The sequence below is a fragment of the Marinobacter sp. genome (assembly GCF_052091845.1).
Taxonomy (GTDB): Bacteria; Pseudomonadota; Gammaproteobacteria; order Pseudomonadales; family Oleiphilaceae; genus Marinobacter.
The window spans coordinates 1-57671 of sequence record NZ_JBQDCO010000003.1; the positions used below are offsets into that span (position 1 = coordinate 1).

The 57671-nt window shown below is 52.7% G+C and carries 55 protein-coding genes, 1 tRNA gene and 1 pseudogene (1 of these 57 running past the window's edge); 32 read left to right on the plus strand and 25 right to left on the minus strand.

The window, feature by feature from the left end; translation table 11 throughout:
• Positions 1–1631 (plus strand): electron transfer flavoprotein-ubiquinone oxidoreductase (locus ACTHYN_RS01560; protein WP_441810738.1); only part of this gene is annotated, 1631 nt, incomplete at its 5' end.
• A gap of 151 nt (positions 1632–1782) precedes the next feature.
• Here the strand turns inward: ACTHYN_RS01560 and ACTHYN_RS01565 are convergent.
• The 6 genes from ACTHYN_RS01565 to ACTHYN_RS01590 form a co-directional block, all read right to left on the minus strand.
• Positions 1783–2244 carry an FKBP-type peptidyl-prolyl cis-trans isomerase gene (locus ACTHYN_RS01565; RefSeq protein ID WP_441810739.1) on the minus strand — a complete coding sequence of 154 codons (462 nt, stop codon included), beginning with the start codon at positions 2242–2244 and terminating at the stop codon, positions 1783–1785.
• Positions 2245–2444: 200 nt separating this feature from the next.
• A complete protein-coding gene (locus ACTHYN_RS01570) occupies positions 2445–3011 on the minus strand; it encodes a DUF1285 domain-containing protein (RefSeq protein WP_441810740.1) in 567 nt (188 codons plus the stop codon).
• A 187-nt stretch (positions 3012–3198) separates the two neighbouring features.
• On the minus strand, positions 3199–3648 hold the full coding sequence (gene sixA / locus ACTHYN_RS01575; RefSeq protein ID WP_441810741.1) for a phosphohistidine phosphatase SixA: 450 nt from the start codon (positions 3646–3648) through the stop codon (positions 3199–3201).
• A gap of 26 nt (positions 3649–3674) precedes the next feature.
• Complete coding sequence (locus ACTHYN_RS01580; RefSeq protein WP_441810742.1) at positions 3675–4742, minus strand: NAD(P)H-dependent glycerol-3-phosphate dehydrogenase; 1068 nt, start codon at positions 4740–4742, stop codon at positions 3675–3677.
• A gap of 63 nt (positions 4743–4805) precedes the next feature.
• Complete coding sequence (locus ACTHYN_RS01585) at positions 4806–5297, minus strand: STAS domain-containing protein (RefSeq protein WP_441810743.1); 492 nt, start codon at positions 5295–5297, stop codon at positions 4806–4808.
• Between the two features lie 14 nt (positions 5298–5311).
• Entirely contained in the window at positions 5312–6532 is a 1221-nt protein-coding gene (locus ACTHYN_RS01590; protein WP_441810744.1) for a PP2C family protein-serine/threonine phosphatase, read from the minus strand.
• Positions 6533–6645: 113 nt separating this feature from the next.
• Here ACTHYN_RS01590 and ACTHYN_RS01595 point away from each other — a divergent pair, with 113 nt between their 5' ends.
• Positions 6646–8133 carry an HD domain-containing protein gene (locus ACTHYN_RS01595; RefSeq protein WP_441810745.1) on the plus strand — a complete coding sequence of 496 codons (1488 nt, stop codon included), beginning with the start codon at positions 6646–6648 and terminating at the stop codon, positions 8131–8133.
• Here the strand turns inward: ACTHYN_RS01595 and ACTHYN_RS01600 are convergent.
• Entirely contained in the window at positions 8123–9166 is a 1044-nt protein-coding gene (locus tag ACTHYN_RS01600) for an NAD(P)/FAD-dependent oxidoreductase (RefSeq protein ID WP_441810746.1), read from the minus strand. The two genes, ACTHYN_RS01595 and ACTHYN_RS01600, sit on opposite strands and share 11 nt — an antisense overlap.
• A 117-nt stretch (positions 9167–9283) precedes the next feature.
• Here ACTHYN_RS01600 and ACTHYN_RS01605 point away from each other — a divergent pair, with 117 nt between their 5' ends.
• The 10 genes from ACTHYN_RS01605 to ACTHYN_RS01650 all read left to right on the plus strand — a co-directional run bounded on the left by ACTHYN_RS01605 (position 9284) and on the right by ACTHYN_RS01650 (position 17712).
• Entirely contained in the window at positions 9284–10240 is a 957-nt protein-coding gene (locus tag ACTHYN_RS01605; protein WP_441810747.1) for an acyl-CoA desaturase, read from the plus strand.
• The gene (locus ACTHYN_RS01610; protein ID WP_441810748.1) at positions 10237–10704 is read left to right on the plus strand and encodes a nuclear transport factor 2 family protein; all 468 of its coding nucleotides are present in this window, start codon (positions 10237–10239) and stop codon (positions 10702–10704) included. Before ACTHYN_RS01605 ends, ACTHYN_RS01610 begins: the two co-directional genes overlap by 4 nt.
• Positions 10701–11501: an SDR family NAD(P)-dependent oxidoreductase gene (locus tag ACTHYN_RS01615; protein WP_441810749.1), complete on the plus strand. Its 801-nt coding sequence runs from the start codon at positions 10701–10703 to the stop codon at positions 11499–11501. The genes ACTHYN_RS01610 and ACTHYN_RS01615 overlap by 4 nt, the downstream gene beginning before the upstream one ends.
• A complete protein-coding gene (locus tag ACTHYN_RS01620; RefSeq protein WP_441810750.1) occupies positions 11498–12763 on the plus strand; it encodes an NAD(P)/FAD-dependent oxidoreductase in 1266 nt (421 codons plus the stop codon). Before ACTHYN_RS01615 ends, ACTHYN_RS01620 begins: the two co-directional genes overlap by 4 nt.
• Before the next feature lie 2 nt (positions 12764–12765).
• On the plus strand, positions 12766–13650 hold the full coding sequence (locus ACTHYN_RS01625) for a DUF1365 domain-containing protein (protein WP_441810751.1): 885 nt from the start codon (positions 12766–12768) through the stop codon (positions 13648–13650).
• Positions 13638–14912 (plus strand): class I SAM-dependent methyltransferase, encoded by a 1275-nt coding sequence (locus ACTHYN_RS01630; protein ID WP_441810752.1) that lies wholly within the window; start codon positions 13638–13640, stop codon positions 14910–14912. The genes ACTHYN_RS01625 and ACTHYN_RS01630 overlap by 13 nt, the downstream gene beginning before the upstream one ends.
• On the plus strand, positions 14909–15427 hold the full coding sequence (locus ACTHYN_RS01635; RefSeq protein WP_441810753.1) for a DUF2878 domain-containing protein: 519 nt from the start codon (positions 14909–14911) through the stop codon (positions 15425–15427). The genes ACTHYN_RS01630 and ACTHYN_RS01635 overlap by 4 nt, the downstream gene beginning before the upstream one ends.
• Positions 15427–16170 (plus strand): hypothetical protein, encoded by a 744-nt coding sequence (locus ACTHYN_RS01640; RefSeq protein WP_441810754.1) that lies wholly within the window; start codon positions 15427–15429, stop codon positions 16168–16170. Before ACTHYN_RS01635 ends, ACTHYN_RS01640 begins: the two co-directional genes overlap by 1 nt.
• Positions 16171–16251: 81 nt before the next feature.
• The gene (gene xthA, locus ACTHYN_RS01645) at positions 16252–17064 is read left to right on the plus strand and encodes an exodeoxyribonuclease III (RefSeq protein ID WP_441810755.1); all 813 of its coding nucleotides are present in this window, start codon (positions 16252–16254) and stop codon (positions 17062–17064) included.
• A gap of 18 nt (positions 17065–17082) precedes the next feature.
• Entirely contained in the window at positions 17083–17712 is a 630-nt protein-coding gene (locus tag ACTHYN_RS01650) for a TetR/AcrR family transcriptional regulator (RefSeq protein WP_441810756.1), read from the plus strand.
• A 6-nt stretch (positions 17713–17718) separates the two neighbouring features.
• Here the strand turns inward: ACTHYN_RS01650 and ACTHYN_RS01655 are convergent, their stop codons facing one another.
• On the minus strand, positions 17719–18135 hold the full coding sequence (locus tag ACTHYN_RS01655; RefSeq protein ID WP_441810757.1) for a phasin family protein: 417 nt from the start codon (positions 18133–18135) through the stop codon (positions 17719–17721).
• Between the two features lie 389 nt (positions 18136–18524).
• On the opposite strand from ACTHYN_RS01655, the gene ACTHYN_RS01660 reads away from it, so the two are divergent.
• Both ACTHYN_RS01660 and hemH read left to right on the plus strand, forming a co-directional pair.
• Positions 18525–18953: a TIGR01244 family sulfur transferase gene (locus tag ACTHYN_RS01660; RefSeq protein ID WP_441810758.1), complete on the plus strand. Its 429-nt coding sequence runs from the start codon at positions 18525–18527 to the stop codon at positions 18951–18953.
• Positions 18954–19000: 47 nt separating this feature from the next.
• On the plus strand, positions 19001–20110 hold the full coding sequence (hemH, locus tag ACTHYN_RS01665; RefSeq protein ID WP_441810759.1) for a ferrochelatase: 1110 nt from the start codon (positions 19001–19003) through the stop codon (positions 20108–20110).
• Between the two features lie 379 nt (positions 20111–20489).
• Here the strand turns inward: hemH and ACTHYN_RS01670 are convergent.
• Positions 20490–20580 (minus strand) — tRNA-Ser (locus ACTHYN_RS01670).
• A gap of 257 nt (positions 20581–20837) precedes the next feature.
• Here ACTHYN_RS01670 and ACTHYN_RS01675 point away from each other — a divergent pair.
• From ACTHYN_RS01675 to ACTHYN_RS01695, 5 genes are all read left to right on the plus strand, one after another.
• Positions 20838–21554, plus strand: a complete 717-nt coding sequence (locus tag ACTHYN_RS01675) for a Bax inhibitor-1/YccA family protein (protein WP_441810760.1) — start codon at positions 20838–20840, stop codon at positions 21552–21554.
• Between the two features lie 101 nt (positions 21555–21655).
• On the plus strand, positions 21656–22072 hold the full coding sequence (gene tusD, locus ACTHYN_RS01680; RefSeq protein ID WP_441810761.1) for a sulfurtransferase complex subunit TusD: 417 nt from the start codon (positions 21656–21658) through the stop codon (positions 22070–22072).
• A gap of 2 nt (positions 22073–22074) precedes the next feature.
• On the plus strand, positions 22075–22425 hold the full coding sequence (locus ACTHYN_RS01685) for a DsrE family protein (protein WP_441810762.1): 351 nt from the start codon (positions 22075–22077) through the stop codon (positions 22423–22425).
• 35 nt (positions 22426–22460) lie between these two features.
• Positions 22461–22742 carry a sulfurtransferase complex subunit TusB gene (gene tusB, locus ACTHYN_RS01690; protein WP_441810763.1) on the plus strand — a complete coding sequence of 94 codons (282 nt, stop codon included), beginning with the start codon at positions 22461–22463 and terminating at the stop codon, positions 22740–22742.
• A gap of 3 nt (positions 22743–22745) precedes the next feature.
• Positions 22746–23072 carry a TusE/DsrC/DsvC family sulfur relay protein gene (locus ACTHYN_RS01695; protein ID WP_441810764.1) on the plus strand — a complete coding sequence of 109 codons (327 nt, stop codon included), beginning with the start codon at positions 22746–22748 and terminating at the stop codon, positions 23070–23072.
• Between the two features lie 40 nt (positions 23073–23112).
• Here ACTHYN_RS01695 and ACTHYN_RS01700 read toward each other — a convergent pair whose 3' ends face one another.
• Positions 23113–24312: a DUF445 domain-containing protein gene (locus tag ACTHYN_RS01700; RefSeq protein WP_441810765.1), complete on the minus strand. Its 1200-nt coding sequence runs from the start codon at positions 24310–24312 to the stop codon at positions 23113–23115.
• Positions 24313–24632: 320 nt separating this feature from the next.
• The gene (gene nfuA / locus ACTHYN_RS01705) at positions 24633–25220 is read right to left on the minus strand and encodes a Fe-S biogenesis protein NfuA (protein ID WP_441810766.1); all 588 of its coding nucleotides are present in this window, start codon (positions 25218–25220) and stop codon (positions 24633–24635) included.
• A 244-nt stretch (positions 25221–25464) separates the two neighbouring features.
• Between nfuA and metH the strand changes: the two genes are divergently transcribed.
• The 4 genes from metH (at position 25465) to ACTHYN_RS01725 (ending at position 31978) form a co-directional block, all read left to right on the plus strand.
• Positions 25465–29163, plus strand: coding sequence for a methionine synthase (metH, locus tag ACTHYN_RS01710; protein WP_441810767.1), 3699 nt, complete (start codon positions 25465–25467; stop codon positions 29161–29163).
• Positions 29164–29196: 33 nt separating this feature from the next.
• Entirely contained in the window at positions 29197–29433 is a 237-nt protein-coding gene (locus ACTHYN_RS01715) for a DUF2970 domain-containing protein (protein WP_441810768.1), read from the plus strand.
• Positions 29434–29829: 396 nt separating this feature from the next.
• The gene (locus ACTHYN_RS01720) at positions 29830–31482 is read left to right on the plus strand and encodes a nitrite/sulfite reductase (protein WP_441810769.1); all 1653 of its coding nucleotides are present in this window, start codon (positions 29830–29832) and stop codon (positions 31480–31482) included.
• Positions 31475–31978, plus strand: a complete 504-nt coding sequence (locus tag ACTHYN_RS01725) for a DUF934 domain-containing protein (protein ID WP_441810770.1) — start codon at positions 31475–31477, stop codon at positions 31976–31978. The genes ACTHYN_RS01720 and ACTHYN_RS01725 overlap by 8 nt, the downstream gene beginning before the upstream one ends.
• A gap of 144 nt (positions 31979–32122) precedes the next feature.
• On the opposite strand, the gene ACTHYN_RS01730 is transcribed toward ACTHYN_RS01725, so the two are convergent.
• Positions 32123–33121 carry a YhdH/YhfP family quinone oxidoreductase gene (locus ACTHYN_RS01730; RefSeq protein WP_441810771.1) on the minus strand — a complete coding sequence of 333 codons (999 nt, stop codon included), beginning with the start codon at positions 33119–33121 and terminating at the stop codon, positions 32123–32125.
• 22 nt (positions 33122–33143) lie between these two features.
• Complete coding sequence (sohB, locus tag ACTHYN_RS01735) at positions 33144–34208, minus strand: protease SohB (protein WP_441810772.1); 1065 nt, start codon at positions 34206–34208, stop codon at positions 33144–33146.
• A gap of 228 nt (positions 34209–34436) precedes the next feature.
• Here sohB and ACTHYN_RS01740 point away from each other — a divergent pair, with 228 nt between their 5' ends.
• Positions 34437–34751: an SCP2 sterol-binding domain-containing protein gene (locus ACTHYN_RS01740; RefSeq protein ID WP_441810773.1), complete on the plus strand. Its 315-nt coding sequence runs from the start codon at positions 34437–34439 to the stop codon at positions 34749–34751.
• A gap of 79 nt (positions 34752–34830) precedes the next feature.
• On the opposite strand, the gene ACTHYN_RS01745 is transcribed toward ACTHYN_RS01740, so the two are convergent.
• The 4 genes from ACTHYN_RS01745 to ACTHYN_RS01760 all read right to left on the minus strand — a co-directional run bounded on the left by ACTHYN_RS01745 (position 34831) and on the right by ACTHYN_RS01760 (position 38708).
• Positions 34831–36537, minus strand: a complete 1707-nt coding sequence (locus tag ACTHYN_RS01745) for a chemotaxis protein (RefSeq protein WP_441810774.1) — start codon at positions 36535–36537, stop codon at positions 34831–34833.
• A 148-nt stretch (positions 36538–36685) separates the two neighbouring features.
• A complete protein-coding gene (dnaQ, locus tag ACTHYN_RS01750; protein ID WP_441810775.1) occupies positions 36686–37393 on the minus strand; it encodes a DNA polymerase III subunit epsilon in 708 nt (235 codons plus the stop codon).
• Between the two features lie 33 nt (positions 37394–37426).
• The gene (gene rnhA / locus ACTHYN_RS01755) at positions 37427–37870 is read right to left on the minus strand and encodes a ribonuclease HI (RefSeq protein ID WP_441810776.1); all 444 of its coding nucleotides are present in this window, start codon (positions 37868–37870) and stop codon (positions 37427–37429) included.
• 46 nt (positions 37871–37916) lie between these two features.
• Positions 37917–38708 (minus strand): class I SAM-dependent methyltransferase, encoded by a 792-nt coding sequence (locus ACTHYN_RS01760; protein WP_441810777.1) that lies wholly within the window; start codon positions 38706–38708, stop codon positions 37917–37919.
• A 125-nt stretch (positions 38709–38833) separates the two neighbouring features.
• On the opposite strand from ACTHYN_RS01760, the gene gloB reads away from it, so the two are divergent.
• The 7 genes from gloB to ACTHYN_RS01795 all read left to right on the plus strand — a co-directional run bounded on the left by gloB (position 38834) and on the right by ACTHYN_RS01795 (position 47975).
• Positions 38834–39628 (plus strand): hydroxyacylglutathione hydrolase, encoded by a 795-nt coding sequence (gene gloB / locus ACTHYN_RS01765; RefSeq protein WP_441810778.1) that lies wholly within the window; start codon positions 38834–38836, stop codon positions 39626–39628.
• Positions 39629–39781: 153 nt separating this feature from the next.
• A complete protein-coding gene (locus ACTHYN_RS01770; protein ID WP_441810779.1) occupies positions 39782–41491 on the plus strand; it encodes a LysM peptidoglycan-binding domain-containing protein in 1710 nt (569 codons plus the stop codon).
• A gap of 24 nt (positions 41492–41515) precedes the next feature.
• Positions 41516–43363 carry an extracellular solute-binding protein gene (locus ACTHYN_RS01775; protein WP_441810780.1) on the plus strand — a complete coding sequence of 616 codons (1848 nt, stop codon included), beginning with the start codon at positions 41516–41518 and terminating at the stop codon, positions 43361–43363.
• A gap of 15 nt (positions 43364–43378) precedes the next feature.
• Positions 43379–44464: a microcin C ABC transporter permease YejB gene (locus ACTHYN_RS01780; RefSeq protein ID WP_441810781.1), complete on the plus strand. Its 1086-nt coding sequence runs from the start codon at positions 43379–43381 to the stop codon at positions 44462–44464.
• Position 44465: 1 nt separating this feature from the next.
• The gene (locus ACTHYN_RS01785; protein ID WP_441810782.1) at positions 44466–45491 is read left to right on the plus strand and encodes an ABC transporter permease; all 1026 of its coding nucleotides are present in this window, start codon (positions 44466–44468) and stop codon (positions 45489–45491) included.
• Positions 45492–45501: 10 nt separating this feature from the next.
• The gene (locus ACTHYN_RS01790; RefSeq protein WP_441810783.1) at positions 45502–47124 is read left to right on the plus strand and encodes an ABC transporter ATP-binding protein; all 1623 of its coding nucleotides are present in this window, start codon (positions 45502–45504) and stop codon (positions 47122–47124) included.
• 65 nt (positions 47125–47189) lie between these two features.
• Positions 47190–47975: an enoyl-ACP reductase FabI gene (locus ACTHYN_RS01795; protein ID WP_441810784.1), complete on the plus strand. Its 786-nt coding sequence runs from the start codon at positions 47190–47192 to the stop codon at positions 47973–47975.
• Positions 47976–48031: 56 nt separating this feature from the next.
• Here ACTHYN_RS01795 and ACTHYN_RS01800 read toward each other — a convergent pair whose 3' ends face one another.
• Genes ACTHYN_RS01800 through ACTHYN_RS01810 form a run of 3 tightly spaced genes read right to left on the minus strand, consistent with a single transcriptional unit; the run spans position 48032 to position 50300 of the window.
• Positions 48032–48445 (minus strand): PilZ domain-containing protein, encoded by a 414-nt coding sequence (locus tag ACTHYN_RS01800; RefSeq protein WP_441810785.1) that lies wholly within the window; start codon positions 48443–48445, stop codon positions 48032–48034.
• Between the two features lie 31 nt (positions 48446–48476).
• Positions 48477–49949 (minus strand): DUF1631 family protein, encoded by a 1473-nt coding sequence (locus ACTHYN_RS01805; protein WP_441810786.1) that lies wholly within the window; start codon positions 49947–49949, stop codon positions 48477–48479.
• Between the two features lie 3 nt (positions 49950–49952).
• Positions 49953–50300: a hypothetical protein gene (locus ACTHYN_RS01810; RefSeq protein WP_441810787.1), complete on the minus strand. Its 348-nt coding sequence runs from the start codon at positions 50298–50300 to the stop codon at positions 49953–49955.
• Positions 50301–50474: 174 nt separating this feature from the next.
• Between ACTHYN_RS01810 and ACTHYN_RS01815 the strand changes: the two genes are divergently transcribed.
• Complete coding sequence (locus ACTHYN_RS01815) at positions 50475–51551, plus strand: 3-deoxy-7-phosphoheptulonate synthase (RefSeq protein ID WP_441810788.1); 1077 nt, start codon at positions 50475–50477, stop codon at positions 51549–51551.
• Positions 51552–51572: 21 nt separating this feature from the next.
• Here ACTHYN_RS01815 and cobA read toward each other — a convergent pair.
• The 5 genes and pseudogenes from cobA to ACTHYN_RS01840 all read right to left on the minus strand — a co-directional run.
• A pseudogene (cobA, locus tag ACTHYN_RS01820) lies at positions 51573–52412 on the minus strand (uroporphyrinogen-III C-methyltransferase); the annotation flags it as partial.
• A 14-nt stretch (positions 52413–52426) separates the two neighbouring features.
• Entirely contained in the window at positions 52427–53701 is a 1275-nt protein-coding gene (serS, locus tag ACTHYN_RS01825; RefSeq protein ID WP_441810789.1) for a serine--tRNA ligase, read from the minus strand.
• Positions 53702–53802: 101 nt separating this feature from the next.
• A complete protein-coding gene (locus tag ACTHYN_RS01830; protein ID WP_441810790.1) occupies positions 53803–55140 on the minus strand; it encodes a replication-associated recombination protein A in 1338 nt (445 codons plus the stop codon).
• Positions 55141–55142: 2 nt separating this feature from the next.
• Complete coding sequence (gene lolA / locus ACTHYN_RS01835) at positions 55143–55757, minus strand: outer membrane lipoprotein chaperone LolA (RefSeq protein ID WP_441810837.1); 615 nt, start codon at positions 55755–55757, stop codon at positions 55143–55145.
• 45 nt (positions 55758–55802) lie between these two features.
• On the minus strand, positions 55803–57671 hold the 3' portion of the coding sequence (locus ACTHYN_RS01840; protein ID WP_441810791.1) for a DNA translocase FtsK. Its footprint extends 699 nt past the window's final position; only the last 1869 of its 2568 coding nucleotides appear in the window; its start codon lies beyond the right edge, outside the window — the gene reads right to left on this strand; its stop codon occupies positions 55803–55805.

The window sequence follows — 57671 nt, forward strand, 5'->3', positions numbered from 1 at the left end:
TTGATGTTCTTATCGTCGGCGGCGGCCCTGCTGGCCTGTCGGCAGCTTGCCGTGTGATGCAGTTGGCACAGGAAGCCGGCGAAGAACTAACCGTTTGTGTGGTAGAAAAAGGTTCAGAGATCGGCGCCCATATCCTGGCCGGTACTGTATTTGAACCGACGGCTCTGAATGAACTCTTTCCAGACTGGAAAGAAAAAGGCGCCCCCCTGAATACTCCGGTTACCCGTGATGATATTTTCCTGCTGAAAGACCAGGAGAAGGGAAACAAAATCCCGAACGCGTTTGTTCCTAAAAACATGCACAACCACGGCAATTACATTATAAGCCTTGGAAATCTTTGCCGTTGGCTCGCAGAACAAGCGGAAGCTCTGGGTGTGGAGGTTTACCCGGGCTTTGCCGCAGCCGAGACTATTGTTGAAGACGGGCAAGTTAAAGGCATTCTTACCGGCGATATGGGTGTTGCCGCTGATGGCTCCGAAAAAGACGGCTACATGGCCGGCATGGAGCTGCGGGCCAAATACACCCTGTTTACAGAGGGTTGCCGTGGCCATCTGGGCAAGCGCCTGATTAGCGATTTCAAACTGGACGAAGGCAAAGATCCCCAGCATTACGGCATAGGTATTAAAGAGCTGTGGGACATAGACCCAGACAAGCATGAGCCTGGTCTGGTTGTACACACGACCGGCTGGCCATTGAGCGAAAGTGGCACCACTGGTGGTTCTTTCCTTTACCACCTTGAAAACGGCCAGGTTTATGTGGGCCTGATTGCTGACTTATCCTACAGCAACCCCCACCTGAGCCCGTTTGATGAAATGCAACGTTTGAAGCTTCATCCGGAATTCAGTAAATATCTGGAAGGCGGAAAGCGAGTATCCTACGGTGCCCGTGCACTGGCAAAAGGCGGTTACAATTCTCTGCCGAAAATGAGTTTCCCCGGTGGTCTGTTGTTGGGGTGCGATGCGGGCACCATGAACAGCTCCAAGATTAAAGGGTCGCATACGGCTATGAAATCTGGCCTGTTGGGTGCAGAGGCAGTATTCGAAGCTTTGAAAAACGGCCAGTCTGGTGAGGAAATTACCAGCTTTGCGGATCGCTTCGAGAAGAGCTGGCTCTATAAAGAGCTTTTCGACGAGCGTAACTTCGGCCCGGCCATGCACAAGTTTGGTAACTTTGTCGGTGGCGCGCTTGCTTTCTTCGAGCAGAATATTCTGCACAGAAGCCTGCCGTTTACTCTTCACGACACAACGCCAGACTACGCAACAATGAAGCCTGCGTCTGACTGCAAAAAGGTGGATTACCCCAAGCCGGACAACAAGTTGACCTTTGACCGCCTGTCGTCAGTGTTTATTTCCAACACTAACCACGCTGAAAACCAGCCGGTTCACTTGAAGTTGACCGACCCGGATATTCCTATCAAGGAAAATCTGCCAAAGTACGATGAGCCCGCTCAGCGCTACTGCCCTGCCGCGGTTTATGAAGTGGTTGAGAAGGACGACGGTAGTGGCAAGCAGTTCCAGATTAACGCCCAAAACTGTGTGCACTGCAAGACCTGTGATATCAAGGACCCGGCACAGAACATCACCTGGGTGACGCCGGAAGGTGGCGGTGGGCCGAATTACCCCAACATGTAAACTGACTGGCCTTAAGCGTTAATTCAATTAATGCAGGAAAAGCGGAGATGCGGTTAAAACTGCATCTCCGCTTTTTTATGGACACTTTCTTTTTCTTTAAATACAAAAAAAGGCCCCCATAGGAGCCTTTCTTGAACCGGTTTCTACACTCTTAGTGAGCGTGACCGTGTTCCTGTTCTTCGTCAGTGGCATCGCGAGCTTCAAGTACTTCTACATCGAAGTGCAGGGTTTCGCCAGCCAATGGGTGGTTCGCATCAATAGTGACCGTTTCTTCGTTCACTTCCACAACACGAACTACCTGAGGGCCACCCGGGGTTTGTGCCTGAAACTGCATACCTGGCTCGATGCTATCTACGCCTTCAAAGGCGGTGCGCGGAACTGGCTGAACCAACTCTTCGTTAACTTCGCCATAACCTTCAGCCGGCTCTACAGAAACCTTTACCTGGTCGCCTACGGTCTTTTCGGTCAGTGCACTTTCCAGTCCACCGATGATGTTTTGTGCACCTTCAAGATAAGCCAGCGGCTCGCGGCCTTCGCCACGGGAGGAGTCCAGCTCTTCCCCCTGGTTGTTGGTGAGCGTGTAGTTGATGGTGACAACGCGAGGTTGGGCCATGTGATCTCCTTGAGTGTCGCAATGACTGTATGTTTGATTAAAGGTAATCGCAAGTAGTCATGAACAGCCAAACTGAACAGAGGGACTAACGACAACTGGGCCTCGTTAGAGAGCCAGGCTCGTAACAAGCATGAAAACACAGTTTAACAACTGAGTTAGTGCGTTTTCTACCGTCCTTTCTGGGGGCGCACCAAACCTTTTCAACCGCTCTGGCCGATTTTGTAGAAATTTCCATGGCTGAATACGCCCAGCACGGACTTTCCCTCTATCTTTTGCTCCACAACATGCTCTGCCAAATCGTAGTAAGCGGCGGTGACAAGCCGGGCATCCACTCCGTGACGCACCCGTATGATTGGCCGGGGCTGTGCCGAGTCTTTGTAGCTATCGACCTTGAGCGGGTGCTCATCACCCACTTCAAGGGTTTCACCTACGTTGGTTGTCAGCTTTATGATCTGCTGCTCACCGGTGCCCGTCACCTCAAGTGAGTGGGCAAGCAAGGGCGTATCCTCTACCTGAATTCGCCATTTCTCTACAGGTGTTAAAAGGTAATACTGGCCGTCATCCTCACGGCGGAGAATGGTGGAAAACAGTTTTACTATTGCTTCCCTGCCCATTGGCTCGCCTTTGTGAATCCACAGCCCGTCTCGGCTGATGCGCAGATCCATCTCTCCGGAAAGCTCGGGGTGCCACTGCTCTAGCGGAGGTTGGCTGGTATTTTTCGTGGTTTTCGCCACTTGCTCGATGAGGTTTTCCGGATTCTGGCTCATAGCTATCCTCTGTATAGCGGGAATTTACAGACCGCGCTGCGATTCGTGGCGCAACGGCACAGCGCCAGGGTTGGGGCTGGGGTTGGGAAAGGGGCGTGAAATCCGCACCATAACCGAACTTATCAGCCCTGCCGGAAGCACCATCTAAGCTCAATCAATAAAAGTGGCTCTTGCAGTGCTCACGCAGTCAGGGCAAAAACTGGGTTTTCAAGTCTGCACAGCCAGGGCCAACCACCGGCATATCCAAAACAACGGCCTGAGCAGTCATGAACGGAAGGCCATGCCGGTGTCCATCTACCAGTAACGTAGACAGACAACCTACCAAAGGCATGTGAGAAACCAGCAACAATGGTGAATACTCGTTTTCAAGGAGTGCATCCAGGCACAGCCCCGGATCATCTTCAGGTGTGATAAACGCCTTTTCTTCCACAGGGCAATTGAGGATTTCGGAAACTATAGCGGCTGTTTGTCGCGCCCGTACGTAAGGGCTGCTCCAGATTTGCTCAGGCCGCCAAGGCGACGTTGCAATTTTAGTGGCGCACTCTGCAACCTGTTGGCGGCCAGCTTCGGTGAGCGCTCGCTCTTGATCCAGCGAATGCCAGCCAGCCTCACCATGGCGCATGATAAGCAATTGCACAGCTCACCTCCCCCGGAGTTATTCCGTTATTCAGCGATAGTCCGCGGCAAAATAAATTCTACATCCGAGTTCTGTACAGACATCATCAGACTATTGATCACCGCTTTGATGGACGCATCCCGATATAAAATTTCATAAAGGCCCCGCACCAAAGGCATGTAGATGCCAATCGTTTCGGACTTTTCTTTCACCAACTTAAGAGTGTAAATGCCTTCAGCCACCTGGCCCAATTCAGCCACTGCATCGTTCAGTTTCTTACCCTGTCCAACCGCATGGCCAATTCTGAAGTTTCGGCTTTTTGAAGAGGTGCAGGTAACGATTAAATCACCCACTCCTGCCAGACCCATAAACGTCATAGGGTTGGCTCCCAAGCTGACCGCAAAACGGCTCATTTCCGCCAGCCCGCGGGTAATCAGCATAGCTTTGGCATTCTCACCCATATTCATGGCCGACGCGAGGCCTGCCACAATGGCATAAATGTTCTTCAGGGCTCCCGCTAGCTCAACGCCATAAATATCAACGTTGGCGTACACACGAAAATACTCGCAGCCAAGCAGATCCTGAACGGTGCGCCGTACATCCGGATCCTTGGCTGCAATCACTGTTGCTGTGAGATCGCGGTTTACAATTTCGCTGGCCAGGTTTGGGCCACTTAATACACCAATACGGCAGCGAGGGATTTCTTCTTGCAGTATTTCGCTCATCAGCTTAAAGCCATGAGCTTCAATACCCTTGGTCAGGCTGACGACAATCTGCCCTTCCCGGAACTTGCCGCTGTTCTCCCGAATCACAGTGCGAAAGGCTTTGCTCGGTATGGCAACAAATACAATTTCTGCTTTGTGTACAGCGCCTGCAAGGTCTGTGGTGGGCTGGATATCACCTTTAATTTCGATACCGGGCATATAGCGGCTGTTTATGCCGGTTGTACGAATTTCTTGCACTTGGGCTTCGTCGCGCATCCAGAAGTGAACCCGATGGCCATTATCTCCGAGTACTTTTGCCATGGCAGAACCAAAGCTGCCGCCTCCAAGAACCGCTACATCGTGTACCAGCTCTTGGGCACGGTTTGCGAGAGGCTCATTTTTTTCAGGCATAGTTCTTCCGTTTGTTTTGAATCAGGTCTGAATCTTCTGATTCAGGATACCAGGCGCGGCGAGTCAACCGGGCTCTTCACATTCCAGGGCACGCACCAGATTCTTGAACTCTTCCCGGTTTTGCTGGTTCAGCCCCATAAGTACTTTATGGGCATCCAACACCTTGTCGCGAACGTCTTTTTCGCTGGCCCTCAGCACAGGTATTTCTTCCAAATCTTCAATACGTGAAGCAGGCTCACGAACAATAATGAAGATTTTGTCGAAACCCATGGAGGTGATAATACGGGTAATGTCCGGATTGGTGGAAATCAGCGTGGGTAAAAAGTGGCTTTGCTTTTTGGCTGCCATGGCTATCTTGGCAAGCAGGCCGAGGGTGGTACTGTCGATAATGTCGGTCTCGGTGAGATCAATCACCACCGTTTTAAATTGCGGGTCCAGGGTGATGGAGTCAACCAGATTGTCCAGCGTACAACATAAGTTCAGCCGGATTTCTCCAATAAACTTCAGGACGTATATGCCCTGTTTTTCAGCTTGCAGGATTTTATAACCAGCCATGTCTCACACTGCCACTATTTCAACGACGAGTTTTTAGACACTGAATTTGTATCAGTCACTGTCACAATACCGATATCGTCCGGTAACTCTGTGATCTCGTCGAGATTGAGAGCCTCGCTAAGAGATGCGACAGTGTGACGACCTCCAGATACGAGTTCAAGTAGTCTCTGCTCCTTTTCATCAAGACTCTGTTGATCAATGACTTCAAGGATTCCGTCCGAAAACAGGATCAAATGGAATGGCTTGGCCAGAGGCACCTTGTACACCTCCCACTGTGGCGACTCAAACAACCCCACAGGCAGACCGCTGCCCTCCAGAAAAGAAGTCTCACCACCTTCAAACGACAGTACCGGCATCGGAAAGTGGGCACCGACCGCATATTCCAATGTACGTTCATTTAAGGAGATTATACCAACAAACACGGTAACATGTTTCCCCAGGCCGGTATCGAGCAACTCCGAGTTGATACGCTCAAGAAATCGATCGGGATACCGGATGTCGTCGCTGGACCCCCGGCGAAAGTTTCGCTGCAACCGATTACTGAGGTTTTTCAAAAGTACGGTTACAAACGCGGAGCTGGCGCCATGGCCAGACACATCGGCAATGTAGACCAGTGTTTTATCTTCAGTAAGGGGGAAATAATCGAGAAAATCCCCACTCAAATACAGCGATGGCTTTATCAGATGGTCTACGTAAAGGCCCCCGGCATATTGCTCTTTTTCTGGCAACATGCGCATTTGTACCTTACGCCCTGCTCTTTGGTCGGCTCGCAACTCGGCGATTCCGTCTCTCAAATCTCTGTTCGCATCCTCCAGCTCTTGTCTGTAAAGCTGATTCAGACGGCGGACCCGCACCCGCTCGAGCAGCTTGCGAATAACATCGCCCAACGCATTTTTATCGTTGCAGCAGGGCTTGAGCACGAAATCCGAGGCACCGGAGCGAATAGCATCCACCACCGCTGTGCTCGATTCTGCCGCAGAGCAAGCAACGATGGGGATATATGTTTCTGTTCCATCAAGACTGTCTGCCAACTCGCGGATGCCCGCCGGAGCGAGGTCTGCAAAGATAATGTCGGGCGTGTTATCGTCGAAAGACGCGATTGCGGAACCTGGATCAGGGAAGCCAACGGCGTAAAACCCCTTCGTTCCCAGATAGCGGGCAAGCTCTGAGCGTGCCTCGTCTTCTGCATCAATAATCAGTATACGAATTAATAGGCGCCCGTTGCGCGAGGTCATGGCTGCTGCCCTAAGCTACTAGCGTTAAACGAAAAATGGTGTGTCAAATCCTATTTTGGCATGCCACTGTGATATAACAAGGCCAGTTTGATGAAATCCGGAGATTCCTGCGAATGAGACGAGCGGTAAACGACCTGTTGGGTGCCTATGACAAGTTGATCATGGACCCGGTTCACGGCGCAATTCCACTGTACCGGCATGAAATTCAAGTGATCGACCACCCTCTGTTTCAGCGACTGCGCAACATTTGCCAGAACGACATATTAAGCCTTGTGTTCCCTGGTGCAACCCACTCCCGCTTCCTGCACAGTATCGGTGTAATGCATGTGGGCACCCGTATGTTCCGCTCCATGATTGATGCCTACCTCCGGGAGCGCCAGCTCAGCGAGCAAACTGACCTGAGCCTCAGCCAACTGGATGCCATCGACTATCTCGCCAAAACGATACGCCTTGGCTGCCTGTTGCACGACAGCGGGCACTCCAGCTTCTCCCATCAGTTCACCCAGGCCCAGCGCATCCGCAATTTGATGTCGCGGCCCGGGCGGTTTGCCGATTTATGGGAGGGCGTGGACTACTCCGACTATCACCGCACAGAGCCCGAAGAACTCGAGCATGAGCACTACTCTGTGCGGGTCGCGCACGACGTGTTGTCGGCGATAGACCTTGAGGGCGCTGGCCTTCACGCCCGCGATGTAATGGGCATTATGGAAACCACAGAGGTCACGCCAAGCGATACTTTCTGCCGTCATGCCCGAACGTTCTGGAGATTTATCACCGGCGGCAATGCCGAAACGGAATCACAAATCAGCGAAAACATTCCGCAGATGGTTTTAGGCCTGCTTTCATCCATCGTATCAGGAGAAATTGACGCTGACCGTGCCGATTATATGCTGCGGGACGGGTTTCACTCATCGGTAACCATAGGTGGACTGAATCTCGACCATTTATTGAGCAATCTTCGCTTTGGCTGGGATGAATCAGAACCCTGGCTGGGGCTGGCCATCACCCAGAAAGGCCTCGGGGCTCTTGAGGATTTCATTTACAGCCGCTATCAGATGTACCGCAAGGTGTATGCTCACAAAACGGCGCTGGGATTCGATTGGTTGTTGCGTGAAGCCATTAATGAAGTACTTGAAGACCCGGAAAGCTTTGAGTGGATAGACACGTGTTTAAGCGATATGCAGTACTTTGCCGAGTTAACCGACAGCTTTTTCTGGGAAGCGTTTCGAAAGGTTGCACGCAAACGACCGGAAAGCTTCTCTTTCTGCATTGTTAACCGGGTAAAGCTAAACCATCTGGACACCCGGGAAGACCTTACAGACAGCGGCATTACCGGACACAGCGTTTGGCTTGCAGAAGCGATGGGGTTAAACCCGGCTCACGTGGTCACCTGCTCTATGCACGCCCGTTTCTCCAGTATTCAAGACAATTTCAATGGCATCAAGGTGTTGACCCGGGACCCGGTTCACCGCACACGGTCCCTGAAGAAAATTACGGATGTAAGCGCTTTTTTCAGTAAGTTCAACGACGGCACCATTACCCACTTCTATACGCGGCCCGATATAACAATAGAGGTTGTTAGGCAGGGGCCTACTGGTTAGTTGCGCTCTCCGCGCACGCGCTCACCAAGCTAGAGGCGCTGTCGAACGCGCCCTCTACCCTGCCACCACTGAGCCAGTCGCCCGCAAGGCCAATGCCCTGCCCTTTAAACCACAAGTGGCCGGGGTTGTTGCCACCCTCAGAACGGGCATACAGCCAGCGGTGAGTAACTGTGTCTGTCACGGCGGCTTTGGCACCGGTCAACGCCCGGAAAGCTGCAATCAGCTCTTCTGCAACCTTTGCGGGCGCGGTATCTATGTGTCGCTCAGTCCATTCTGCGTTCGCATGCAGAACCCACCATACGCCAGCACCCTCCTTGTTTTCACTGTTACGCCCAGGCTTGCTTGAATTGTTAGCCACCCAGTAAAGCGCCGGATCCGTGCAGCGCATGCCTTCATGATGAGGCCAGGGGTTTTCATCAAAGTGAACAGCCACGGCCCAGCATGGCAGCACCCGGCTTATCGCATCATTAAGCTGTGCTGCAAGTTCGGGCAGGTTGCTCCGGGCAAGCAATTCTCTGGCTTGAGCCGGCGGCGCGGTAATAATCACCTGATCAAACTCTCCCACCGGTTGACCGGCATCATCAAACGGAAGCCAGTTTTCGCCAGCGCGGACAAGCCGTTCAATCCGGGTGCCGGAAACAACTTTTACGTGTGCGGATAAAGCACGGGAGATCGCTGTCATCCTCGGCGTTCCCACATAGCGATGCTCGTTTGGAAATGCCTGCCATTGACCCTCTGCACTCTGGAACCCAAGCCGGGCCCTCCAGGGGGCGAAACAGCTGTCGCCGGCAAAAGCAGAAAGAAACGGTAAGAAGTCCGGGTTGCGTGCAGTGAAATACTGCGCGCCTATGTCGGCCGAGCCATTGCTTACCCGTTTTGCTGCCAGCCTGCCACCGGGGCCACGGCTTTTCTCGAAAACAGTGACCTCATGGCCCTGCTGTTTGAACTTAATGGCTGTAGTTAGTCCAGCAATGCCTGAACCAACAATCGCTATTCGGCGTACATCTGTCGTACGAAGTGTCTCATTAAACATGATTTATAGTGCATCCAGTTACAGTGCTAAGAGCGTACAAATTTTTAACAGGTGGCGTTTGATTAGACCAAGCTTCTCGCCAATCAGATTTAATTTAAAGATAAGGGCAGCCAGGGTATGACCCGAGTGCAAGGTTTATTTATTAACATTCTGAGGTGGTTCGATTCCGAAGCGGGCTCGGATCACATCGACGCAACCTCCCGCTCCTTCAATTTTGTACGTGTCATTCCGTTTCTGGCTTTGCATCTGGCTTGCCTTCTGACCCTCTACACCGGGGTAAGTGCGTTTGCGGCTGGTTTTGCAGCCGTATTTTTCTTTATTCGCATGTTCGCCATTACCGGGTTCTATCACCGCTACTTCGCCCACAAAACGTTCAAAACCAGTCGGCCTGCACAATTTGCATTTGCCTTGCTCGGTGCCAGTGCCGCTCAGCGTGGCCCGCTTTGGTGGGCCGCCCATCACCGGCACCATCACCGGCACTCTGACCGGGAAAAGGATCTGCACTCTCCCCACCAGGGCGGTTTTTGGTGGTCGCACATGGGCTGGTTTACCTGTGATGCAGGTTTTATTACAGACGAGCGACGAGTTCGAGACTGGCTAAAGTTCCCTGAACTCAAGCTTATCAACCGATTCGACGCTTTAGTACCCGCTGCCTCAGCCCTTCTGATATATGCCTTGGGGGAAGCACTTGCGGTTTGGGCTCCGGGGCTTGGCACCAACGGGCCGCAAATGCTTGTATGGGGCTTTTTCATGTCCACTGTTGCATTATTTCATGCCACCGTGTCTATAAACTCACTTTCCCACGTATGGGGCAAACGCAGGTTCAATACCACCGACGACAGCCGCAACAACTTCTGGCTGGCCATGCTGACCCTGGGCGAGGGCTGGCACAACAATCACCACCGCTGGCCCCAATCCGTTCGCCAGGGGTTTCGATGGTACGAGATTGACATTACTTGGTACGGGCTTTGGATGTTGTCAAAGTTCGGCATTATCTGGGAGCTAAACCCGATTCCCCGCCGTATTCAGGAAGAAACCCGCCAACTTGATCAACTAGGGAGGGTGCACAAATGACCACCGTGCCACCGATTGAAGTAGGTCGTCCGCACTCTGCTGTGCCCGTCACTTTGGAGCGCTTCAGGCGCCTGTTTAACGAGCTTGATAAAGGCAACCTGAACAAGCTGACAGATGTGTACAGCGAAGACATAGAATTTCAGGATCCGCTTGGTTACGTAAAAGGCCTTGACGCCCTTACGCACTATTTTGCTGGCTCCTATGCGAACGTCATTTCATGCCACTTTACCTTTGAAAGCGCAGTGATACAGGAAAGCTTTGCCTCTTTGCCGTGGGTGATGCACCTGCGCCACAAACGTATTCGCGGTGGACGCGAAATACAAGTATCCGGCATTAGCCATCTCGAAATCAAAAGCGGAAAAATCTGCTATCACCGTGATTATTTTGACGCCGGCCAGTTGTTGTACGAAAACCTGCCGATCATTGGCGGCGTTATACGCTGGGTAAAGGGGTATGCAGGATGAGCAACCGCCTTACAACACAATCCAATGTCTGGATTACCGGCGCCAGCTCTGGCATTGGTGAATCCATAACCCGCGCCCTGATCCGGGGAGGGCATAATCTGGTTATTACCGGGCGCAGAGCCGGGCCTCTTGAACAGATACAATCCCTTGCGCCGGAGCGAGTCGCACTCGCCGCCGCGGATACCACCAACAAAGAGCACCTTCAATCAATTGCACCCGTGCTCGAATCACACGGCAATCTGAACGTTGCCATTCTCAACGCCGGTACGTGTGAGTATCTCGACATTGCTGATTACAGCAGTGACGTGATCGAAAAGAACCTACAGACCAATGTGATTGGCACAGCCCGCTGCGTAGAGATCGCCCTGCCCGCTCTAAGGCGCACCCGGGCAAAAGGGTTGCCCGCCACGCTCGTTATTGTGGGTTCTTCAGCCTGGTGGTTTCCGTTTGCGCGCGCAGAAGGCTACGGCGCTTCAAAAGCGGCTTTGGCCTATTTTGCACAGAGCTTGCGGGCAGATCTTGCTGGCGAAGGTATTGATGTGGTTTTGGTGTCACCCGGCTTTGTGAAAACGCCACTCACCGAGCGCAATGATTTCCCTATGCCGTTTCTGGTAACTGCCGCTGATGCTGCCGAACGCATCATCAGCGGCCTTGCCAAGGGCCATACCGAGATCGCCTTTCCGAAGCGCTTTACTTGGATTTTGAAGTGTTTAAATACCCTGCCTCAGCCATTAATTGATCGGATGGCGGCTTCCATGGCCCGGAAAAGCTCCAATGAACAGGAACCAAAGGAATGACCAACGAACGTCAGCGTATTGCTGTAATTGGCGCCGGTGTATCTGGCCTCACGGCGGCATGGCTTCTCGCTGAAAAGCACGATGTAGAACTCTTCGAGGCGGGCGATGTCGCCGGCGGCCATACCAACACCGAGTATGTAGAAGCCGGTGGACGTATCTGGCCCGTAAACACGGGGTTTATCGTTTTCAACGACTGGACCTACCCAAACTTCATGCGCTTGATGGAACGCCTGGGAGTACCGTCTGAAGTCAGCGAAATGAGCTTCAGCGTGGATAACAGCTCAACCGGCCTGCAATACAATGGCACCAGCCTGAACACCCTGTTTGCCCAACGTAAAAACCTGATGAACCTGCCATTTCTGAATATGATTCGGGAGATTCTGAGATTTAATAAAGAAACCCGGGCCGACTTGGCGGCCGGCAAACTGCAACGTGCTGAAACCCTGGGTGAGTACCTGAACCGAAACGGCTACTCGCGGTATTTCAGGAATAACTACATTGTGCCCATGGGGGCCGCGATCTGGTCGGCACCGGAACTTGTGCTGGAGCAGTTTCCGGCAAGGTTCTTCCTGCAGTTTTTCAACAATCACGGCATGCTGTCTGTAGACGATCGCCCAACCTGGCGGGTTATTTCCGGTGGCTCGGCGCAGTATGTGAAAGCCATGATGGAGCGCCTGGGCGACTGCACACGCCTGAACACACCCGTGCAAACAGTGAGCCGGAGCGAGAACGGCGTTACAGTTAAAACTGCGGACCAGGCCCACACCTTCGATCAGGTTATTTTTGGCTGCCACAGCGATCAGGCGCTGGCAATGCTTGCCGACGCCAGCGATCGGGAACAGGAAATTCTGGGCGCCATTCCCTATCAGGAAAACGATGTGGTTTTGCATACAGACCGCAGCGTATTGCCAGACAACCCCAAAGCCTGGGCTGCCTGGAACTACTTTATCCCGAAGCATAGCACCGAGCCTGTCTCTGTTACCTACAATATGAACACGCTGCAAAACTTCCACGAGGCACCGGACACGTTTTGCGTCACCCTGAACCGCAGCCAACACATAGCGTCAGACAAGGTCATAAAACGCTTCAGTTACGCCCACCCTGTGTTCACTCTTGACGCGGTTGAGGCTCAGGGGCGCTACAATGAAATTGGCAATAAAAACCGTACCCACTATTGCGGCGCCTACTGGTTTAACGGTTTTCACGAGGATGGCGTACGCAGCGCACTGCGGGTAACCCGTGATTTCGGCGTGGAGCTCTGATCATGACCAGCCAGTGGTTACAAGGCTCAATCAGGCACAGGCGCAGGTATCCGGTTCAGCACCAGTTTGAATACAACACAGGTATGTTGGCACTGGATACCGACGAGTGGCATCAGGTAGCCAACGTCAGCCCGTTTTTGTCCCTTGAGCGATTCAATTGGGTGTCACTGAAACGTAAGGACTATTTCCAGCCAGAGGCAGGCAGTTTATCCCAGGCCATACGCTCGCATGTTGAAACTGCCACCGGCTGGCACCCTGATGGCCCAGTAGAGTTGATCACCCACCCACGTTACGTCGGTTATGTGTTTAATCCGGTGAGTTTCTACTTCTGTTATCGTGCCGGGGAAAATGGTGCCAACGGCAATGTTCCCGCCGTTATCCTGGCACAAATAACCAACACTCCGTGGAACGAACGTCATGTGTACTGCCTGGAAACCGTTGGCACCGAAGCCAATCCGGCTGGCTGGCGAACCGAAAAATTCCGATTCGCCAAGCGCTTTCATGTGTCGCCGTTCAACGCCATGGCGCAACACTATGAGTGGACGTTCAGCTTCCGCGGGCCGGAACTGAGAATTCACATGAATGTGCTGGAAGAAGGCAAAAAGCATTTTGATGCCACTCTGGTCGTCCACCGAACCCCACTTACACGTAAAGCCCTTCATGGAAGCTTGCGACAGTTCCCTGTAGAAGCGATCAAGGTGGCTGCCGGTATCTACTGGCACGCCCTGAAGCTGAAAATCAAAGGTACTCCGTTCTACACACACCCGGACAAGCTTTCAGAGCGCGACCAGGCCCACAAGTTGGGAAGCGGTGACCAAGGAACAGACGTAACCGATACGGATAACGCAAACAAGACCCGAGGAAAGGTAAGCTCATGGAGAACCTGAACACACCCGCCAGTCGTTCCGCCAACCCCCGGGAAAGTTTCTCTCTTGCGACCCGGGTAGCCAGAAAACTCGTCGTTCAGCAACTCCGGCAGTTGCGCGAAGGCACCTTAACCATCCGGGAAACCGGTATGGAGGACCGGATGTTTGGCGATGGAAACCTCGATCATCAGCCGGCGGAGCTGATCATCCACCATCAGAGCACCTGGCGGGACTTGTTAACCGGCGGAAGCGTTGGCGCGGCCGAAGCATACGTGGCCGGTGACTGGTCATCTCCAGACCTGGTGGCACTGCTCCGCTTTTTTACCCGCAATATCGACCGCATGAACGAGTTTGAGGACAAATTCAGCTGGGTAACCAAGCCTGCACTAAAAGGCCTGCACTGGCTGAACCGCAACACCAAAGATGGTTCAAGAAAAAACATCAGTGCCCATTACGATCTGGGCAACGATCTGTTCGAAACCTTCCTCGATCCGACCATGATGTATTCTTCGGCCATTTACCCAAATGAGAAGTCAACGCTGGAAGAGGCGGCGACTCACAAGCTGGATACCATTTGCCGAAAGCTGGATTTGCAAGCCGGGGATCAGGTCATCGAGATAGGAACGGGCTGGGGCGGCTTCGCAATACACGCAGCTAAATACTATGGCTGTCACGTAACCACCACCACCATTTCCAAAGAACAGCTTGAACTTGCCCGTGAGCGCGTACGCAGCGAAAGCCTGGAAGAAAAAATCACCCTGCTGTTCAATGATTATCGTGATCTGGCAGGCAAATTCGACAAGCTGGTGTCCATCGAAATGATCGAAGCCGTAGGGCCGCAGTTTCTGGACAGTTACTTCAGCCAGATTAACGGCCTGCTGAAGCCAAATGGCCTGGCTCTGGTTCAGGCCATCAATATGCCAGAGCAGCGTTATCAACGTGCCCTGAAGAACGTCGACTTTATTCAGCGCTTTATTTTCCCCGGAAGTTTCATTCCATCGTTTGGCGCCATATTGGAATCCGTGCGTAAAGAATCGAATCTGGTGCTGGCCCACTCAGAGGACGCCGGATTTCACTACGCCCGCACACTCCGGGACTGGTGTGACCGCTTTATGGCCAGCCATGAAACGCTTGATTCCATGGGTTACGACCACGCATTCCGCAAGCTCTGGCACTTCTACTTTGCCTACTGTGAGGCCGGGTTCAGCGAGCGTGCCATAGGCGTATCACAGTTGGTTTTCGCCAAACCCGGTAACAAACAGCAGAGCATTCGAAGCGAATGATTACTTCAGAATTAGCTCGCAACATTCTGAATTTCTTACTATTTCAGATTGGTTGGTTTGCCTGTATCTTATACCCCAACCTGCTCGGCCCGGCATTGGTTCTGTGTTTCCTGCTCGTTCACTTTTTAGTTGTCAGCCAGAACCGCTTTACAGAACTCCAGTTTATCGGCCTGGGGACACTGGTTGGCTCGTTACTCGATGGCCTCTGGTTTCGACTCGGGGTATTGGACGATGGCACAGGCGCAGCGCTTATAACGCCACCGTGGCTGGTCGCCATGTGGGCTATTTTCATGACCACACTTAGCCACTCCCTGAACTGGATTAGCCGAAAAATCCGGCTCGCTTTTGTATTTGCGCCCTTTGCCGGGCCTTTCGCTTATTGGTCCGCCAGCAGAATGGGTGCGGTAGAGTTCCCGGAACTGGCCTTTTCACTTATCGCTCTGGCCCTTGGCTGGCTGGTGGTGTTTCCGGCGCTATTGCTGGCTCGAAAATCACTTTTCCCGGAGTTGGCATAGTGACCCTCATACCAAGGTATTTGTCTGTTTTAGCTATTGCAGCAACGCCAGCAACCGCAGATGTTTTTCAATTTGCCGGTGCGGCTGAAAACCCGGATGGAGAAGCCCTCTATGAAGAGCAGCACAGAATTGAGGGCGCCTGCGAGAATGGTGTGTTTCAGCCAAAAACCCACAGTGTGTTGTATGTTCGACAGGCGGATGAAGGTAGTGAGACATTCGCTGAAAAAGAGCTGGATTACAGTCGATCTGACACCCGACCGACCGTCAATTATCAGCAACCGGACTTTCAGGAGTCCCTGAAAATATCTTATGCAGACACCAGTACCGCGAATATTGCCTGGCAGCAACCAAACGGCGATAAAATGCAAACCAGCGTGGATGTTTCAGAGGATCTTGTGGTCGATGCAGGTTTTGATAATTTCGTGCGTCAGAACTGGAATAAAATTGTAAACGGTGACTCCATCAGGTTCCGCTTTTTGGTGCCCGCCCGAGGGGCAAGTTACTCGTTTATTCTTGAGCCAGCCCCAAACCCGCCCGTGAACGCCGAGCACTTGGTGCAAATCCGCCCGGACAACGTCTTTCTCACGCTTTTGGTTGATCCGATTACCCTCGGTTATAATAACAAGGCCGCACTTGTAGCCTATTCCGGCCTTACCAATGTGCGCAAGAACGCCGACGAAAACTACACCGCAACTATTCGCTATACCGTAAGCCACTACCCGGAATGTGACCTCACTCCCTGAATCTGTCCCCTTTGGGAAGCCAGCACACCGGGTTCAATATGTTAAACTCCCGCCGCAACCAACGCCGGAGAATTTTCATACATGATGTTTGTGTCTTTTAACGCCAACAGTATCCGTACCCGACTGCATCAACTGGAAGCCCTGATTGAAAGCCACAATCCGGATGTTATTGGCATTCAGGAAACCAAGGTGAGAGACGAAGAGTTTCCGGCAGAGGCCATTCGCAAGCTGGGCTATCATGCGCACTTTCATGGCCAAAAAACTCATTACGGTGTTGCCCTTCTTTCCCGCGAAAAACCAGATCAAATCGTTAAAGGTTACTCGGGTGACAGCGACGAGGCTCAGCGTCGCCTTATTACCGGGCAATTCAGCGTGAATGGTGAAAAACTGACGGTAATCAACGGCTACTTCCCCCAGGGTGAAAGCCGGGACCACCCGGTAAAATTCCCCGCCAAAAAGCAGTTTTACGCCGACCTGATGGTTTACCTCGACGAGCTCAAGGCCCAGGGTGGCCACGTGCTCGTGATGGGAGACATGAACATCGCGCCAACCGACAAGGATGTAGGTATAGGCCCGGACAATGCCAAACGCTGGCTGCGCACCGGTAAATGCGCTTTTCTCCCTGAGGAGCGGGAATGGCTCAGCCAGATTGAGGGCCGGGGTTACACCGACATTTTCCGCCACCTCCACCCGGAAGATACGCAGACATTCAGCTGGTTTGATTATCGTAGCAAAGGCTTTGACAAAGACCCCAAACGCGGCCTGCGTATCGACCTTATTTTGGCCAACGACAGCCTGCTATCCAAAACCAAAGAGTCGGGCGTGTCCCTGGGCTTTCGCGGAATGGAGCGACCATCCGATCACTGTCCGGTTTGGGCAACGTTTGACCTGTAAGGACTGGCTGGCCACAACATGAAAAAAATAAAAACCCGGGATCGTATACTTGGTGCCAGCCTGGCCCTGTTCAATAACCAGGGCGAGCCCAACGTGACAACACTGCTGATCTCGGATGAGCTGGATATAAGCCCCGGCAATCTGTATTACCACTTCAAGAGCAAGGGCGACATTGTAGAGGAGCTGTTCTCAGCGTTTGAAGCGGAGATGATAGATCTGCTTGCGGTGCCGGATGACGTTGATATCAGCCTCGACCAGCAGAGCTTTTTTTTGCACCTGTTGTTTGAAGCCGTGGCCAGATATCGGTTTTTATATCAGGATCTGGTTAACGTACTCTCCCGTTATGAGCGCTTGCAGGTGCGCTTCAGGCGAGTTTTGAAGAAGAAAACATCGGCTTTCAAAAGCATTTGCGAAAGCCTGCGGCGCCAAAAAATAATGACTATTGAGCCAGATGAACTGGATTCCCTGTGCGAGCAGTTAACCTTAACGGCCTGCTATTGGAGTGCTTTTGATACGCTCTCTCACCTTGACGACCGTGAGTCTGTCGACCCCGGGCGCGGTGTCTACCAGATGATGCACCTGATGCTGCCCTATTTCGAACCCGAGCACCAAGCGTATGCAAAGCTGATCAGCCAGGAGTATCTCTAAGAGCCGTTACTCTTCTTCATCCACGCCGCTGGCGTTTTTCAGCACGGCCAACTCGGCCTCCAGCATTTCTATTCGCTTCTCAAGCGATTCAATGTCTTCCTTGCGATGAATGCCCAACCGACGTAACGCCCCGGAAACCCGCTCATCGAACAGATGCTCTAACCGGTCCCAGGTACCCGTTGCCCGTTCACGGACACCCTCAACGCGACCCTCGACTGAACGGATCTGCTTTTCTACCGCCCCACGGGTTTTATTTTCCAGTTGCTCACCTTCCTGAACAAGACGGTCAAAGAACCGGCCAGTGTCTTCTTCTGCCTTGGTGTAGGCTCCGAGACCTGCAAGCCAGATTTGACGGGCAGAATCCTTTATTTTTCCGGCCAACTGCGGATCGTTTTCGGGGTTCTTGTCGTTTTCATCTGACATGTAACAACCTCTGGGAAGGGAAAATGCACTATAAACGCTATTATATTACAGCTTGCCGTTAAATTCAGTCGCTCTGAAAGTCGCATAGCCACAAGGCTTAGTATAAAGATGCGTTGCATATGACAAAATGTTTCCAGGTAAACGCAGCACAGACTTGAAGTGTTCAAAATATAGTCAATACTTGCTTATACCGGAGTCCCTGCTGACGCCGGTTTGTCTGGAAGTCTGTATGGATACTACTCGCACGCCTCTGCCCGGCGCTCCTGCCGGGCCTTTTTTGGAAAATTTATAGCGTTTTTAGCCTCCTGACTCCGCATCTTTCTGACAGATGCCATTAGCTGTGAGATGATAAGGACATCGCTCATTTGCCGATTCCGGAGATAAACCACATGGATATCCGAAAGATCGATGACACCCTTTCTGTTGCCCCGCAAATCGCTTATGCCGATGTGGCAGAGGCAGCAAGGCTTGGCTTCAGAACACTGGTTGCAAACCGCCCGGATAAAGAAGAGTTTGGTCAGCCCGCCATGGCAGATATTGAAGCTGCAGCCCGTGAAAACGGTATGACCTGGGTATACATGCCAGTTGAATCCGGCAATATTTCTGATGCCGACGTTGATCGTTTTGGCACAATGATCCAGGATTCGGACAAACCCGTATTAGCTTTCTGCCGATCCGGCACCCGGTGCACCGTGCTTTGGGCGCTCAATGCCGTGCGCACCGCTCCCGCCTCGGAGGTACTCAGCAAAGCGAACAACGCAGGATACGATATCAGCGGTCTTGCACCGCGCATGGCGCAGCAGGCTGAAAAACAGTAATTGTGTCGTCCGGCTTCAAACGATCACCCCTCAGGATTCACCCTTTCATGCAATACAAAGGCACAGAGAACTTCCGGCACAATCAGCCGGAACGGATTGGCGTGCTGGTCACCAACCTTGGTACGCCAGACGCCCCAACCGCCTCCGCTTTACGGCGTTATTTGGGAGAATTTCTTTCCGATCCGAGAGTTGTTGAGCTACCGCGCCCATTATGGTGGCTGATACTGCATGGCATCATCCTCCGCATTCGCCCCAAGCGCAGCGCAGCGGCCTATGCCAGCGTATGGCAGCCGGAAGGTTCTCCGCTGTTGCTCCATACAGCAAAGCAGGCCGGAGGTATCCAGGACGCCCTTAAAAAGAAATACGGTACGGATGTGGTCGTGGGCTTTGCCATGCGTTATGGCAATCCGTCTATACCAAGGGTGCTCGATGAAATGCAGCAGCAGAGCGTGAGAAAACTGCTGGTGCTGCCACTATACCCACAGTATTCCGCGTCTACATCGGCCTCTACTTTCGATGCCATCGCCAAAAATTTCGCGACACGCCGCTGGCTGCCCGATTTACGCTTTATTTCCCATTACCCGGACTACCCGCCTTATATCGAAGCGATGGCCAAGCACATTGAAAACCACTGGTCGGAACACGGGCGCAACCAAAAGCTGGTTTTGTCCTACCATGGAGTGCCTTTGAAATATCTCACCAAGGGCGACCCATACCACTGCGAGTGTCATAAAACGTCAAGACTTTTGGCCCAACGGCTGGGGCTGACAAAGGAAGACTATATCACCAGTTTTCAGTCACGTTTTGGGAAGGAAGAGTGGCTCAAACCCTATACCGACGAAACCCTTAAAGCGCTTCCTGAGCAGGGGGTAAAATCCATTGACGTGTTTTGCCCCGGCTTTTCATCTGATTGCCTGGAGACCATCGAAGAGATTGATGAAGAGAATCGCGGGTACTTCATGGACGCAGGCGGTGAGGCGTTTAGCTATATCACCGCATTGAATGCCACACCCGGCCATATTGACGCACTGGTACAACTGATCGAAGACAATCTGCAAGGCTGGTCGTTACCGGACAATCAGCCGGAGACACTGGCCGCGCGCCAAACGTGCTCAGACGAGCAAAAAAACGCTGTTTATCCCGGCCGGGACCTTTAAAAAAGGCCCGGCGCTCTACCCTTCCGCTGAATCCTTCTGTTCCATACTCGCTTGTTCCCAGGGCAAATCAGCTGCCGCCGCTCTTTAGGGGCGGTACGCCTTTTTATGCGCAAATGATAATAGAAAACACTGCTATTTGGAAGTGATTCTCGAACATGTGCCTGGAACGGCAATCCGCACATAAAGAGAGCTGGGGGGATTACCTAACCACACAACCCATGGCTATCTGCCGGCAAAGAAAGGCGCGACTATTAAGGCGTGGAATCGAAGAAAGTAAAAAGGGTACTAGGCAACGGTATATAGAGAGAGTACGGGAGAATTTGTGGCTATGTTCGCGGCTTTGGAAAGGTCTTTCAACTGCCTGTATTCAAGGGAAAAATGGCGGTGGGCCAGGGATTCGAACCCCGGGAAGGCTACAAACCTTCGGCGGTTTTCAAGACCGCTGCATTCGGCCACTCTGCCAGCCCACCGTTTTTCCATTGCTGCCTTGCGACAGCGGGATGAATCATACCGGAATTGTCTGTGCTGTCAACGCCCTGGGAAAAACTCCATGAAGTTTTGAACATTAACAGCCTTTAATGGAATCTGACGCCCACTTTCCTGTCTTAAACGATTGAAAGTTCAGATTTCGACATTATTATGGACTGTGATTCTAGGTAATTGGCGTTCATCAGGCTCTGTGCCTGACGCCGGTAACCAAATAAGCTGGATTAAACCGGAGATCAGAATGCAAAACAGACAGTATAATGTTCAGCAGAACCGTAGCGGCTCGATAGCCCGCGGGTCCGCTACTGCACCTATCAGCGCATCGGCGACCAAGGTTTTGCGAAACACTTACACCCTGCTGGCAATGACACTGGTGTTCAGTGCAGCAATGGCGGGTGTTTCCATGTCCATCGGCCTCAGCCAGGGCGCAAGCCTTATGTGCAGTTTGGGCGCGCTTGCGCTGATCTGGTTTGTGCTTCCACGTACAGCCAACAGCTCTGCCGGTATCGCCGTTGTTTTTGCTTTTACCGGCCTGTTAGGCCTCTCTCTTGGCCCGATCCTTCTGTACTACCTGCAGCTCTCCAACGGCGGGCAAATTATTATGCAAGCCCTGGGCGGGACCGGCTTGGTATTTTTTGCTCTCTCAGGATATGTGCTAACTACCAAGAAAGACTTCAGCTTCATGCGCGGCATGCTGGTTGCTGGTCTTGTGGTTGTATTGGTTGCAGCACTGGGCTCTATGGTTGCCGCAATGTTTGGCGTTGAAATTACGGCAATCAGTTTGGCTATTAGCGCCGCAATTGTGTTCCTGATGTCTGGTTTCATTCTGTATGACACAAGCCGCATCGTGAACGGCGGTGAGACCAACTACATTATGGCAACAACTGGCCTCTACCTGAACATCTACAACCTGTTCGTAAGCCTACTGCACCTCATTGGTGCTTTCTCCAGCGACTAGTTCCCGGCATATTTGCCATTTGGCAGCTAGAGCAAAAACCCCGGCCTTTGCCGGGGTTTTTGCTATTGGTACACTTATTGTTTTAGGTGAGATGCGAAGTCATGGCCGATAGTCCACTGCAGAACTTTACCCTGGTGATAACCGGAGCGCCCTATTCTTCCCAGGCTCCTCAAACAGCGTTGGCGTTTGCGCGTGCGGCCATTGCAGGCGGGCATATACTGGATCGGGTTTTTCTTTACGGAGACGGCGTTCATCTTGCCTCGTCGCTTTCTACGCCGCCCCCAGATGAGACACACTGGCCTAAAGAATGGGCCGGGTTCCTGGAGCAGAACGCAGTTCCGGGGTCAGCCTGTATTGCATCCGCGCTAAGGCGTGGGCTGATAGACAGCTCAGAGCAACAGCGCTACCAGCTGCCCGCCAGCAACCTCCTCGAGCCTTTCATCATTGCCGGGCTTGGTGAGTGGGTTGAAAGCACTGTGGCTTCATCACGCGTTATTTATTTCCATTCCGGGGCCTGAGCATGAGCACATTAATTGTTATTGACCAGCCACCATATGGAACCTGGGTCGGGCGAGAAGCCCTCGATATGGCTTTTTCGCTTGCCGCATTTGATCAACCCGTATCGCTGTTCTTTACAGGAACAGGTGTCAACTGGCTGCGAAAAAACCAAAACACCAACGAAATTGAGCAAAAATCCGTGGAAAAAAACCTTTCCGCCGCGCCAATTTTTGGCGTGAGCAGTATTTACGCAGACGCATCGGCCTGCGCCCAATATGGGCTTACACAGGAAGACATGCTGGCCGGCGTAGCCATGATCCGAAACAGTACCGAACTGTTGCACCAACACACACTCACAACTTTTGCCGGTTAATGCCCAGGCACGCTCATTAAGAGCCGGAACTTATTATGACTCCCATCCATACTCTTCATATTTTGAACAAGGCGCCCGGGCACCCGCGCGCCACAACGTGTTTGAGCGCACTCAGGTCCGGCGACGCCCTTTTACTCACTGAAAACGCCGTGCTGGCACTACCAGCATTGGGAGGCGGCCCTCTCGTCCCTGTTTATGCCCTGACGCCAGACGCCATGGCTCGTGGCCTTGATCAATGCACCGACAAAGTCACCCTGGTGGACTACCCAACGATGGTAGATCTGACGGCGCGGGCCCAACATGTAATCAGCTGGTGATCTATGACAAACGCCAAAATGCCTGTAAGAAACAACGAGGGTTTTCTTGAAAACGCAAACGACTGGACAGCGGAAGCTGCTACAGTGATTGCCAAAGACGAGAACATAGACCTTAGTGAAAAACACTGGGAAATCATCAGGTTTCTGAGATCATTTTACAATACACATGAAATGTCGCCACCCTCCAACCGGTTGTTTGTGAAATCAGTTAAAGAGGCACTGGGCGAGGAGAAAGGGAACAGCATTTACATTATGCAGCTGTTTCCCGGCACCCCTGCAAAAACAGCCTGCCGAATTGCTGGCCTGCCGCGGCCTACAAACTGCCTGTAACGTTACCTGGAGCATCAATCAGGGTTGGGTGGCGGCACCGTTATAGCGGCAAGTAAGTGAACGCAAGCAACTGAATCACCCCTGCAAGTGCGCCAAATATACCGCCAATAAACATGAGCTTAACCTCTTCCTCGCGAAAGGCAGGGCGAAGTATGTCCTGAAATTCCGCTGGCCGAAGGGCTTTCATTTGGCCAGACAAAACGCTCGTAACAATCGGGGCCCGATCTTTGTTGAAATCAGGATCACTGAATACATCGTAGGTCGCAAGCACTGCCTGTTGATTCATCGCTTTTTTCAGCTCAGTGTAGCCGCTCATTCCAACGGTCATCTGGGCACTGAGTTTCATCAACACAGAGTTGTCCAGCAAAGGTCTCAGGTGCTTTTGTATAATAATTCGGGTGCGATCGCCCCCTCTGCCATTAATCATGGCATCCGCCACTTTTTCTACTGTAAGAAATTCTTCCGCGACCAGCTTTGCCCAGATATCGCTGATTTCGGGCTGGCGCCGTAAAAATAGCCCCTGAATTTTCCAGAATAAAAACCGGCGAGGTTTCAGTGGCGCAAAGATCAAATTGATGGCAAGCCAGTTCGTTATAAACCCAATCACAAACCCGCCAACAGGCAAAAGCCAGGGCTTTGGATAGAAAAACCAGACAGGGGCGAGAAAGCAACCCAGAATCCCGCCGACAATAGCCCCGCGATTGATGACTGATTTGAGCTCTACGGAACCTGCTTGTTTGAATATGCGGTTCATCAGATCCGGATGTTGCTTCAACTCTCGACTCAGCAATGCTTTAAGGTCGACCAACTCATCAAGGTCATCGCCGAAATCATCAACCAACCCCTCGACTCGTGCTGGCAACTGCTCCCTTGCCCACCGGTAAATCCGCCGGCGCAGGAATAAGGGCAAATTGTCCCAAAGCACCGGCTGGATATCGTACATCACCTCATCAATATACTCATCGAGCCTGGGCGTTACCTGGGAGACAACCTGCTCGACAATACGCTGGGGCTCAAGTTTCTGATACACCGCGTTCAGGTCGCCGAACTGCCGGAGTGTCCGATCGATACAAATGTGGGCCATTTTCTCGGACTTGCGGGGAATAACGCCTTGCCAGCCAATACCCCCAGCGCCCACAAACTGCACTGGATAAAAGGACATTTGTATGGCGAGCCAGTTGGTAACCCAACCCGTCCCGGCGGCCACAATGGGTATAGACAGAAGCGCAGCGTCAAACAAATAAAACCCCGATTATGCAATTGCAGACAGTAAACCTGCAGGTTATGCCATTTATAGTCGAGCGGGCCAGCAGCTACCGCCTCTGTTTATGGAGCAGATAATGGAACAGCCAGATATGTGTAACATTGGCCGAGCCGCCATTGTCTGTCAGAAAGTGGAGCTGAGTAATGACTGGAAGTGTCTTGTGGAGTTAAGAGAGGTCTTTCTCAGTGCTATTGTATGGGCGCTGAGCTGTATGAGCGCTAAGCGGCGGCCAAGGGATTACGGTTCCGGAAATGCCTGCAAATGCGGCAGGCATTCCCGGAATCGCGTAAACGTGCTTACTGGTAGTAGGCGTTTTCAGTCTGTGTGTGGTCTGTCACATCACGAACCGCTGTTATTTCCGGCACCCTGTCGGTGAGCGTTGTTTCAACACCCTGCTTCAACGTCAAGCTGACCGCTGAACAGCCCTGACAACCGCCACCAAAACGCAAAACGGCCACGGATTCGTCAACAATCTCAACTAACGACACATCGCCACCGTGGGCTGCCAGGTTGGGGTTAATTTCCGAAGCCAGCACGTAGTTCACTCTGTCTGGCAAGGGCGCGTTTTCATCAACACTTGGAACCTTTGCATTCGGCGCTTTGATAGTGAGCTGGCCGCCCATCTGATCTTTGGAATAATCCACATACGCTTCCTCCAGGAAGGGTACGGAATTGTGATCCAGGTATAAGGTGAATTTTTCCAGATCGACCTGTTCGTCAGTCGGCACAATTTCGTTAGGCGGGCAGTAAGCCAAGCAGGTTTCAGCATTTTTGGTGCCCGGCTGTGTTACGAAAATTCGTACCCCCATGCCTTTCACATCCTGCTTTTCAATAAGTTGCGCAAGATAATCCCGTGCGGGATCTGTCACAGTAACCAATGCCATGTTTTCAACCCGTTGGTAAGTTTAGATTCATTTTAAGGGAGTTCGCGGCAACATGAAAGACCAAGTAAATTAGTAGGTCTTTCGCCGGGAAATAAATTCGCCTTTATCACGTATCCGGCACACTGAACTTGACGCAAGTAAAGAATAACTGACACCAGCACTACGACGAACTTCAGCAATTTTGATATAGTCGCGTGTTATTGAACCAAATACGCTATTAATACCGACATCCGGAATACTAACTATGACCGATCGCAACACTCGCCTGGAACAACTCCGTAACGCCCTGAAAGAGCGCATTGTGATTCTTGATGGCGGTATGGGGACCATGATCCAGAACCTGAAACTGGACGAGAAAGCGTTCCGGGGTGATCGGTTTGCCGACTATGATCGGGAGGTCCGGGGCAACAACGACCTGTTGAATATCACCCAGCCTGCCCTTTTGCGAAACATACATGCCGACTACCTGGATGCCGGCGCAGATATTATTGAAACCAATACCTTCAACTCCACCCGGGTGTCTCAGTCTGACTACGGTTTGGAAGAGGTTTCCAAAGAGCTGAACGTGGCCGCCGCAAAGCTCGCACGGCAAGTGGCTGACGAATACACCGCCAAAGATCCCTCCAGGCCAAGATTTGTAGCCGGCGCTGTTGGGCCCACTTCAAAAACAGCGTCGCTATCCCCTGACGTGAACAATCCGGGCTTTCGCAATACCAGTTTTCAGGCCCTGGTCGATAATTACTATGAATCGGTAGAAGGCCTGGTTGAAGGCGGTTGTGACATTATTCTCATCGAGACCATTTTCGATACGCTTAATGCGAAGGCGGCGATTTACGCCACTCAACAATATTTCATAGACAGCGGTATTGAACTGCCGATTATGATTTCCGGCACAATTACCGATGCGTCTGGTCGCACACTGTCTGGCCAAACCACTGAGGCATTCTGGAACTCCGTTGCCCACTCCCGCCCTATTTCTGTTGGGCTAAACTGTGCCCTGGGTGCAGATGCACTGCGCCCATACGTGGAAGAGTTGTCAGCCAAAGCCAATACCTATGTCAGCGCCCACCCAAACGCTGGCCTGCCTAACGAGTTTGGCGAATACGACCAGACCCCTGAAGAGATGGCCGCAACCATTGAGGGGTTTGCGCGGGATGGCTTTTTAAACATCATTGGCGGTTGCTGTGGCTCCCGCCCGGAACACATAGAAGCGGTTGCAAACGCTGTAAGCAAGTATCCGCCGCGCAAGATTCCCGAGCGTCCCGAAGCCTTGCGTCTTTCAGGGCTTGAGCCATTCACTGGCGATGAGAACAGTCTGTTTATTAATGTGGGTGAGCGTACCAACGTCACCGGCTCCAAGCGATTCCTGCGCCTGATTAAAGAAGAACAGTATGAAGAAGCCCTGAGCGTGGCCCGGGACCAGGTAGAAAACGGCGCTCAGATTATCGATATCAACATGGATGAGGGCATGTTGGATTCCAGGGAGGTGATGGTCACCTTCCTGAATCTGGTTGCCTCTGAGCCGGATATCTCCCGTGTTCCCATCATGCTCGATTCCTCTAAGTGGGAGGTAATCGAGGCTGGACTAAGATGCATCCAGGGCAAGGCCGTAGTGAACTCCATCAGCCTGAAAGAAGGCGAAGAGGAGTTCATCAAACGCGCCAAAGACTGCATGCGATATGGTGCAGCCGTAGTTGTCATGGCCTTTGATGAGGATGGCCAGGCCGATACTTACGAACGTAAAACGGAAATATGTAAGCGGTCTTACGATGTACTGGTGGGTATTGGCTTCAACCCCGGCGACATCATTTTCGACCCGAACGTGTTTGCCATCGCCACCGGCATTGAAGAACACAACAACTACGCAGTGGACTATATAAACGCCGCTCGCTGGATTCGGGCAAACCTGCCCCACGCATCTATTTCGGGCGGTGTCAGTAACGTGTCGTTTTCCTTCCGGGGCAACGATGTCGTGCGAGAGGCCATTCACTCGGTCTTCCTTTACTACGCCATCAAAGCTGGCATGAACATGGGCATCGTAAATCCCGGCCAACTGGTCATTTACGATGAGATTGATCCGGAACTGAAGGAACTGGTTGAGGATGTTGTACTCAACCGCCGCGACGATGCCACAGATCGCCTTCTGGACATTGCCGAACGCTACAAAGGCAAGGGCGGTAAAACCCAGGAAGAGGACCTGGCGTGGCGTGAATGGCCAGTGATCAAGCGCCTGGAGCACTCTCTGGTCAAAGGCATTACCAACTATATTATCGAAGATACAGAAGAATGCCGTCAGCAAGCCGAGCGCCCTATTCACGTAATCGAAGGCCCACTAATGGATGGCATGAACGTGGTCGGCGACCTGTTCAGCGACGGTAAAATGTTTCTGCCCCAGGTCGTTAAAAGTGCCCGGGTCATGAAACAGGCTGTGGCGCACCTGATTCCGTTCATTGAAGCAGAAAAGTCCGAGGATCAGCAGGCCAAAGGGAAAATCCTGATGGCCACGGTGAAAGGCGATGTGCACGATATCGGTAAAAACATTGTAAGCGTGGTGCTTCAATGCAATAACTACGAGGTGATCGACCTGGGCGTTATGGTGCCCAGCGATAAAATCCTCGCCGCCGCCAAAGAGCATAACGTAGATATCGTTGGGCTAAGCGGCCTGATAACCCCATCACTGGATGAAATGGTCCACGTTGCCCGGGAAATGCAGCGCCTTGATTTCCAGCTTCCATTGATGATTGGTGGAGCGACAACATCAAAAGCGCATACTGCGGTGAAAATTGAGCCGCACTATAAAAATGACATTGCGCTGTATGTCTCAGACGCTTCGCGATGCGTAAACGTTGCGTCGCAACTCCTCAGCAAAACCGCAAAACCGAAGCTGGTGAGCGATGCTCGCGAGGAATACGACAAGATCCGGGAACGCCGCAAACAACGGGGCGACCGCACCAAGCTGGTCAGCCTTAAAGAAGCCCGCGCGCGCGCGCCGGAAATCAATTTTGAAAATTATGTACCGCCCAAGCCTGCTTTCACCGGAACCCGGTTATTTGAATCCTATGATTTAAGTGAGCTGGAGCCCTACATAGACTGGACACCGTTCTTTATCTCCTGGGACATCGCCGGTAAATACCCGCAGGTTTTCGATGATCCCAAGCGGGGCGAAGCTGCCCGAAGCCTGTTTGACGACGCCCAGATCATTCTTCGTAAGATGATAGATGAAAAGCGCGTAACGGCCTCAGGCATTATCGGTTTTTGGCCAGCACACCGCCGCGGCGATGATATTGTTGTGTACAAGGACGAAAGTCGCAGCGAAGAACTGACTACCCTGCACCACCTGCGCCAGCAAGATGACAAAGCGCCTAATAAATCCATGATGACTTTGTCTGACTTTGTGGCTGAGGAAGGCACAGAACACTGTGATTATATTGGCGGTTTTGCAGTGACTACCGGCATAGGCGCAGAAGAGATGTCGATGGAATACAAAAATGCCAATGACGACTATAACGCGATTATGGTTAAAGGCTTGGCCGACCGCCTGGCGGAAGCCTTTGCAGAACGCATGCACGAACGTGTACGCAAAGAGTTCTGGGGCTATAACAGCGATGAGCAACTTGGCAACGAAGACCTGATTAAAGAGCGCTATCACGGTATTCGTCCGGCACCCGGGTACCCCGCCTGCCCTGACCATACTGAGAAAGCAACACTATTCGAATTACTGGATGCCACCGCACAAACCGGTATCGAGATTACCGAAAGTTTTGCGATGTTCCCAACGGCTGCCGTTTCTGGCTGGTACTTCTCGCACCCTGAATCCAAGTTCTTTGCAGTGGGTAAAATTGGCGTAGATCAGGTTGAGGACTATGCTGAGCGTAAAGGCCTTTCCAAAGCGGAAGCTGAGCGCTGGTTGGCTCCCAGTCTGGCGTATGATCCTGACGAGTAAAGGCTGAACTCACACGCAAAGAGGATACGGTTTATGACACAGTCGCCTGGTACGCAGAAGGATAAAAACAAAAAGCCTCAAGGGCCCGGCGTTTTAAAAGTTATGCAAAGTGTCGCAGCGGGCGCTTTGGGCGTTCAGTCCAGCAAACGTCGCGAAGAAGATTTTGGTAGCCACAGCCCACTGCCCTACATCATTGGTGGACTGCTGTTCACAGCTCTATTTATCGGCACACTCGTTCTGATTGTGCAGATCGCACTTTCCGGCCAGTAACACTACTGGCCGGAAACCCACACCACTGCAAATGAAACCACAAGAGCAATAATCAGTACGGCAGCTATGGCATCCACCTGGCTATCTGATGGCATCAGCTTCTTCATTACTTACTCCTTTTGCGAGTCTACTCTATCCGTTTTCAATGAATCAGGTCATCGCCCGAACGCTTCCCAATCAGTAAAGCAGCAAATTGAATTTAGTCCAGCCCGCCACGTTCCTGCTTATCACCTGAATCGATAAACATATCTTGAAATAATCATTTTTAGAATAAGCAGAGCCTGCTAACCTTCGTTTCAGATATAAGCCCCGATTTTCGGGCGCACCCGGAAATTCCGGAACCGGATTCCTGCGCACGCAGGCCGTTACGACATTATTATCCAGGACTCCCTTTTTATGTACGTATACGACGAGCACGATCGGCAAATGGCCAGGGAGCGGGTGGCGCAGTTTCGGGATCAAACTGCGCGAGCACTTGCTGGCGAGCTGGAAGAAGACGAGTTTTTGCCTTTGCGCCTGCAAAACGGGCTATACATACAGCGGCTCGCGCCTATGCTGCGCATTTGCGTACCCTATGGCATGCTGCGCTCTGTTCAGCTACGTCGTCTGGCACGCATCACAAGGGATTACGACAAAAGCTACGCCCACTTCACTACCCGCCAAAACGTGCAGCTGAACTGGCCTGCCCTGGAGGATGTGCCTGATATTCTGGCAGAACTGGCGGAAGTTGAGATGCACGCCAACCAAACCAGCGGTAACTGCATCAGAAACACTACCACCGACCAATTTGCGGGCGTGCAGGCCGATGAAATTACCGATCCCCGCCCTTACTGCGAAATTATCCGGCAGTGGTCGACGTTTCATCCGGAATTCGCGTACCTGCCCAGAAAATTCAAAGTGGCCGTGAATGCCTCAGAGAAAACAGACAGAGCAGCTATTCAGGTCCACGACATTGGCCTTCAAATCGTTCGTAACGACGCGGGCGAATTGGGCTTTCGGGTACACGTAGGGGGTGGCTTAGGCCGCACACCCATGATTGCGCCGGTTATTCGGGAATTTCTTCCGGAGCTCGACCTGCTCACCTATCTGGAATCTGTGCTCAGGGTTTATAATCGTTATGGTCGCCGTGACAACAAATTTAAAGCCCGGATTAAAATCCTGGTAAAGGCTCTGACTCCGGAAGGGTTTGCTGAAAAAGTAGAAGCTGAGTGGGCGCACATCAAGGATTCTCCTACCCGACTCACTCCGCAAGCCATTGAGCGTATCCAGGGTTACTTTACCGAGCCCGATTACGCTGAGCTGACTAATGCCACGGATCAGCTGGCACAACACCGATTCGAAAGCCGCGCATTCGATCAGTGGCTCCAGCACAACGTAGACACCCATAAGAAACCCGGCTATGCCATCGTATCGCTGACCTTGAAAGAAACCGGAACACCTCCAGGCGATGTAACCGACAAGCAGCTAGAGCAAATTGCAGACCTGGCAGACGAATACAGTTTTGGCGAAGCACGGGTAACTCACTATCAAAACGTCGTCCTCGCCGATGTACGTCAGGACCGCCTGTTTGAGTTGTGGCAACAGCTTGCCTCCATGGGGTTTGGCACTGCTAATCTGCACACACTAACCGACATTATCTGCTGTCCTGGTGGGGATTTTTGCGCCCTGGCCAATGCCAAGTCGATTCCGGTGGCTGAGTCCATTCAGCGCCGCTTTGACGACCTTGATTATCTGTACGACCTGGGCAACATCGATTTGAACATATCAGGCTGCATGAACGCCTGTGGTCACCACCATGTGGGCAATATTGGCGTGCTGGGCGTCGACAAAAAAGGCCAGGAGTTCTACCAAGTGAGCCTGGGTGGGGCATCACAGCACGATGCTTCTATTGGCAAGATTCTGGGGCCGTCTTTCGCGCAGGATGATATGCCTGATGTGATCGCAAAGATTATTGATGTGTATGTTGATAAGCGCACGGAGGAAGAGTCTTTCGTAGATACCTATCGCCGTGTTGGAATCAGTCCTTTCAAGGAGCGGGTTTATGCCTGATATTATTTTTCGGGACGGCAGCATCCGTCACAATGAATGGGTTGTGGTTCAGCGGCCTGAAAACGGTGAGCCACTAAACATCCCTGAACAACCTGCCCTGATTCCGGCGGATCTTTGGCTTGAGAATCGTGATCAGTTTGCAGGAACACGTGATATCGGTGTTTGGTTGAATGGCCATGATGAACCAGACGTTCTGGCGGATCACGTTCACGAATTGCCCTTAGTGGCGATTAACTTTCCAAAGTTTAGTGATGGTCGGGGCTATAGCACGGCCAGATTGCTGCGGGAGCGCTTCGGCTTCAAAAATGAGCTACGGGCGATTGGCGATGTATTATTGGATCAGCTTCAGTTTATGAAGCGTTGTGGTTTTGATACCTATGATCTGCGTCCGGATAAGGATATTCGTAAGGCTGCGCGATCGCTGAATTTCTTTAGCCAGGGGTATCAGGCTGCCACGGATACGGATTTGCCTTTATTTCGCCGTAGGGCTTCTTAATTTCTGACGCTGGAGCACGCTGTCAGGGTCGAAGGGCTTATCAAAACACGCTGTGAATACGTCCGTGTACGCTCGGCTCCGCCATCCATGGCGCCGCACGGTTTAGAGAAGCCCTTCGACCCTAACTGCTCAAGCTATGTCATTTCAGATCGCATGATCTAAAACTATCTTTCCTGCCGACTCACCTTTCAGGAAAGCTTGTAGCGCTCCATCAAGACCAGCACGGCCAATCTGTTTAGCAGATGCTTCAGCCTTGGAACATTTCCAGTCGCCTGCAAACTTTTTCCAAACCGCTTCTTTCTCAGCTAGTGGAATTTCCACTGAATCCACACCCAGCAGGTTTACACCGCGCAGGATGAAAGGCAGAACCGTGGTCTGGAGTTGTGGGCCAGCAACCAGGCCGCAGCAAGCAACCGAACCGCCTGGCTGGATCTGTTTTAGCAACTCAGCCAGAGGTGATCCACCAACCGTGTCTACGGCGTTGGCAAAAGCCGGTTTCAGCATGGGTTTTTTCTCATCTGCCAGCGTATCTCGCCCAACAACCTCTACAGCACCTAATGCTTTCAACGCGTCTGCGTGATCAGCCTTGCCGCTGATAGCAACCACATCGAAGCCGAGTTTGGCCAGGAGTTCTACGGCGACACTACCAACCGCGCCAGAGGCGCCCGAAACAGCTACGTTGCCCTGCTCTGGCCTGGCACCCATGGTGAGGAGCTTCTGCACGCACAAACCCGCTGTGAGGCCGGCTGTGCCGTATGTCATTGCGGTACTGGCATCCCAGTTGGCTGGCATGGCTACACACCAAGCGGAAGGTACGCGAATGTATTCGCCAAAACCGCCGTCGGTATCCATGCCCAGGTCGTAGCCGGTTACGATCACCTGGCTACCAACAGCTGGGGTTCCGGTGGCGGACTCGACCACTTCTCCGGCAGCATCTATGCCTGGTGTGTGGGGGAATGAGCGAGTAACACCTTTGTTACCAGAGGCGGACAGTGCGTCTTTGTAGTTTAGTGAGGAATGACTGACTTTTATCAGCACCTCGCCCGCCGGAAGATCGTTGAGGCCAAGCGTCTGTTCAGCTCCTTTATAGCTGCCATCCTGCTCTTCAACACGCCAGGCTTTGAATTGGGTATCGCTCGTCATAGTCTTCCCCACGTTTTATTGGCTACTGAATTTTCTGGTTGCGAAATGCGCTCAGAACCTTCCATACGGTGTGTTCGAGTGCAGTGCTGGTTGCCAGCCCAAGCTTCTCCGGCAGTGTTCGTTTGCGCTGAAAGGATACCGAGACTACATCTGCCCGATCACACGCTTCAATGATATATTCGTCGGAGGTTTTGATCTCGTCAATGAGGTTCACCTCAAGTGCGCGCTTGCCAAACCAGATATCGCCGGTCGCCACTGCGGCGATATTCAGGTCTGGCCGACGTTCACTCACATAATCCTTGAACAGACCGTGAGTATCGTCGAGATCTTCCAGGAATTTCTGACGCCCCTTGTCTGTGTTTTCACCAAATACTGTCATGGTGCGCTTGTGCTCACCAGCGGTCAGTACTTCGAAATCAACGTTATGTTTCTTCAGTAAACGATGAAAGTTTGGTAGCTGAGCGACAACACCAATGGACCCGAGAACAGCGAAAGGCGAAGCAATAATCCGGTCGGCTACGCAAGCCATCATGTAGCCACCACTGGCAGCAACTTTGTCCACACAGGCAGTAAGATGGATACCCTTGCTGCGGATGCGGTCTAACTGTGCCGCTGCAAGCCCATATGAATGCACCAGGCCGCCGCCACTCTCAAGGCGGATGACTACCTCATCCTTGCCTGGCTCAGCTACGCTGAGCACCGCCGATATGGCACGGCGAAGCGGGTCCACATCACTCGCCTTTATGTCGCCGTCGAAATCCAACACGTAGATACGCCCCGGCGCCTCTTTAACAGCGCCCGCCTCTTCTTTTTTTGCCTTTCCGGCTTTCTTCTCAGCCTTATGTTCTTTCTTTTTGGCTTTTGTCCAGTTTTTCCGCTCCTGATCCGTCATGAGCTTGGCTTGAACCGACTCACGAAGCTTGCGGTATTTTTCATTGAGCTTGAAAACCTGCAGCTCGCCGTCGTCTTCATCATCGCTCCGTTCTTTGTGAGTAGCCGAGATAATAATGGACACAATCACCACAGCGGCGATAACAAAGGTAATCACTTTGGCTAAAAATAAACCGTATTCTGTCAAAAACTCCAAAAGGCTTCTCCAGGCAGTTAAGCAAGCACGAGAGTGTAACTTACCGAAACTCTTGTGATAAGCAGAGCAAAAAATTAAAACAAGCGTTCGATCGAGCTTGACAGAGGTACCATCTCCCCATAAAGTCGATTTGCGAAGTCGGCTCTATCCGGCTGCAGCCAAGGCTGACCAAGCCAGGCACGTAAAGCCGTTATCATGACAAGACAACCATCAAATAAGGGTAAAATAATGTCTGTAGATCAAATCTTTGAAAAGCTCGAGAAAAACTTCAACGCAGACGCAGCTCAGGGCCTGGACCTGGTATATCAGTTTGATATCGAAGACGATAAAAGCTACAACCTGGTTATCAAAGATGGCACTTGCAAACTGAACGAAGGCGCTCACGATGACCCTTCCGTTACTCTGATCATGAGCGCTGAAACTCTGGAAGGCATTGTTTCCGGCGAGACTGACGGTATGCAGGCATTCATGGCAGGTCAGCTTCGCGCCGAAGGCGATATGATGCTGGCTACCAAGCTGGGTGAATTGTTCAACATGGGCTAACTGCGCCCTGTTGTGTTCACAAGAAAACCCGCGCCAGGCGCGGGTTTTTTATTTTTCGAATTCTGCTTGTCACTATATTCTAAAGCCCGACATCATCCAGCGAGGTTTCCGCCAGCCGCAGCAAGTCTGCATTGCTCTGCTCTCGCTTGCCAATGCTTTCAATATAGTACTCAAGAGATGTAAGTGCATCTGCCAACGCTTCCAGAACCTGAGTTTCGGGCGCTTCCCGGGCGTCCAGTAAACGCTCCTGAATAGATGCCGCAGCACGCTCAAATACGCGAGCGGCGCCAGGGTCGTTCACCATCTGAAGCCCACCCCAAATGCTGTGCAAGGTCACGGGCAAATTGGCAAGATGGAGCTTGTCGTGATCAGACTCTACAAACGCGGTGATCGCACGCTTTGCGAGCGTTAGCGCACCACGGGCTTCGTCGGCCACCACGTAAACCGCTTCTTTAAGATAAATGGATTCGTCAGAGCTTCGCCCGCTTCCTGCCAGTGCGTCTGTCTCCGCTGTGATCCCGCGACTAACAATTTGCATCACCGCATCTTCGATGCCCAGCACCGAGTCTGCCAAGCGGAAAAGCTCATCCTCTGCCGGCAATCGGGATTCCGCCTCCCATGTGCGAAGCTTAACTGCCTCTTCCCGGGAAATAGTTGCCAGGCGACTCAGGTCCAGCATGACCAGTGTATTGCCAAGGCGCTCCAGGGTGTCTGCAATGGAAGACAACTCGGCTAAATCCGGCTCTATACCGCGCTCTATAATGTCCAGCTTATCTTTAAGCTGATTGAGCTCATCCTGCAAAGCCTCGGAAAGGGATTCCAGCACATCTGTGCCTGGGCCGTACAAGCGGCGAGCATGGGCCTCAAGGATAGAATCTGAAAATTCAGCCGGCGTAAGCTGAAAGGCTGACAAAATGCGAGTGGCTTCCGGATTGCCGGACCCACTGCGATAAACCAAATAGACAAGGTCTCGAACCAACGAGTCAGGCGCATCCTTGGCGGTGGCAACCTTACCGACATACACCACCTCACGCCCATACTTTTCAATGCGCATAAACATGCGCTTTCGGGCTTTGGTGAAGGTCATGGCGCGATCAAGCATGGTGTCTGCCGCAATGGCCACAAGACCCCACATTTGCCCCATGGGCGCGCCCTGGCACAAGCGAGCAAATCCGCGTGCAGCCCGGCCTATCAGTTTTTGACTGACAACCGGATTGCGCTCCCTGAGTATGCCCAGCAAAGCCACCTGAAAGGTTAAGCGCATGCGGCGGGCTACAACCTCGTATTCTTCGTCTGTCCCTTCAAACGGTGTAACCGACAGCCCGGAACAGAAATCTGGCTGATCTTTTATATCCACTTCAAAGAAACAGGATTCGGGATAAGGTTTTTCGCGGCGTGCTTCACGCAACTCGTTAATCACCGGCAACAGCAGCTCAGGATGATCCGCACGTTGCTGGTGATAGTATTCTACGTAACGACGAAGGATAAACAGCGCACTGTTTAGCGTGGTAAGCAGAATGTTCTTGTCGTCGTTTGCGCCGACAGGTACATCGTTTGCCATAGCAACAGCTTCCTGGCAAAGCAGCGTGCCGCCGCGAAGCTCTACCAGAATGAAAATACCGCGAAGCTGATTCAGGAAATCCAGACAGTTCTGGAGATCTTCACCACTCTCCCGGTTTTCCTGAAAGCGCTCAAGGCTGGATTCTGCCTGTTTGATGGTCTGCTCAATTTCACTTTTAACCAGATCAAACGACTGCGATTTCGTCGCCAGAGACGATTGAACCATAAACGCTTCCTATTATGAGTCGGCTAACCCCTCCCGACCTTAGTGCGAAACCAGAAAAACGACCAACTAGCCGCTACTTATAACATAAGTTCCAAGGACCTCAACAAGGTAGGAATGTAACAATTGGTACAGGCAGACGCAGTTCTCATTATGCGCCTTCCAGCTTGCCCCAAACGGTTTCACCAGCTTTCTTTTCGAGAGCGGCCATAAAAGCAGCATGTGCATCGCTCTCGGCGTCGGTCGCTTTAATAACAGGTAACTCAGGCCGGTCTGAGCTCAGCCTGCGGATACCACCAGAACCACCCCCATTTTCAGCCCCGGCATCAAGAGACAATGCCGTCTGCCCACCGGTAAGAAGCAGGTATACTTCCGCTAGTATTTCGGCATCCAGCAGTGCTCCGTGAAGCTCGCGATTACTGTTATCAACGCCATAGCGCTTACACAGAGCGTTCAAATTGTTCTTTTGGCCAGGGTGCTTTGCCCGTGCAAGAGCCAGCGAGTCTACTACGCTACAATGATCGGCGGTTTTTCGTACCGGCTTAACCCGGCCAAACTCGGAATCCATAAATCCGATATCAAACGCGGCGTTGTGAATCACAAGCTCTGCGCCGTCTATAAATTCAAAAAACTCATCCGCCACAGCCGCGAACCTGGGTTTATCCAAAAGAAATTCATTGGTAATGCCGTGAATGGTAATGGCTTCTGCTTCAACTTCCCGCTCCGGGTTGATGTAAACATGATAGTTGCGACCTGTTAGCTGCCGCTCCACCATTTCAACACACCCAATTTCGATAATCCGGTGCCCTTCTGCGGGATCTATGCCCGTTGTTTCTGTATCCAGTACAATTTGTCTCATATCACCTACACAATTTTGTGTTCAGAGTGCGCTTCAATGACCAATTACCTCGGCAACACCCTTGTTTGCAAGTTCATCCGCCAGTTCGTTATCCGGAATGCCCGCATGACCTTTAACCCAGTGCCAGTTAATCTCATGCTTTGCGGTTTCCAGGTCCAGCTCACGCCATAGATCGTCGTTCTTTACCGGTTTTTTTGCTGCGGTTTTCCACCCATTCTTTTTCCAGCCTGAAAGCCACTCGGTAATACCCTTGCGCACATACTGGGAATCGGTATAGAGCTCCACCTGACAGGCACGATTAAGCACCTTCAAGCCCCGAATGGCTGCGAGTAATTCCATGCGATTATTGGTGGTTTGTCGTTCTCCTCCATGCATGGTTTTACACACGCTGCCGTAACGGAGCACAACCCCCCAACCCCCTGGCCCCGGGTTACCCTTACAAGCTCCATCGGTATACACAATTACCTTCTCGGACATTAAGACTCCTGCAATTAGATCGGCGTGACAGCCCAATGAAGGCCTATCAATCTTCGGGGTGATTCAGTTTCTGTGGCGCGCATCCTCTGGATGCGCCAATGGCACCGTTGCCAGGCAACCCAATAACGGTGTTCTGGCGCCATGACTTCTGATGTGGTGTCCGGGCACATACACGTTTTTTCGCAAGGATACAGTAATATGCCCCGACCGGCAGGAATCCGTAACCGGATAACCTTTCGCCCAACCGACCCGACGCTTTACGACCACTTCGCTGGAAAGGCAACAGAAATAAACGAGTGACAGACACCTCAATGTGAAAGTCCAGCAAACGCAGCCAGTCTTCCATGCGTCCGCGCAAGAGGAAACGTGCTCCCCAGGGGCCGTTGCGGTGCCGCGAAATAAATCGGCGCACACCCCACAGGCTAACCGGATTAAACCCCATAAGAGCGATGGAACCGTCGCCCCTCAAAACCCTTGAGGCCTCCCGCAGCACCTGATGAGGGTAATCAGAAAAGTCAGCGGCATGATGTAGTACAACCAGATCCATAGAGCCACCAGGAAAAGGCAGTTCGTCTGCATCGCACACAACAACTCCATCAGGTATATCGGTGAAGCACCTGGGTGTTGTCATTATTTTCTGAGAGAAGTCAGTACCATTGGTTAAAGGTAACCGGTGGCTCACGCTAACCTGAAGCTGCCTTGCGCCTGTATAGCTCTCAAGCTTACGCTCAAGATAATTGCGTTGGTCTGCCAGCAACCTTCGCCCGAGGGAAGTCTGAAACCAGTTCTCAAAGCTCTCGTTTCGGAACGGATAGTCAGCGGACTTGCTTTGCTTCACACTACATGTACTCCCGCGTTTACAAAGAACCTGCAACAGCGTCACGGATTCAGGGATTGTTGGGACTATGGGCATAATGCTCTATTATACCAGCCACACTTGCCAAGCACATACGGGGAACTCTGATGCTAACCATCTCTGCCATCCCGGCATTCAATGACAACTATATATGGTGCCTTGCAGACTCAAGCAAAAAGAAAGCGTTGATTGTGGACCCGGGACAAGCCAGGCCAGTTCAGGACTACCTTGTTAAGCACGGGCTAACACTGGATACCATCTTGGTCACCCATCATCATCCTGATCACGTTGGCGGCATAAAAGCCCTGGTTGAGGGTTCCGCAGACTGCCGTGTAATCGGGCCTGCCGACTCACCATTCAAGGATAGCACCAGTTTTGTTCATCCAGGCGATGAAGTAGTTTGGGAAGATGTTACATTTCAGGTGATTAGCGTGCCTGGGCATACCCTGGATCATATTGCCTTCTTTACAGACACAGAAATTAGCGACCGCCCTGTACTCTTTTGCGGCGACACGCTCTTCGTGTGCGGTTGTGGCCGCCTTTTCGAAGGTACAGCCGCGCAAATGATGGAGTCTCTGAAATCACTCAGAGAGCTTCCGGATGCCACTGCTATCTACTGTGGCCACGAGTATACCCTGGCTAATCTTCGCTTTGCCCGGAGCTGGCTGCCCGATGACATCAAGCTTGAGGCGTTCGAACACCAATGCAAAGAGCAGCGGGAAGCTGGCAAGCCGACCGTACCGGCCATTCTGGCAGATGAAAAACAACGCAACCCGTTTTTACGCTGGGACGATCCTGTCGTAGTGGCTGTCGCGAAACAATACTGCTCAGAGCAAGGCCTGCCTTTCGACTCGGATAGCGCAATCTTTGCAGCCATACGACATGGCAAGGACAATTTCTGAGCAGGTAACATTTTCTCTCACCAGCGTAACGAGAGAGCTATTGACCGCCAGAAAGACGCCACTCTAAAATCACTTAAACTTTTACTCGTAAACTACTAAATATGCCGGATTTTTAGACACAAACCCGGCAACAAACAGACCCGGAAATCACCTATGTTGGTCAAACGATTGCCCCTGCTGTTATTTTTTGGCGCCTTGGTGGGCGGCTGCAGTTCTCTTTATTTAGCCGCAGAAACCACCTCTGAAAGCCCGCTTGATTCAGACGAAGTGACCCTCGCAACCGGCGACGAAGGACTGAAAAAGTCTGTGGCAACCGGCGAAGACAGTGATGCTGTGCGCAACGAGCCGCTTGATGATGCCATAGCACCGGAACTGAAAGCCGCAGCGCGGGAAGCCAGAGAAAAACTCGACAACCCCGAAAAAAAGCGGGCGGATGACACCTCCGAACAAACAGACATGTGGGATCGACTAAGGGCCGGTTTCGCGCTGGATCATGAGGTAGACAACAAGCGCGTCAGAGACCAGCTGGAATGGTATGCAAGCCACCCGGGTTATATAAACCGGGTGGTCGAGCGCGGTAGCCGGTATTTGCACTACATAGTTAACGAAACAGAGAAGCGCGACCTGCCAGCCGAGTTTGCACTGCTGCCAATTGTCGAGAGCGCCTTCGATCCCTTCGCCTACTCCCATGGCCGCGCAGCTGGGCTGTGGCAGTTCATACCCTCCACTGGTAAATATTTTGGCCTTACGCAAAGCTGGTGGCACGATGATCGCCGCGATCTGGTTGCGGCGACTGACGCTGCCCTTACCTATCTGGACCGATTAACCAATCGATTTGATGGCGACTACACGCTTGCTCTGGCGGCTTACAACAGTGGCGGCGGCACAGTTTCAATCGCTATGCGCCGCAACCGGAAAAGCAATAAACCACAGGATTTCTGGTCACTGCAGCTGCCACGGGAAACACGTCATTACGTACCCAAGCTGATCGCTTTGGCAAAAATATTTGATGATCCACAAGCCTACGGCATTGAGCTTCCTTCCTTGAAGAACGAACCATATTTTGACGTGGTCGACACAGGCGGGCAGCTGGACCTGGCTCAGGCTGCGGAGCTTGCAGGCGTTGATATAGACGAAATATACCTGCTCAACCCTTCCTATATTCGCTGGGCAACGTCTCCGGAAGGCCCCCACCGTTTACTGGTTCCCCACCAGAATGCCGAGCCGTTCCGTGCTGCCCTGGCAGAGATTCCCGAAGGTAAGCGGGTTTCCTGGCAAAACTATATGGTTAAGTCAGGCGACAGCTTGAACACCATTTCCCGAAAATTTTCCACTACGCCGGCGGTGCTGCAACAGGTGAATAATCTGAACAGCGATCTGATTCGCATTGGTCAGCGCCTGATGATCCCCTCGGCCTCGAAAAGTTCCGAAGCTTATGTGCTTAGCGCATCGAAGCGACTTGAGCGTAAACAAGCCAAAAAACGGGACGGCAACAAACTGAGATATACCGTACGTCGTGGCGATACCTTCTGGGATATCGCCCGTGAGCATCGGGTTGGCGTGCGGCAAGTCGCCGCCTGGAATGGTATGGCCCCGGGTGATCCGCTGATCCCTGGCAAAAAACTCGTGATCTGGTCAAAAACCGCGCAACCTACACTTGCATCTGCAGACAGCACTCGTGGTAAGGCTATGGTTCGCAAGGTGGGGTATCGCGTTCGCAAAGGGGATTCCCTGGCACGTATTGCCAGTCGTTTTTCCGTGAATGTGCGAGACATCGCGAGCTGGAACGATCTGAACACTGCACGTTATCTGCAACCTGGGCAAAGTCTGGTACTCTATGTTGATATACGGAACAGCCCCTAAAAATCATTGGCTTACGAGAGACCCATGACAACAACACGAACAGTCTCAGGTTTTACATCGGTTTTGTCATTGCTGGCCGTTCTGGCCAGCCCCAATATTGCGTTAGCCGCCAATACAACAGCCCACACTCAAGACTCGGCAGATGGCGCACAGGCAGTTCACGGGTTGGCCATGCATGGAGAGCCCAAATACGCCCAGGGGTTCAAGCATTTCGACTATATCAATCCGGAGGCACCCAAAGGCGGTACTCTGAGCATGGCGGTTGTCGCCAATGGCTTTGATTCGTTTAACCCGTTCGACATTCGCGGCGTGGCTGCAGCAGGCATTAGCAACTACGTTTACGACACCCTTCTAGAATACTCGGCAGATGAGCCCTTTTCCATGTACGGGCTGATTGCTGAATCCGTGGAAACACCAGAAGACCGCAGCTACGTGATTTTCAATTTAAGGCCATCGGCCCGTTTTCAGGATGGCGAACCCATCACTGCTGAAGACGTGAAGTTTTCCTTCGAGATTCTCACCACCAAGGGTCACCCGTTTTATCGCAATTATTATGCGGAGGTGAGCAAGGTAACAGTGGTAAACGATCTGCGTATTCGCCTCGATTTTCAGCAAACCAGCAACCGTGAACTCCCCCTGATCCTGGGACAAATACCCATTTTGCCCGCCCACTACTGGGAAGACCGGGAGTTTGGCAAGAACGGGCTTACACCTCCCGTGGGGAGTGGAGCCTACCGCATAGGTGACTTCGAAGCCGGTCGCTCTATTGTGTACGAACGGCTGGATGATTATTGGGCCAGGGACATCGCCGTTCGCAAAGGCAGGTTCAACTTCGACCATATTCGCTACGACTACTACACCGACGACACGGTTGCGCTGGAGGCATTCAAAGCGGGCAGCTTTGATTTCAGGCTGGAAACCTCTGCGAAAAATTGGGCCACGGCCTACTCAGGCGACAAATTTGATGATGGCACTATTATTACGGAGGCCATCGAACACCATCGCCCTACAGGTATGCAGGGGTTCGTATTCAACACCCGAAAAGACGTATTCAAAGACCCGATAGTGCGGGAGGCCCTCACCTACGGCTTTGATTTCGAGTGGACCAACAAAAATCTGTTTTATGGCCAATATGCCCGCACCAACAGCTACTTCGAGAACAGTGAGTTGGCATCAACCGGGCTGCCTTCCGGTCGCGAACTGGAGATTCTTGAGCAGTATCGCGGGCAGGTAAGCGAAGATGTTTTCACCACCCCCTTCAAGGCGCCCACCACAGATGGCAAGCGCGGTCTCCGTCAAAACCTGCGAACAGCTATGGAGCTGTTGCGCTCAGCCGGCTACGAGGTTCGCGACGGCAAAATGGTTAAAGCCGAAACAGGCAAGCCTTTGACGTTCGAAATCCTGCTGTTCCAGAAGACCTTTGAGCGCGTGGTTCTGCCCTTTAAAAACAACCTGGCCAAGCTTGGCATTGATGTTTCCGTGCGCCTGGTAGACAGCAACCAGTACGTTCAGCGGGTACGCGAATTCGATTACGACATGATCACCCAGAGCATCGGCCAATCCGACTCCCCCGGCAACGAACAGCGGGAATACTGGGATTCCTCGACTGTCGACGCGAATGGCTCCCGTAATTACGCCGGCGTGAACGACCCGGTGATAGACCAGTTGGTTAGCCTGGTGATACAAGCCCCGGATCGGGAAGAACTGGTTCAGCGTACCCGCGCCCTCGACAGGGTTTTGCTTAACGGGTATTACGTGGTTCCCCATTGGCACCTGGCGAAAGATCGCGTTGCCTACTGGAACCACCTCAAACACCCGAAAACAACGCCCAAAAACGGTACCGACCTCGATAACTGGTGGGCTGAGCCCTGAGGAAGCTGCCGCTAAATGGGCATTTATATTCTCCGGCGCCTGGCGCTGATCATACCGACCCTGATTGGCATTTTGCTGCTCAACTTTGTGATCGTGCAGGCAGCACCTGGCGGTCCGGTTGAGCAACTGATTGCTGAGATGGAGGGCCATGGCGGTAGTGCGTTGTCACGTGCCACGGGCGGAGGTGCAGGCGAAGAAGTCTCCAGTGCGTCTGGTGATCAGCGTAGCTCCCGCGGTATTCCAGACGAACTACTGAAAGAAATCGAAGTGATGTACGGCTTCGATAAGCCGGCCCATGAGCGTTTTTTCAAAATGCTCAAAGACTACGCCACCTTTAACTTTGGCGACTCTTTCTTTCGCGACAGAAGCGTCACTGAACTGATTCTCGACAAAATGCCTGTATCAATCTCCCTGGGCCTTTGGTCTACGCTGGTTATTTATTTTATATCCATACCCCTGGGAATCCGAAAAGCGGTGTCAGACGGCTCCCGTTTCGATGTTTGGAGCAGTTCAGCCATAGTAATCGGTTATGCCATTCCCGGTTTCCTGTTCGCCATTTTGCTGATCGTTCTGTTTGCCGGCGGCAGCTACTTCGACTGGTTTCCCCTTCGGGGGCTTACATCTTCCGATTTTGATCAACTTAACTGGTATCAAAAAGCCGGGGATTATTTCTGGCATCTTGCGTTGCCGGTCACCGCCAACGTAATTGGTGGTTTTGCCACCCTCACCCTGCTTACCAAAAACTCGTTCCTGGATGAAATCGGCAAGCAGTACGTGGTCACAGCCAGGGCAAAGGGTTTGAACGAGAACCAGGTTTTATATGGTCATGTTTTCCGTAATGCCATGCTGATTGTGATTGCCAGCCTGCCCGGCGTGCTGGTTTCCCTGTTTTTTACGGGATCGCTGTTGATTGAGGTAATTTTCTCACTTGATGGCCTTGGCTTACTGGGCTTTGAAGCCGCCCTGAACCGGGATTATCCGGTTATTTTCGGCACGCTTTTCATCTTCACTCTGATGGGGCTGGCGCTTAAGCTGATCAGCGACATTACCTATGTGCTGGTAGACCCGCGCATAGACTTTGAAAGCCGGGAGGGTGCGTAACGTGAAAACGCTGACTCCCATTCAAAAGCGCCGGCTACGAAACTTTCGCAATAACCGTCGTGGTTTTTGGTCCTTGTGGCTGTTCCTGGCCATTTTTGGGCTAACTCTGGCTGCCGAATTAATCTCCAATGACAAGCCACTTGTCATATCCTATCAAGACACCCTGTATTTTCCGGTGGTAGAGAATGTGTCCGAGGAAACCTTCGGCGGGTTTTTGCCGACGGATGCGGATTACCGGGACCCGTTCATCGCCGATGAAATCCGGGCAAATGGCTGGATGATCTGGCCCCCCATCCGTTTCAGCTACGACACCATTAATTACGACCTTGATGTGCCCTCGCCTGCGCCCCCCAGCGCTGAAAATTGGCTGGGCACGGATGATCAGGGTCGTGATGTGGCGGCGCGAGTGATCTATGGCTTTCGTATATCTGTGTTGTTCGGGCTCACGCTGACAATTGCCAGCTGTATTGTAGGAGTGATTGTTGGCGCCATACAGGGCTTCTACGGAGGCAAAATTGACCTGATTGGCCAGCGTTTTATTGAAATCTGGTCTGGCCTACCGGTTTTGTACCTTTTGATAATTCTCTCTGGCATTGTCCAGCCAAACTTCTGGTGGCTTTTGGGTATCATGTTGCTGTTTAGCTGGATGGGGCTGGTGGATGTGGTTCGCGCAGAGTTCTTGCGGGCCCGTAACTTTGAGTACGTGAAAGCAGCCCGTGCACTGGGGCTGGACAACCGGAAGATAATGTTCCGGCATATTCTGCCCAACGCCATGGTCGCCACATTGACATTTTTGCCGTTTATTCTCACCGGCGCAATTACCGCGCTCACTTCCCTGGACTTCCTCGGCTTCGGCCTGCCGTCGGGATCGCCCTCTCTCGGAGAACTGATCGCCCAGGGCAAGGCTAACCTGCACGCACCCTGGCTGGGCATATCTGCCTTTGTTTCCCTGTCACTCATGCTAACCTTGCTGGTTTTTGTCGGCGAAGCCGTGCGCGATGCCTTTGACCCACGCAAGAACGGATAAGACGGCTGATATGAGCGAGCTATTAAAAATCACCAATCTCTCAATCTGTTTTAATCAAAGCCAGAACGCCGTGGATTCCCTGTCACTGGATTTAAAACAGGGTGAAACCCTGGCGCTGGTTGGCGAGAGTGGTTCCGGTAAGTCTGTAACAGCGCTGTCCGTTTTGCGCCTGCTGGACGAGCGGCACGCCAGCTATCCCAGTGGCGAGATACGGTATCGCGGTGAGGACTTGCTTCAGGCGCCAAAGAAGCGGTTGCGGCAAGTCCGCGGGCGGGAGATCAGCATGATCTTCCAGGAACCCATGACATCTCTGAACCCGCTCCATAGTGTGGAGAAGCAAATCGGTGAAACCCTGGAGCGCCATAAAGGTATGCGCGGCCCTCAGGTCAGAAAACGCTGTCTTGAACTGTTGCAACTGGTAGGCATCGAGAACCCGGAAAGCCGCCTTGGTACCTATCCGCACCAGCTTTCCGGTGGCCAGAAGCAGCGGGTAATGATTGCCATGGCTTTGGCCAACGAGCCGGCCTTGCTGATTGCTGACGAACCCACTACAGCGCTGGATGTAACCGTGCAAAAACAGGTATTGGAGCTCCTGAAGAGTTTGCAGCAGAAGCTCGGCATGGCTATTTTGCTTATTACTCACGATCTTACTATCGTGCGCCGCTATGCCGACCGGGTTGCGGTAATGGAGCGTGGCAAGCTGGTGGAAGAGCAACAAACCCCGGCCCTTTTTACCTCTCCAGCTCACCCTTACACCCGTAAACTGCTGGATGCGGCCCCCCCTGAAGCGCCCCGGTTAGAATCAGAAGTCAAAGACAACAAACCACTGCTGCGTGTAAGTAACCTGGATGTACGATTTACCACCCGCAAAGGTCTGTTTGGCAAAGTAAAAGCGTATTTTCATGCGGTTAAACGTGTCAATTTCAGCCTCAATCGTGGCCAGACCCTTGGCATTGTGGGTGAAAGCGGCAGTGGTAAAACCACCATAGGCCACGCCCTTCTTAAACTGACTGCCAGTACCGGCAGTATAGAGCTCGACGGGCAAGAATTGGCGGGGCTGGATCAAAATGCGTTCAGGCCCTGGCGACGTCGGGTTCAGATAGTGTTTCAAGATCCGTTCGGTAGCTTGAGCCCGCGTATGTCGGTGGCCGAAATTGTTCGCGAAGGACTGGAAATCCACGATGCTGACAATCATGAACAGCACGAACAAAAGGTAATTACAGCCCTGGTCGATGTGGGCCTGAATCCGGAGGCAAGGCATCGCTACCCCCATGAGTTTTCTGGCGGGCAGCGCCAACGTATAGCCATTGCCCGAGCCCTGGTTCTTCAGCCAGACCTTATCATTCTGGATGAGCCAACATCGGCACTGGATCGCACAGTCCAGAAACAGGTTATCGAACTACTGCGGGATATTCAGGCACGCTATGGTCTAAGCTATATCTTTATCAGCCATGATCTGGCCGTTGTCCGGTCACTCAGCCATCAGTTACTGGTACTGCAACAGGGTAATATCGTGGAGTACGGCGATGCCGGTGAAATTTTCAGGGCACCCGCTGAGCAGTACACACAAGAATTGCTTCACGCGGCTTTTTTCTACCACCAGAAAGATGCCACCATCACTACGACCATTTGAGCGTTACGCCGGCCGGGATAGATCGGGGATAATGCACAAAACCAGGAACACAGGGAGAATCACCCATGGGATTATTAAGTGGCAAAAAAGCGCTGATTGTTGGCGTAGCCAGTAAACTGTCTATTGCATACGGGATTGCTGACGCCTTTGCCCGCGAGGGCGCGGAACTGGCACTTACCTACCAGAATGAAAAGCTCCAGCCCAGAGTGGAAAAGTTTGCGGCACAATGGGGTAGCGAACTGACCTTCCCTTGCGACGTTGCCAGTGATGAGGAAATCGATAACGTCTTTACAGAGCTGGGCAAGCACTGGGACAACATCGACATCATCGTCCATGCGGTTGGCTTTGCGCCAGGCCATGAACTGGACGGCAACTATGTGGATGCGACAACCCGCGATGGCTTTCGCATTGCCCACGACATAAGCTCATACAGCTTTGTTGCCCTGGCCAAGGGTGCACGCTCCATGATGCACGAAGGTAGCTCCTTACTGACCCTGACCTATCTGGGGGCCGAGAAGGTGCTTCAGAACTACAACGTAATGGGGCTGGCCAAGGCATCCCTGGAATCCAACGTGCGCTACATGGCCGCCAGTCTTGGCCGTGACGGTATCCGGGTGAATGGTATTTCAGCAGGGCCAATCAGGACTCTGGCAGCATCCGGCATCAAGAGTTTTCGTAAAATGCTCGCTGAAAACGCAAGGCGCGCGCCTTTGCGCCGGAATGTAACCACCGACGAAGTGGGTAACGCGGCCGCGTTCCTGTCGTCTGATATGGCCAGCGGCATTACTGGTGAAATCATGTACGTCGACGCCGGGTTCAACATTACCGGAATGGGAGAGCTGGAAGAGTAAAACAGATTTGTTTCCACAGTGATGCAAAAAGCCAGCTAACCGCTGGCTTTTTGCTACTAGGAAGATTTCATTGCGTTTGCAACGGCATCTGTCCACTCCACATAGGCGGTTTGATCCGATTCAACTATTCTGACACCCACAAGATAACACTGTCCCTCTTTGCGGCACCAGACCACCTCTACGGTAAGAACGAAGCGTTTTTCATGGCTCCCCAGTGATACAGATGCAGCAAACAATGCGCCGGCCGGGAGGGGCTCCCTGGACACCAGGCACAGCCCGCTGGCAGAGATGTCACGGATCCCGCATGCTATCTCCCGGCTCGGTGTACCCGGCATCCCATCGGCTTCCGGATACCCGGCCTCCAGCTCTAGCGAAATCTCTGCGCGGGCCGTTAACCGGTACTGCATGCGGTTGTCCAACCCACTCGGGGGCTCTTCCCGGGTTCCAAACGTGTAGTCCGTGTCTTTCATTGTCGTTCCTGGCTTCATGTTTTCCGTTCCATCAATTTCGCCCTACACGAATACGACCAACCACGCGGCTTAGCGTGTCATCAAACTCTGCAGCGCCACCCAGGATACGAATGCGCTCTTCAACAAGGCCGAGCACCAGCTCCTCCTCCAGGTATTCCTTGCGGTTAAGCCCCAGACGATCAACAAATATCAGTTTCCGGGAGGCATTGGTGCGAACCGCCAGTTTGAGTCTGGTATCCTCGGTCTCTGGCTGCTGTGATTTCACCACAATCCAGCCACCCAGGCTTATTTCGTCTACCTGCCCCTGGGCCAGCCTGATTTTTTCGTTATATAACCGTTCCTGCTCAGCTTTTTCATCAGCCAATCGTTGGCTTTCCAGTTCCTGGCGCTGGCGCTCCAGCTCTGCTTTCCGCGCAGCCTCCTGTTTTCGCCTGAGGTGTTCTGCCGCCTCTTTTTCCTTTCGTAGAGCTTCTGCACGGGCCTTTGCCTCTGCAGCCGCTTTCTCACGCTGTTTACGCTGTTTTTCCCACGCTGCTGCGAGCACACTTGCGGTTTCTTCAAGCACCTCACCAAACAGCTTCAGGGCCGGCAGAGGGCGGATAGTGCCAGCTGTTTGCGCCTGACAGAATTCCGGCCAGGGCTGCAGGCCGAGTTTCACCCCGGCGCCATTTGTCCACAGAATCTCGTTGGTGTCTTCAAGCAGAGCAAAAAAGTAACGCCGCTGCTCGTCTGCGCCTTCACCTTTAACAAACCACCGACCTTCGCATGGTTGAAAATCGACCGCTGGTATTGTTTCAAAACCAAGCCAGACAGAACTCCATGGGTAGCTCTCGGTTTTTGAGAATGCATCAACCAGCTCGGGGGTATCGCCACGCAGTCGCGACATCAGAACAGTGCCGATACCGGCGAGTGCATTAGGTGTCAGCGGATAATCAAACACCCGGTTCCATACATCGGTTAGCCGATCGCCTAGCTGCTCACCAACGTGATACAACCGGTCCCTGTCCTTGTCAGAAAGCGATGGATCGCTCACCCACACCAGCCATTCAAGCAGTTTACTGCCATGTCTGCAGGTTTCACCGTTAATACCGGCGTCCCATACGGCTTGTTTTAACAGCCCCTGCCAATGATCAAAAATAAAATAAAGTATAGGCTGTGGCAGCTTTCTTCCCTGCAGAGCACGGCCGATAAGCGCCCGCGACGTTTGATCTGCTCGCCGTTGGCGGGCTGCGCCTTGCTCGGTTGCCAGCAAACGCTCGCGCAACATACCTGTCTGGGCATTGCGCCTTGCAGAATCGTCCTGCCACTGCTCGCAAAAGGTGTCAACCGCCTCTGTCGTGCCAGATTCAAAAGCTGCAGAAACAGCCCCCACAAGCGCATCCAACTGATCGAGCAACACTTTGGACGAGCGACCACCAGAGTTGCTCCAGCCCCGCCACTCCTTAAAACTGTCCAACCACTCAAGTAACAGGTTGCCGAAGGCATAATGACCCTCAAGGTTCATTCGCTAGGCAAGGTAGAATCGCAACCTCGCGATACGACACACAAGCGCAGTGTGCAGCCCACTGGTTTTAAGGAATACATCCATAATACGATCGGCCACGTAGGCCGCATTGATCTGACGTACCGACCAATCCAGGTGCACCGAGCGAAGCACGTGAGTCACTCGTTCATCCCGCTGCTCTGTCCAGCAGGAAAAGAGTAGCGGCTGCCAGTCGCTGATCGATTCCGGCGCCAGTTTTCCGGCCGGGTAAGGGAGATCGGGAACACGAATACCCTCGAGCACATCGTCGATGCTCTCGGCAACCGCCTTTCGCGAGGCCAGCTGGCGCGATTTCGGCCTGTTATGTGACATCCATTCCCCGTGCTCAAGAAGCGTTGAAAAGGCCCAGTAAATAAAGCAGTATAACGAACTCGCCGGGGTTGACCACAACCGGGTCCGGCGCTAATCATGTTAATTTTCGGCCTTGCTGTCATATTTAACAAAACAGCCGGGCGGCAATGATGAAAATCGGGGAAGCAGCAGAACATGTCCGGCAACAAACTTGAGAATCTGAACGTAGCGAGCCAGGAAGCACTGATTACCCCTGAATCGCTCAAAAAAGATATGCCACTCGAAGGCAACGCAGCCAAAACCGTTGCTGATGGCCGCCAAGCCATTTATGACATTATTGACGGCAAAGATCATCGGTTGTTTCTGGTGGTAGGCCCCTGCTCTATCCACGACCCGGATGCAGCCCGGGAATACGCAGTTCGGCTTAAAAAATTGTCCGATGAAGTCAACGACACCCTGCTTATAGTAATGCGTGTGTATTTTGAAAAACCACGCACAACGGTTGGCTGGAAGGGCCTGATCAACGACCCTCACCTTAACGACACATTTGATATCGAGCGCGGCCTGCAGTTAGGGCGCCGCCTTCTGCTCGACATCAACGAACTGGGGCTGCCGGTAGCAACGGAAGCGCTGGACCCAATCTCGCCGCAGTACCTGCAGGATACAATCGCCTGGTCGGCCATTGGAGCCCGCACCACCGAATCCCAGACCCACCGCGAGATGAGTAGTGGCCTGTCAATGGCCATTGGGTTCAAAAATGGAACTGACGGCAGCCTGGGTGTTGCGGTAAACGCCATGAAGTCTGTGTCCTACTCCCACAACTTCCTCGGGATTGACCAACAGGGCAAAGTGGCCATCATTCGCACCAAAGGTAATCAGTATGGGCATGTGGTTCTGCGGGGAGGCGGCGGTAAGCCCAACTATGATTCGGTCAGCGTAACACTTTGCGAACAAGCACTTGATAAAGCGGGACTACGCAAATCCATCATGGTGGACTGCAGCCACGCCAACTCCAGCAAAGACCCGGCCATTCAGCCACTGGTCATGCAGGACGTAAGTCATCAAATCCTCGAGGGTAATACGTCTATCCAGAGCCTGATGATTGAGAGCAACATTAACTGGGGCAACCAGCCTATTCCGGCAAACCTGGAAGATCTCAAGTACGGCGTGTCAGTAACAGATGCCTGTATCGATTGGGACACCACAGAAAAAGCTATCCGCGAGATGCGCGACAAGCTCAAGGATGTTCTGCCAGGCCGCACTGCAGACTGAATTGTCACTAGGCCAATGCTGTCAAGCCGACAGCGTTGGCAGGCCACCTACCCAATCAAGTCGATCTCGCAACGCAACCACGTGGCCAATAATAACCAGTGTGGGTGCTTGCACCTCTTCCTCGTTCACCCGCTGTACAATGGTGTTCAGATTACCTGTGACCACTTGTTGATCGCGCGTAGTACCTTTAGAAATCAAAGCCACGGGCATACCCGGATCCATGCCATGGCAAACCAGTTGCTCGCAGATAACCGGCAAGCCGACCAACCCCATATAAAACACCAGTGTCTGATTGTTCTGGACGAAGTCCTTCCAGGGCAAGTCGCAGGTGTTATTCTTCAGGTGGCCAGTGACAAACCTTACGGACTGTGCGTAATCACGATGCGTCAGCGGAATACCGGCATAAGCCGCACAGCCGGAAGCTGCGGTAATGCCCGGCACAACCTGAAACCGGATGCCAGCCGCAGCCAGAGTTTCAATTTCCTCACCGCCGCGGCCAAATATAAACGGATCTCCGCCTTTTAGTCGAACTACCCTATACCCTTCTTTTGCGAGATCCACCAGCCGTTGATTAATCTGATCTTGTGGCAACGCATGATTGGCACGTTCTTTACCCACGTGCACCCTTTCAGCCGCGCGTGGAATCAGTGCAAGAATATCTGGTGACACCAGCCGGTCGTAAAGCACAACCTCTGCCGAAGTGATAAGCCGCCATGCTTTCAACGTCAGCAGCTCAGGATCACCCGGGCCAGCGCCCACAAGCGCTACCTCTCCAGCGGAGCTGTTCGGGTTTGAGGTAACCGGATTTGTTCTATAGCGAACAGGCGCAGGCGTTGCACTAACACCTGTTCCTGCCTCCTGTTCAGGTTTGTCTGTCATTGAATACGCTCAACATCACCCATATAGGGTCTAAGCACCCTGGGAACAAGAATACTGCCGTCCGCCTGCTGGTAGTTTTCCATAACAGCCACCAAAGCACGGCCTACCGCCAGGCCCGAACCGTTCAGTGTGTGCACTGGCTCTGGCTTGCCTGTTTCCGGGTTGCGCCAGCGGGCAGACATACGGCGAGCCTGGAAATCACGGGTATTAGAACAGGATGAGATTTCACGGAACCTGTTTTGCCCGGGCAGCCAAACTTCAAAGTCGTAGGTTTTGGCAGCAGAAAAGCCCATGTCGCCGCCACACAGCGCAACCACGCGGTAAGGAAGTTCAAGCAACTGAAGCACTTTCTCTGCGTGGCCGGTTAATGCGTCCAGCGCGGCATCCGAATCTTCAGGGCGAACTACTTGTACCAATTCAACCTTGTCAAATTGGTGCTGGCGAATCATGCCGCGGGTGTCACGGCCGTATGAGCCGGCCTCACTGCGGAAGCAAGGTGTATGACACACCATCTTCAACGGCAGTTCAGCAGCATCCAGAATGGTGTCAGAAACCAGATTAGTCACCGGCACTTCCGCTGTCGGTATCAAATAAAGCGGATGCTCGCCCTGCATCTTGAACAGGTCTTCTTCAAACTTTGGCAGTTGGCCGGTGCCGTACAGTGCACCGGCATTTACCAGATAAGGCACATAGGTTTCCGAATAACCATGCTCATCAGTATGAAGATTCAACATGAATTGCGCCAGAGCCCGGTGAAGCCGCGCTACCTGGCCACGCATAACCGCGAACCGTGAATGAGCGAGCTGCGTCGCGGTTTCGAAGTCCAGACCGCCAAGAGCATCGCCCAGTTCCACGTGGTCCCTGGGCTCGAAATCAAATGTTTTCGGCGTACCCCAGGTACGCATTTCAACATTGTCATCCTCGCTGTCACCCGGGGTTACGCTTTCATCCGGCAGATTCGGAATGCCTGCAAGAAAGCCGGTGAGCTCTTCTTGCAAATTACGCAACTCTTCTTCGGCATCGGACTTGCGGGATTTCAGGCTTTCCACCTCGTCCAGTAACGGCTGAATATCTTCGCCGGCGGCTTTGGCTTTGCCGATGGACTTCGACTTTTTATTCTGCTCGCCCTGCAAGGTTTCCGTGTTTACCTGGAGCGCTCGGCGGCGTTCTTCAAGCTTCTCAAAGGCGGCAACGTCAAAAACGAAGTGTTTAACAGCCAGCCGTCGGGCGACCTCTTCAGTCTGGTTACGGACGAGTTTGGGATCGAGCATGCTTATCCTGGATTTTCCGGTTTGCGATGTATGTAAAGTGACTGACCATTATACCCGTGCCTGCGCTGCTGGCTACCGCCTGCGGGCAGCAGGTTAAAAGTCTAGGGATGGCGTTTTCTGGGGCTTTGTTGATTTAACGCATCGAGTCGCTGTCGCTTTTCGGCAAGCTTGATTTCCAGGCCACGATTAACCGGCTCGTAGTATCTGCGCTGGTGGATAGCATCTGGCAAATAGGATTCCCCAGCCGCAAAGGCGTCTTGCTCATGATGGGCATAACGATAGGAATCGCCATGGCCCATGCTCTTCAAGAGCTTTGTGGGTGCATTGCGCAAATGTACCGGCACCTCATAGTCAGGATCTTTGCGTATATCTGCCATACATTGATTGAAGGCCTTGTACACCGCGTCGCTTTTTGGCGCCAGTGCAAGATAGGTTACAGCCTGGGCCAGGGCCAGCTCCCCTTCCGGGCTCCCCAGTCGTTCCTGCGCAAACCAGGCGTCCATACTCAATTGCAGTGCGCGGGGGTCGGCGTTACCAATGTCTTCACTCGCAATACGCACCAAACGGCGAACCACGTACAGGGGGTCGCAGCCGCCATCAAGCATCCGGCACAGCCAGTAGAGCGAGCCGTCCGGGTCCGACCCTCTAACGGATTTATGCAACGCCGAGATCTGATCGTAAAAAACGTCTCCGCCTTTATCAAAGCGACGCAAACTGGTTTGCATTACCTGCTCGAGATGCTCGGGACTAACCCGGTTTATCCCGTTGCTGTCTGGCTCTGCCAGGTCGGCGGAAATTTCCAGAATATTCAGCGCGCGCCTGGCATCGCCGCCAGAAGCGGATGCCATAACATTCAGCACCTCGTCGGATACTGCAATTTGGTCGCCGAAACCCTCCTCTGAAATAAGGGCGCGATTAAGCATACGCAGTATGTCGGCTTCTTCGAGATTTTTAAGCACATAGACACGGGTGCGGGAAAGCAGAGCGCTGTTTAGTTCGAATGAGGGGTTTTCAGTGGTGGCGCCCACGAAAATGAAGGTGCCGTCTTCAATGTGCGGAAGAAATGCATCTTGCTGACTCTTGTTAAAGCGATGCACTTCATCCACAAACAACAACGTGTCCTGGCCGTGAGACTGTTTGCGGTTATGTGCCCTGTCGACAATCTCGCGAATATCCTTTACGCCACTAAGCACCGCCGAAACTGTCTCGAAACTCAGGTTGCCAACGCTCGCCAACAACCTTGCAAACGTGGTTTTACCAACGCCGGGGGGGCCCCAGAGAATCATCGAGTGCAGTTGCCCCTGCTCCACCGCCCTGCGAAGTGGTTTCCCCGGCCCTACAAGGTGCAACTGTCCCACGTAGTCATCCAGAGATTCCGGGCGCATGCGCGCCGCCAGAGGCCGGAACCCGACCTGCTCGGTGAACAGACTGCTTTGCATGGTTAGCCTGCGTCCCGGATGATGTCTACGCCCTCCGGGTACTCAAGTGTAAAGGCGCTATTGTCGACGGCCTCGTTCAGCTGGATATGGTCAAAGCTAAGCACGCTAAGCTGTGAAAGAGAGTCCTGCATGCGCATTTCCTGCAGCTCGTTTTTGAAAAAGGTCAGCCGCAGGGAGACAAACAGAGAATCTTCGCTTTTGGGTTCCAGTGTGAACTCTTTTGTGTCGTCACTGATCTGGCGACCTGACACCCGGTAGGTCTCCTCCAGGTTATCCACTTCACCGCTGAGCAACAGTGCAGGAGTGGTCTGAACGCGGTCATCCAGATTATGGGCAGTGACCTGCTCCAGATCCGGGTCGTACACTTCAACAGTAGTCCCGTCGCTTACAATAAACTGTGACATGGGCGCACGGGTCTCCCAATAGAACAACCCCGGCCTTTTGGCTTTCAAAGAGCCCCGGGTTTCCTGCACCTTGTTGCCGCTGTCGTTCACCACAATCTGGATAAAATCGGCTTGATAGGTCTCATAGCTTGTCAGCATAGCGGCCAATTCCGCCGCCGCTCCCTCGTCGTCGGCGGCCATCAATGAGCTGCTGAACAAAAGAGCGACAACCATAGCCAACACAGGCTTCAGGGAAAATTGTTGCATAAGATACGACTCCTAATCTCTCGGTGGGGGCGGCGCTAACACTTCACGACCACCGTTATGGCCCGCGGCACTCACAACGCCCGATGCTTCCATAGCCTCAACAATGTTGGCCGCGCGGTTGTAACCTATCTTGAATTTTCGCTGCACAGACGAAATCGATACCCGGCGGCCTTCTGTTACAAAAGCGACGGCTTCGTCAAACAGCGCATCACCTTCGCTATCGCCACCTTCAGTCAGCGTGGGAACGCCTGGCAGGTTCTCACCTTCTGCACCGTTAAGCACGCCTTCAACATAAACCGGCTCGCCTCTGGCCTTCCATGCACTGACTACCCGGTGAACCTCGTCATCATCCACAAACGCACCATGAACACGAACCGGGAGCCCGGAGCCAGGAGGCAAATACAGCATATCACCGTGACCAAGAAGCTGCTCTGCGCCGCCCTGATCCAGCACCGTACGTGAATCAATTTTGGACGACACCTGAAATGACATCCGGGTAGGAATATTGGCTTTGATCAGGCCAGTGATAACATCTACAGAAGGCCTTTGAGTCGCGAGAATCAGGTGAATTCCGGCTGCCCTTGCCTTCTGGGCTATGCGCGCAATTAACTCTTCTACCTTCTTGCCAACAATCATCATCATGTCAGCAAACTCGTCGATCACCACCACAATAAAAGGCAGGGTTTCCAATTCCGGGCGTTCCTGTTCATCATTCGCCACATACTCATCCGGCTTCCAAAGCGGATCGAGAAGAGGTTCGCCTGCTTCTGCGGCGTCTTTTATCTTGCGGTTGTAGCCCGCCAGGTTGCGGACGCCCAGGCTGGCCATCAGGCGGTATCTGCGTTCCATTTCAGCCACGCACCAGCGCAATGCATTTGCCGCATCTTTCATATCGGTCACAACCGGGGTCAGCAGATGCGGAATGCCATCATAAATGCTGAGCTCAAGCATTTTGGGGTCAACCATAATGAAGCGCACTTCATCTGGTCCCGCCTTCAGCAATGTACTCAACAGCATGGCGTTAACCCCCACCGACTTACCAGAACCGGTAGTACCTGCAACCAGCAAATGGGGCATCTTTGAAAGGTTGGCAACCATGGGGTTGCCACCTATGTCATTGCCCAGCGCCATGGTGAGCGCTGAGCTGGATTCCGTGAATACTTTCGAACCCAACACTTCACTGAGGCGAACGATTTCGCGTTTCTCGTTGGGAATTTCAATGCCCACCACCGACTTGCCGGGAATCACTTCCACCACCCGAACACTAAGCACGGCGAGGGAGCGAGCCAGGTCCTTGGCGAGGTTCGAAATTTTGCTGACCTTAACGCCGGCGGCGGGTTTGATTTCAAAGCGGGTGATAACGGGGCCCGGGTTTACCTCAACCACTTCAACGGATACACCGAAATCACCCAGCTTTTCCTCAAGCAGACGAGACATGTGCTCCAGAGATTCTTCCGAATACCCGCTCTCTTTATGCTCTTCTGGCGGATCCAGCAGCGAAATAGGCGGAATAGGACTTTCTATATCTTCTAACAGTGAAGGCTGTCTGTTTTTGGCATTAGTTGCCGCAGGCGTTTGGTCTTCTTTTTTGAAAGGCGAAATTTTCAGCGACCGCGCAACCGCCGAGGCGGGCTTGGGCTTTTCCTTGGCAGGCGGTTTTTTAGAACCTTTTGCGTCGGTTTCCTCCTCTCGGGAGCTGAAGCTTTCCAGCCTTGCGGGCTCCGAATCTGCACCGGCAGAAAGACCTTCAATACCAGGCTCCAGCCGTTCAGTCTCCGGTTTGCGTGGCCTGGCCACTTTGCGCGGGCCAGCTCCGGGTATCTTGTGCCACCAACGGCTCGTGGGCTCTGCCAGTCCGGCCGCTGCCGGCTTGGTTTTTGC

Coding starts and splice junctions, on each gene's coding strand:
- ACTHYN_RS01650 (WP_441810756.1), top strand. CDS start 17,083: ATGAAAAAAATAAAAACCCGGGATCGTATACTTGGTGCCAGCCTGGCC.
- ACTHYN_RS01615 (WP_441810749.1), top strand. CDS start 10,701: ATGAGCAACCGCCTTACAACACAATCCAATGTCTGGATTACCGGCGCC.
- ACTHYN_RS01620 (WP_441810750.1), top strand. CDS start 11,498: ATGACCAACGAACGTCAGCGTATTGCTGTAATTGGCGCCGGTGTATCT.
- serS (WP_441810789.1), bottom strand. CDS start 53,701: ATGCTCGATCCCAAACTCGTCCGTAACCAGACTGAAGAGGTCGCCCGA.
- ACTHYN_RS01655 (WP_441810757.1), bottom strand. CDS start 18,135: ATGTCAGATGAAAACGACAAGAACCCCGAAAACGATCCGCAGTTGGCC.
- ACTHYN_RS01580 (WP_441810742.1), bottom strand. CDS start 4,742: ATGCCTGAAAAAAATGAGCCTCTCGCAAACCGTGCCCAAGAGCTGGTA.
- ACTHYN_RS01830 (WP_441810790.1), bottom strand. CDS start 55,140: ATGCAAAGCAGTCTGTTCACCGAGCAGGTCGGGTTCCGGCCTCTGGCG.
- ACTHYN_RS01585 (WP_441810743.1), bottom strand. CDS start 5,297: ATGGCTGGTTATAAAATCCTGCAAGCTGAAAAACAGGGCATATACGTC.
- ACTHYN_RS01660 (WP_441810758.1), top strand. CDS start 18,525: ATGGATATCCGAAAGATCGATGACACCCTTTCTGTTGCCCCGCAAATC.
- tusD (WP_441810761.1), top strand. CDS start 21,656: ATGGCCGATAGTCCACTGCAGAACTTTACCCTGGTGATAACCGGAGCG.
- ACTHYN_RS01595 (WP_441810745.1), top strand. CDS start 6,646: ATGAGACGAGCGGTAAACGACCTGTTGGGTGCCTATGACAAGTTGATC.
- dnaQ (WP_441810775.1), bottom strand. CDS start 37,393: ATGAGACAAATTGTACTGGATACAGAAACAACGGGCATAGATCCCGCA.
- ACTHYN_RS01625 (WP_441810751.1), top strand. CDS start 12,766: ATGACCAGCCAGTGGTTACAAGGCTCAATCAGGCACAGGCGCAGGTAT.
- lolA (WP_441810837.1), bottom strand. CDS start 55,757: ATGGTTGTCGCTCTTTTGTTCAGCAGCTCATTGATGGCCGCCGACGAC.
- metH (WP_441810767.1), top strand. CDS start 25,465: ATGACCGATCGCAACACTCGCCTGGAACAACTCCGTAACGCCCTGAAA.
- ACTHYN_RS01565 (WP_441810739.1), bottom strand. CDS start 2,244: ATGGCCCAACCTCGCGTTGTCACCATCAACTACACGCTCACCAACAAC.
- rnhA (WP_441810776.1), bottom strand. CDS start 37,870: ATGTCCGAGAAGGTAATTGTGTATACCGATGGAGCTTGTAAGGGTAAC.
- ACTHYN_RS01745 (WP_441810774.1), bottom strand. CDS start 36,537: ATGGTTCAATCGTCTCTGGCGACGAAATCGCAGTCGTTTGATCTGGTT.
- xthA (WP_441810755.1), top strand. CDS start 16,252: ATGATGTTTGTGTCTTTTAACGCCAACAGTATCCGTACCCGACTGCAT.
- tusB (WP_441810763.1), top strand. CDS start 22,461: ATGACTCCCATCCATACTCTTCATATTTTGAACAAGGCGCCCGGGCAC.
- ACTHYN_RS01600 (WP_441810746.1), bottom strand. CDS start 9,166: ATGTTTAATGAGACACTTCGTACGACAGATGTACGCCGAATAGCGATT.
- ACTHYN_RS01605 (WP_441810747.1), top strand. CDS start 9,284: ATGACCCGAGTGCAAGGTTTATTTATTAACATTCTGAGGTGGTTCGAT.
- ACTHYN_RS01610 (WP_441810748.1), top strand. CDS start 10,237: ATGACCACCGTGCCACCGATTGAAGTAGGTCGTCCGCACTCTGCTGTG.
- ACTHYN_RS01800 (WP_441810785.1), bottom strand. CDS start 48,445: ATGAAAGACACGGACTACACGTTTGGAACCCGGGAAGAGCCCCCGAGT.
- ACTHYN_RS01570 (WP_441810740.1), bottom strand. CDS start 3,011: ATGAGCCAGAATCCGGAAAACCTCATCGAGCAAGTGGCGAAAACCACG.
- nfuA (WP_441810766.1), bottom strand. CDS start 25,220: ATGGCATTGGTTACTGTGACAGATCCCGCACGGGATTATCTTGCGCAA.
- ACTHYN_RS01795 (WP_441810784.1), top strand. CDS start 47,190: ATGGGATTATTAAGTGGCAAAAAAGCGCTGATTGTTGGCGTAGCCAGT.
- ACTHYN_RS01815 (WP_441810788.1), top strand. CDS start 50,475: ATGTCCGGCAACAAACTTGAGAATCTGAACGTAGCGAGCCAGGAAGCA.
- ACTHYN_RS01635 (WP_441810753.1), top strand. CDS start 14,909: ATGATTACTTCAGAATTAGCTCGCAACATTCTGAATTTCTTACTATTT.
- ACTHYN_RS01675 (WP_441810760.1), top strand. CDS start 20,838: ATGCAAAACAGACAGTATAATGTTCAGCAGAACCGTAGCGGCTCGATA.
- ACTHYN_RS01730 (WP_441810771.1), bottom strand. CDS start 33,121: ATGACGAGCGATACCCAATTCAAAGCCTGGCGTGTTGAAGAGCAGGAT.
- ACTHYN_RS01740 (WP_441810773.1), top strand. CDS start 34,437: ATGTCTGTAGATCAAATCTTTGAAAAGCTCGAGAAAAACTTCAACGCA.
- hemH (WP_441810759.1), top strand. CDS start 19,001: ATGCAATACAAAGGCACAGAGAACTTCCGGCACAATCAGCCGGAACGG.
- ACTHYN_RS01770 (WP_441810779.1), top strand. CDS start 39,782: ATGTTGGTCAAACGATTGCCCCTGCTGTTATTTTTTGGCGCCTTGGTG.
- ACTHYN_RS01725 (WP_441810770.1), top strand. CDS start 31,475: ATGCCTGATATTATTTTTCGGGACGGCAGCATCCGTCACAATGAATGG.
- gloB (WP_441810778.1), top strand. CDS start 38,834: ATGCTAACCATCTCTGCCATCCCGGCATTCAATGACAACTATATATGG.
- ACTHYN_RS01720 (WP_441810769.1), top strand. CDS start 29,830: ATGTACGTATACGACGAGCACGATCGGCAAATGGCCAGGGAGCGGGTG.
- ACTHYN_RS01775 (WP_441810780.1), top strand. CDS start 41,516: ATGACAACAACACGAACAGTCTCAGGTTTTACATCGGTTTTGTCATTG.
- ACTHYN_RS01630 (WP_441810752.1), top strand. CDS start 13,638: ATGGAGAACCTGAACACACCCGCCAGTCGTTCCGCCAACCCCCGGGAA.
- ACTHYN_RS01805 (WP_441810786.1), bottom strand. CDS start 49,949: ATGAACCTTGAGGGTCATTATGCCTTCGGCAACCTGTTACTTGAGTGG.
- ACTHYN_RS01715 (WP_441810768.1), top strand. CDS start 29,197: ATGACACAGTCGCCTGGTACGCAGAAGGATAAAAACAAAAAGCCTCAA.
- ACTHYN_RS01590 (WP_441810744.1), bottom strand. CDS start 6,532: ATGACCTCGCGCAACGGGCGCCTATTAATTCGTATACTGATTATTGAT.
- ACTHYN_RS01695 (WP_441810764.1), top strand. CDS start 22,746: ATGACAAACGCCAAAATGCCTGTAAGAAACAACGAGGGTTTTCTTGAA.
- ACTHYN_RS01790 (WP_441810783.1), top strand. CDS start 45,502: ATGAGCGAGCTATTAAAAATCACCAATCTCTCAATCTGTTTTAATCAA.
- ACTHYN_RS01780 (WP_441810781.1), top strand. CDS start 43,379: ATGGGCATTTATATTCTCCGGCGCCTGGCGCTGATCATACCGACCCTG.
- ACTHYN_RS01685 (WP_441810762.1), top strand. CDS start 22,075: ATGAGCACATTAATTGTTATTGACCAGCCACCATATGGAACCTGGGTC.
- ACTHYN_RS01810 (WP_441810787.1), bottom strand. CDS start 50,300: ATGTCACATAACAGGCCGAAATCGCGCCAGCTGGCCTCGCGAAAGGCG.